Consider the following 41,578-nt stretch of genomic DNA (forward strand, 5'->3'; position numbering starts at 1 on the left):
CAGAACAAAAACGACTGAGATGCCGGTTTGTCAACGATGTCGCGACTGACCTGTCAAGCATGTCGCGACTCATGACACTGCGGAGACGGCGGGATTTGAACCCGCGGAGGAATAAACCTCGCCGGTTTTCAAGACCGGTGCATTCGGCCGCTCTGCCACGTCTCCATCGTGCCGAAGAGGCAACTTGGTTAGCTTACTAAATAGTCCCGCGCGAATCACATTGCCCCACGAGGAAATGGACGTGGCACACACCACACCTCCTCCATTACATTGGCGGTATGAGTGCTACACAGATGAAAGCAATCGTCCAGACCGATCCTGATACCCCACGGTCGCTAGAGCTGCAGGACGTAGACGTTCCTGAGCTGCGATCCGGCGAGGTCTTGGTGAAGGTGAAGGCCGCGGGCGTCAACCGTGGCGATATTCTGCAGACGATGGGCGCGTACCCGCCGCCACCAGGGGCATCGGACATCATTGGACTGGAGGCCGCCGGCGTGATTGAGGATGCCGGTGATACAGACTGGGAACCCGGCACTGAAGTTGGCTGTTTGCTCGCGGGCGGCGGCTATGCGGAATACGTGGCGGTCCCGCAGGGTCAGCTGCTTCCGCTGCCCAAGGGTTTTAGCTTGGAAGAAACCGCGGCAGTGGTTGAGGTCGGCTGCACCGTGTGGTCCAACCTGGGCATCGAGGCGGGCCTGCACGAGGGCCAGCGCGTGCTCATCCACGGCGGTGGTGGTGGTATCGGCACCTTTGCCATCCAGGTAGCAAAGGCGCTGGGCGCTGAGGTGGCTGTTACCGCCGGCTCGCAGGAAAAGCTGGATCGCTGCCGAGAGCTTGGCGCGGATATTCTCATCAACTACAAGGAGCAGAATTTCGTCGACGAGCTCAAGGGCAGCTGCGATGTCATCCTGGATATCATCGGCGCAAAGTACCTGGAAAAGAACATGAAGTGCCTGGCCAAAGATGGCAAGCTCATCATCATTGGCATGCAGGGCGGCACCAAGGCGGATATCAACCTGGCCCCCATGCTGCCGAAGCGCCTGACCATTCAAGGCACGACGCTGCGCGCGCGTGACTTGGATGATAAGGCGGAAATCGTCGCCGGTACCATCAAAAATGTGTGGCCCATGCTGGAGGATGGCCGCGTTAAGCACGCGCTGCATGGCACGTACCCGCTTGCCGATGCCGCCCAAGCCCACACCGCCCTCGACAACGGCGAGGTCACCGGCACGCTGGTTCTCACGGTGTAGCTTCCCGGCGCGCCTTACTTAAGCGAACCTAGGCAAGCGAGGCAACGACGCGAACGAGGTGCTCGATATCGTAGTGGGTATTAAACGGGCCTAAAGCCACGGTGACGGCACCGCCGATCTCTTCTACGCCCATTTCCGTGAGCAGCGGCGTTTGCGGCGCCAGGGTGGTGACGAGACCATTATCAAAGAGGCGCTTGTACACCGTCTCCGCGGGCACGCCCTGGACCGCAAAGGTAAGGCGCGGCAAGCGATTATCGGAAGCGCCCGCCGCCGCCTCGCCGGTAACACCCAGGATGTGTACGGCGGGAAGCGTGCTCAAAAATGAGTACAGATCCGCGCGCAAGTCCTCGAGGTAGGCGCTCAAGGCGGTCATGGACTTATTAAGCCGTACCCGGCGCGACCCCTTATCCCCACCAGCCAAGGCCGCAAGGTGGTCTACCAGTGGCCCCACGCCACCAGCCAAGCCAGAAGAAACCGGGGTCTCTAGCTTGCGTCCATCTTCCTTGGAATAGATGGGATTTAAGGCATCCAGGCGGCGGAGCATGCGCGTATCGCGGAAGACCAAGGCGGCCATTTGCGGCCCACCAAGCAGGCCGATGTCGATGCCTACGATATCCGCGCCCAGCTCATCGAAGCGGATGGGGCGGTAGGGCGCGATTGCGGAGACATCGAGAAGCGTCCAAGCACGCGAGCGCTCCCGCACCGTGTCAATGATCTCCTCTGCCGGGGATACCGTACCCAATAACTCATGCGCGGCGGAAAAGGAGACGAGCCTGGTAGAGCCATCGACAAGCTCCGCGAACTGGAACCCCGGCAATTCGCCGGTGCCGAGATCCGGCTGCGCCCAGCGGATATCGGCGCGCACCTCAGAAAAAGCGGAATACAGCGTGGGCGGATCCAGTTTGGACAGCACCACCGAGGAATTGCTGCCCAATAGTGGGCGTGCCGCGCGCGCCAAGGATTGATACAGCACGGGCAAAGATGGGCCAAGGACCACGCGGTCCGCCTTGGAACCGGTGAGATCCGCAATGGCCATGCGCGCTGCCGCGTAGTTGCCATCGCCTGCCAACCGGCCCGGCTCCGGCGCGGCCGAGTGGGCGCCGCCTGGGCCCTCTTGCGTCACTACCGCCGTTGCCATCCGGAAGGACCGGGCAACGCCGGAGGTCACGCGCTCCGAAATTTGGGGCACCGCGTGCGCGTTAAGGTACGTCCAGCCATCAGATAGCCCGGTGTACAAACCTCGCGCACTAAAGACGTCATAGTGTGCCGAAGCTGCTGGCATTAGGTCCCCTTCTTCATCGCACTGAACAACTGCCACCACGTGGCGGTCGATTCCCTACTGTATACGCATTTGGCTTCAGTTTCCCAAATCTGAATTTTCCCTGGGCATCGCTGTTTTCGCAGGCTAGCGGCGCGTAGTTCCCCGTTTGCCCAGCACGCGCGCTAGGGTGTTGGGCGTGCAAGATAACAATCAACTGCGCGCTGATATCGCCCGCATGACCTCCCAGCCAGAAGGCGAGGCCGTTCCAGCGTCCCAGTCCATGACCCTCAAGGCTGCTTTCGCGGACCTTACACGGGGTGCACAGCAGCGTGAGCTGTGGTTCAAGCTGGGCCTGCAAGATATCAAGCAGCGCTACCGCCGCTCTGTCCTTGGCCCGTTCTGGATCACCATCGCCACCGGTGTGATGGCGCTTGCCTTGGGCCTGCTGTATTCCATGCTTTTCCAGATTCCCGTCGCGGAATTCCTCCCCCACGTCACCGTGGGCCTTATTATGTGGACCTTTATCTCGGGCTGCATCAAGGAAGGCGCCACGGTCTTTATTGAAAATGAGGGACTGATTAAGCAGCTTCCCGCCCCGCTTTCGGTGCACGTGTACCGCTTGGTGTGGCGCCAAACGCTGTTTTTGGGCCATAACCTCATCATCTGGCTCTTGCTCATCATGATCTTCCCGCGCAACCTGGGCTGGGAATTCTTCCTCTTTATCCCCGGGCTGCTGCTCCTGCTCATTAACGGCGTGTGGGTGACCATGTTCTTTGGCATCATCGCCACGCGCTTCCGCGACGTTGCCCCGCTGCTAGAGGCCCTGACGCAACTATTGTTCTACGTCACCCCGATTGTCTGGATGACCAATACGCTCAAGGATCAAGGCGGTGCGGTAGCAGACCGCGCCCGCATCGCGGAAATCAACCCGCTGTATCACTACCTGGAAATCGTGCGCGCCCCAATGATTGGTGAGCCCGTTGCTGCCTACCACTGGTGGATCGTCATCGGCTGCACCGCAATCGGCTTGTTCATCGCCGGGCTAGTCATGCGCAAGTGGCGCTTCCGCGTGAGCTACTGGGTATAGCCTCCCTTCCTTTACTCCCACCCCACCATGAGGCTCGTTGAAAGGATAAAAACTAATGGTCTCAATTGATACGTATAACGCGTGCGTGGACTTTCCCATCTTTGATGCCAAATCCCGCTCCCTAAAAAAGGCCATGCTTTCTACCGCGGGCGGTGCCATTGGGAAAAATGACCACAACACCGTGGTGGTTGAGGCGCTGCGGGATATTAACCTGCACCTGCGCGAAGGCGATCGCGTCGGGCTCGTTGGCCACAATGGTGCCGGCAAGTCCACGCTGCTGCGCCTGCTCTCCGGCATCTACGAGCCCACGCGCGGTACTGCCGATGTCCGCGGGCGCGTCGCCCCCGTCTTTGACTTGGGGGTGGGCATGGACCCAGAGGTATCCGGCTACGACAACATCATCATCCGCGGGCTATTTTTGGGCCAATCCATCAAGCAAATGAAGAAAAAGATGGATGAGATCGCGGAGTTCTCCGAGCTGGGCGATTACTTATCGATGCCCCTGCGCACCTACTCCACCGGTATGCGCGTGCGCCTGGCACTCGGCGTAGTGACCTCCATCGAGCCGGAAATCCTGCTGCTGGATGAGGGCATCGGCGCCGTCGACGCCGCCTTCATGGCCAAGGCCCGCGTGCGCCTGCAAGAGCTGGTTAAGCGCTCCGGCATCTTGGTCTTTGCCTCCCACTCCAATGACTTTTTGGCACAGCTGTGCAATACCGCACTGTGGATCGATCATGGCGAAATCCGCTCCGTGGGCGAGGTATCCGAAGTCGTGGGTCAGTACGAGGGCCCAGAAGTAGGCGAATACGTCCGCGATCTGCGCCAGCGCTTTGAGGGCGAAGACGCCGCTGGGTAGAAGCTAACGCAGCATCCCCAGCAGCTGCTGGCTCAGCCCGGAGACCTCCACGTGCAGGTCATCCGGGCGCTTGTAATTGGGGGCCTCCACGCGCGCAGTCACGTGCCGCTGCGAACTATTCTCCGGCCCCGCCTTCTCTTCTCCTTCAGAAACCACCTGGTAGCCCAGCTTCTGGCTCACCCGCGCCGAAGCCTCATTGTGCGCCACCCAGCTCGTGCTCATCGCCTGCGCGCCTAGGTAATCGAGGCCAAAGGCCACAACCGCGTGCCGGATGAGCGTTCCCACCCCTTGGCCTTGGAAGCGGTGAAAGACCCAGGAACCGGTCGCAATTTCTCGCGTTCTAGCGAAGTCCTCCGCCCGCGCATCGATAGTGCCCAGGATTTCTCCCGAGTGCGCATCGCGCACGATGAAGTCCAAGGACCACTTCTCTGGGCGCAGCTGCGCCCGATTGGTCCACCGGAACTGGGCCGCCGCCGCAGGCGTATTCATCCTGGGATTGAATAACCACGGAAAGGCGTAATCCGGAATGTCTGCGCCGTAGATATCCTCTGGCGCCACACCGGCTATTGCCGCAATATCCTCATCGCGCATCACGCGCAGTTCCACGCCAGGGTGGGTTGTATCGCTCGCGCGAATCGTCAGCCCAAACGGTGGCCACATGCTGTCCATAGGCAGTCAGCTTAGCCCACGCGGAGTGTTTATCCGCGGCAGATCCATCCCCCAGTGGCAAGATGGAACGCATGACTGCCACCCTTGATTCCACCGGTACCACCGCTGCCGTCATTGTCACCCACCAGCGCGCGGAATTGCTGCGCGCCTCGCTCGAAAAGGTAGTCAACCAAACCCACCCCGTGCAGTGGGTCATCGTGGTGGATAATGGCGCCGAGGATGCGGTCCGTGACGCGGTGGAATCCCTGGCAGGAGCTCACGCGGTCTACGTGCCGTCCAAGACCAACCTGGGTGGTGCGGGCGGTTTCGCCCTCGGTTTCCTTACCGCGCTATCACTCGGCGCCGATGCCGTGTGGTGCGCCGATGATGATGGCCGCCCCGCCGATTACGGCGTACTAGAAGAGCTCTACCGCGTGGCAGGAAATAATAACCTGCACGAGGTCTCACCTGCCGTGTGCAATATCGACGATCCCGGCCGCTTGGCCTTTCCGCTGCGCCAAGGGCTGGTGTGGCGCCGCCGCATGGAGGAGCTGGAAGGAGACTTCTTGCCCGGGATCGCCTCCCTGTTTAATGGCGCCCTGATTTCCGCCGCGGCGATGCAGACCATCGGCGTGCCGGATTATCGCCTTTTCATCCGCGGCGATGAGGTGGAATACCACCGCCGCCTGGTCAACTCCGGGCTGTCCTTCGGCACCGCCTTGACCACCAGCTACCTGCACCCGGATGGCTCGGATGAATTCAAGCCCATCTTGGGCGGAAAGATGCATACCCAGTACCCGGAAGGCGAGTTCAAGCGCTATTTCACCTACCGCAATCGTGGCTACCTGCTGTGGCAGCGCGGCATGCGCAAGCTTTTGCCCCAGGAATTTGCCCGCTTTGGCTGGTTCTTCTTGGTCCAACGCCACGATCCGGCTGGATTCCTGGAGTGGCTCAAGCTGCACAACCGCGGGCGCCGCGAGGATTTCCGCCGCCCCCGGTAATCTCTCCTAAGGCGCGCCGCGGGCCTATTTCTCCTTAAAGATAAAGACCCGCTGGATGGCAAAGTTGGTCACCGTCGCCACGCCCTGGGCAATGACGAAGGCGATGGTGTCTTTCACCGCGCCCTCGAAGCCTAAAGAAATAAGGGGCTCATTGAGCACCCAGTACAGGAAATTCTGCACGGCAAAGGTGGATACGTATAACACGCCCACGGTTGCGGCCGTGCGGCCGGACACCTTCGTGCCAAAGGTCCAGCGCGCATTGGCCAGATAGGCAGCGATGGTGCCAAAGACCCAACCAATCGCCTTCGCCCCAGAGCGGTGCAGACCTAAATGGGTCAATAACAGCGTCAGCCCATAATCAATGACGGCGGCAAAGACGCCTACCGCAATAAATCGCACCAACTGCTGCTTCAAAGAGCTGGAGGGGCGCTTTACTTCTGCAGCATCTTCAAGTGGATTAGTCACAGGCAGTTAGCTTACCCGCGCAGCAGCGCGCGGTACATGTCTAGGCGGTACACCGGCGCGGCGGCGTCCTTACCGTAGGCACCAATCTGGGATAGCTGGTCCAAGGAGGCATCGCACAGCGCGCGAATCTCCGCGCCTTTCAAGGTATTGCCATCATCATTGACCCAGCCCAAGGCATCCATGGTGGTTTCCACCACGGAATCGGTCAGCTCCTCACCGCCCATGCAGGATAGAGCCAAGGCCATGGACCAAAAAGCATCTTTGCCCTCATTGGTGACCTCGCGCGGCAGGCTGGCCAGTGCCTCGGCGGTGGCCGCCGGTAGATCACTTCCGCGGTTTAAGTCCATGGCTTGTAAGAGGGGAACAAAGTCATAGAGCTTAGTGCGTTCGATGAGCGCCCTTACCTGTGGTTTAACCTTGGCCAGGACTTCATCGGTGATCTTTTCACCGGTCAATTCCCGGTTCACCGCAGTAAGTTCAAAGGGCGCAAAGAGATTACCCGAGCCACCCACGCACAGTGCGTTGGGGGTGCCATTATCGCGGGGATAGATTTCCGCGACCACCAGCTCAAAGTCCCAGAGGCCCCAGACAAAATCGATCTGGTCGCCCTCGCGCCAGAGGAATTCGGATGCCTGGCGCTCTGGGTCAAGGCGCGGGCCGCGGGCATCACTGTGCTCGTAAAAATGCCACGGGGAGTTTTCATCTGGCAGACCGAAACAGATGTGCAGTACTTTCTGCAGCTCATGCAAGGTAAGCGCATCGCTAAAACCGATTTGGCGGTGGACTTCCCCATCCGCACGGATATTGGAGGCTTGGCAGATGACGGTGAGCGGTTCCCGCTTTAATGACAGCAGCGGGTCGGCACGACGAGCCCGTGCCTGTGAAATATCGGTGACCCCTGCATTCATGGGCCCCACCATACGCAAATTTTAAGAAGCCAGTTTTTCTATATCTCGCGCTTCCATCTCACTGATGATAAATGTAGTTGCCGCTCCGATTGCTCCCAACAGCGTCCACGGGCGCTTGACACCGCGCTTCCGCAGGAAAGACACCACCTTGCGGGACACGGCTACATCGGCCCATAGAGCAAGGCCCACTAGGATAAGCACCGCTGCCAAAATGGCCCAGAGCTTAAGACCCTTATCCGCAAATTCCTGCGGGGAGCGTGGTTCATCGCCGTCCTCTTCGGCCTGGGCATTGGTATAGGCCACCAATGCGCCAAAACCAATCGTGGACAAAACGTAGGCGGTAATAAGTCCCTTTTTGGATTTAATCCAGTCCGGGTAAGAGGTGACGATACCTTGGGCGGCCGCTTGGGTGATGCGCCCAGCCAAGGTGTCATCGAGGGCGTAATTATCGCGGGATTCTTCTGCTGCTTCGCGGTTGTTTGTCATAGCGACCACTCTAAGCGGCGGTAAGCTATTGCGCATGTACTCGGAAAAGACAGAGCATATGACCCCCGCCCAGCAAGCCGCTCAGGATGAGCGGGCCGAGGACGATAAGCGCAACGGGCACTTTGAAGCAACAGAGCACACCAATCTGCCGCTCAGCCCCTTTATGACGCGCCTTTTAGCAGAGGAAATGCCGATTTTGGATTCCACTTCGCGGCGTCGGGTGTACGAGATTTTAGGAACCTACGAAGGGCCCACGATTGAGTCCCAAGCAGGGCTACCGGAAGAAATCCGCGAGATCATGGATCTCTAAAGCGCCGCATTCGGGGCAGTCTGTGTGCCCACGATGTTTTAAATATCACGAACGTCACTCCAGCCACCGCACTATGAGCTAGGTAGGCTGGTACATCGATACAATCCGTCGAGCAAAGAGTAAGAGATGGAACTACATACCACCGAAAAGTCCCTGCACGGCTGGGGCCGCACCGCCCCCACGACCGCCCATGTGCTGTCCACGGAAGACGTGGACGTCATCAAGAATGCAGTGGCACAGGTCGCGGACGATAACTCGGACAAGCCTGCCCACCTGCGCCGCGGCGTCATCGCGCGCGGCATGGGACGCTCCTATGGTGACCCCGCCCAAAATGGCGGCGGCCTGGTCATCGACATGCAAAAGCTGAACAAGATCCACTCCATTGACCCGGAGTCCGCGCTTGTTGATGTCGATGGTGGCGTCACCCTTGACCAACTCATGAAGGCCGCGCTGCCCTATGGCCTGTGGGTTCCGGTCCTGCCGGGCACCCGCCAGGTCACCATCGGCGGCGCCATCGGCCCCGATATCCACGGCAAGAACCACCACTCCGCCGGTTCCTTTGGCAACCATGTGGTCTCCATCGAGCTGCTGGTTGCTGATGGCCGCGTTCTCCACCTCACCCCAGAAGGCAGCGAGGATGACCCGAGCGGTGACCTCTTCTGGGCCACCATCGGCGGCATGGGCCTTACCGGCATCATCTTGCGCGCTACCATCCGCATGACCAAGACGGAAACCGCCTACTTCATCGCGGATACGGATCGCACCGATAACCTGGAAGAAACCATTGCCTTCCACTCGGATGGTTCGGAGCACAATTACACCTACTCCTCTGCATGGTTCGATGTCATCTCCCCAGAGCCGAAGCTGGGCCGCTCCACCATTTCCCGCGGCTCCCTGGCCACCTTGGCGCAGCTCGAGGAATTGGCCCCCAAGCTGGCGAAGGATCCGCTGAAGTTCAACGCGCCGCAGCTGATGACCGTGCCGGATATCTTCCCGTCCTGGACGCTGAATAAGCTCAGCCTGTCTGCTGTGGGCTTGGCTTACTACACCATGGGCGCGCCGGCGAAGAACCAGGTAAAGAACTTGACGCAGTTCTACCAGCCGCTTGATCTCATTGGTGAGTGGAACCGCGGCTATGGTTCCAAGGGCTTCCTGCAGTACCAGTTCGTCGTTCCCACGGAGGCCGTGGAGCCGTTCAAGGAGATCATTCGCGATATCCAGCGCTCCGGCCACTACTCCGCGCTGAACGTATTCAAGCTCTTCGGCGAAGGCAACCGCGCGCCACTGTCGTACCCGATGCCGGGCTGGAACGTCTGCGTTGACTTCCCCATCCGCCCGGGCTTGGGCGAGCTTCTCGATGACCTGGATCGCCGCGTCATGGAATTTGGCGGCCGCCTGTACTTGGCAAAGGAATCGCGCACCTCTGCCGAGAACTTCCACCAGATGTACCCGGGCCTAGAAGGCTGGCTCAAGACCCGCAGTGACATCGACCCCACCGGGGTCTTTGCCTCCGATATGTCCCGCCGCCTCGAGCTGCACTAATCACTGGACTCATCACCACCCTCATGAAGGAGACTTTTTAAACCATGCTTAATGCAGTAGGCCAAGCCCAACACATCCTGCTTTTGGGCGGTACCTCTGAAATCGGCCTCGGCGTCGTCGCTGAGTTCCTTGAGCGCGGCCCTGCCAAGGTCACCCTGGCTGCCCGCGCCCAGTCCCCGCGCATCGAAAAGGCGCAGGCTGACCTAGCGGCCCACGGCGCGGATGTCGAGGTCGTGGACTTTGATGCCACTGACTTTGACTCGCACCCGGCGGTCATCGAGAAGGCCTGGGAGCGCGGCGATGTCGATATCGCCATCGTGGCCTTTGGCACCCTGGGGGATCAAGAAGAGCTATGGCAAAACCACGGCAAGGCCGTGGCTTCCGCCCAGACCAACTACACCGCGCCCGTATCCTTCGGCGTGCTGTTGGCCGAAAAGTTCAAGCACCAGGGCCACGGCACCATCGTGGCTATGTCCTCTGTAGCGGGCATGCGCGTGCGCCGCTCCAACTTTGTCTACGGGGCCTCCAAGGCCGGCGTGGATGGTTTCTACATCAACTTGGATGAAGCGCTACGCGGCTCCGGCGCCAACGTGCTTGTCGTCCGCCCGGGCCAGGTTCGCACCAAGATGTCGGCCGAAGCCGGCGATGCTCCGCTGACCGTCAACGTCTCTGACGTGGCCAAGGCCACCGTGCAGGCGGTGCTGGATGGCAAGCAGTCCATCTACGTCCACCCGCTGTTCAAGTACGTCTCGCTGGCATTCAAGTTCATTCCGCAGCCCATCTTCCGCAAGCTGCCGTTCTAACCGTTTCCACTGTGCCCTGCGAACTGCAGGGCACAGTGAGTAGCGCACAGTGAGTAGCACACAGGGTGTAGCACACAGGGTGTAGCACACAGGGTACGCAGGGCTCTTAAAAGGCCCTCCGCCCTGCGCGCTTTGTTAGTTAATAAGCCACAGCTCACACCGCGCCTAATCCCAGAAGAGTGATTAAGGTATGCGAAACTAAAGGGCATGACAAGCCCAGCTACGCCTTCCCAACCAGCTCCAGTGAGCGAGAAGAAACACACCACCGCGTATCACGCAGATGCGCTACCCCACCGCTCTACCCTGCTGGGTATCTTCTTTTCCGCCCTCGGCGGCGGCATCGTCACCCTCCTTGGTTGGTATGCCTTCAAGGCGGTATCCCTGCCGTCCTTTAATACCTCCATGGTCACCCGCGCGCTATCTACCGTCGGCGTTGTCATCACCTTGGCGCTAGCGGGTGGGTTTAGCGCGTGGTGGATTTATGACCATTACAAGGAGACTTTCTCCAGGCCGCGGTGGCGCACGTGGGTAACGTATGCGGTGACCTACCTATCACCGGCTCTTTTAACCCTCGCATCCATCGGCCTGCCGCTTTCTGCCTCCCGCCTCTGGCTCGATGGCGTGCAGGTGGACCAGGCATTCCGCACCCAGTTCCTTACCCGCTCGGTGGATCAAATGGGCTATGCGGATATGAACTACCTGGACATGCCCACCTTCTACCCCGTGGGCTGGTTCTGGTTAGGCGGGCGCCTCGGCTCGTTGCTCGGCGTCCCGGGCTGGGAGGTCTACCAGCCCTGGTCGCTGATTTCCATTGCGGTAGCAGGCTGCATCCTCGTTCCCATCTGGCAGCACCTCACAAAATCCCTGCCGGTGGGAACCGCCATTGCGCTTACCACCACCGCCATCACGCTGACCATTGCGGCGGAAGAGCCGTACTCTGCCGTCATCGCCATGGGTATCCCAGCCATTGCGGTCTTGAGCGCTAGGGCTTTCCAGGGATCGCGCTTGTCCACCCTGGCGGTGGCCCTATACCTGGGCATTTCTGCCACTTTCTACACGCTATTTACTGGTGCGGCAGCGCTTACCGTCGTGAGCCTCATTGCAGTATTTACCGCATTCTATGAGCGCACGTGGCGCCCCATCGTCCGCCTTATCATCATCGCGGTTATCTCTATAGCCATCGCGCTGATCGCATGGGCCCCCTATCTCTGGAGCGTGCTGCACTCGACCGCACCGTTGCAAACCACCGCGCAGCACTACCTGCCGGAAGAAGGCACGCAGATTCCGGTACCCTTCTTGTCTTTGAGCATCATCGGATTCCTTTGCCTAGTCGGCTTGGTTTATATCGTCATGCGCCTGAAGAACGCGGAGATGCGCGCGCTCGGCCTTGCCCTCATCGGCATCTATGGGTGGATCGTCCTATCCATGGTGGTGACGCTAGCCGGCACCACGCTGCTGAGCTTCCGCCTCGAGGTCATCGTGGTGCTGCTATTTGCCACCGCTGGCATTCTCGCCCTAGGGGAAGTGCGCACCGTCGGCATCCACCGGCTATACCCCGCCAGCTTTTCCAGCGCGGGCAATAAGCGCCTGACCGCCGTCTTTGGTCTCATTTTGACGCTGGCGGGTGTTTTTTATGCCCAGCAGATCCCAGAGGAAAATGAGGATGCAATCGACTACGCCTACAGCGATACCGATGGTTACGGCGAGCGCGCGGATCGCTTTACCAGCGATTCCGCTCATTATTATCTGGATATCCACAACTTCATCCAGGATAAGGGCAATACGGCCAACGAAACGGTAGTCCTCACGGATGAAAAAACCTTCATGGCCTACTACCCGTACTGGGGCTTTAATGCCTTTACCAGCCACTATGCTAATCCCCTCGGGGAATTCAAGCACCGCAATGACCAGATTGAAGCATGGGCGGATGAATCGTGGGACTCTACTCCTGCAGAGTTCCAAAAATCCCTCGATTCCGCACCGTGGCGCGGGCCGGATGCCATCATCTTCCGCGGTGACCTCGACAACAAAGATGATGGATTCAAGGTGCACTTGGCTGAAGATATCTATCCTAATCAGCCAAATATTCGCTACCGCGCAGTCTTCTTCAACCCCGAGGTCTTTGCGGAAGGCTGGGAGCTGGAGCAAACGGGTCCATTCGTAACGGCGGTGCGAACCCAGTAAGTTTACCCACACTTCCCCAGGGTTATCGGGGCGTGCACACTGGAACTTGGGCCAGACTGACGTACACTAATCGCCGTGTCAGATAGCCTTAAAACGAAATCAAAAGAAGCACGCCCCTCTGGGCTAAGTATCGCCACAGCCCCTGCCGGGCTGCGCTGGACCGCGATCATCGCCGGGTTAATTGGTTTCCTGTGTTTTATAGCCACCCCGCTATTGCCAGTGAACCAAACCCAGTCTTCCTTTGATTGGCCGCAGAATGATTCGCTGCAATCTATCAATGCACCGCTTATCTCCGTGGCGCCAGAAAACCTGGAGGCCACCATCCCCATGTCCGCGGTGGATGAGCTCCGCGATGGCCAAAACATGGTCTACAGCACCGTCCCACCCGAGTCTAAGAAGGCCTCAAACCGCGGCCTATTTGTCCGCTCCGGCGATGACGGCCTGTCTGTGGTCTCGCTCGATGAGGTCCTGCTGACCTTAAGCGCTAAAGAAGTAGCGCAGCTTTCCGATGACGCCCAGCTGCACATCTCTGCCACCGGTGACGGCACCACCGTCAGCGTCGGCAAGCACAAAAAGACCACCGAGGATGACCTACGCCCACAGGTCACCGGTGTGTATACCGAGCTCAAAGATGATGCCAATGTGCAAAGCTTGGTCGATGACGGGTTGAATATCCACGTCGATATCAACTCGCGGTTTACTTCTTCTCCCTCTCTGATTAAGTCCATCGCGATGTGGCTCGGCGTCGCCATGGTGATTATCTCGCTATTCTGCCTGTGGCGCATTGACCGCCTTGATGGGCAAAAGCTGCGCTTCATGCCAGAGACGTGGAAGAAGATTCGCCCCCTTGATGGCGTCGTCGCCGCAGTCTTGGGCTTCTGGTATATCTTCGGCGCCAATACCTCTGACGATGGCTTCATCTTCTCCATGAGCCGCGTCTTCGATAACGCCACCTACATGGCCAACTACTACCGGTGGTACGGCGTGCCGGAGGCGCCATTTGGCTCACCGTACTATGACCTCGTCGCACTACTTTCGCAGATTTCCGCCGCGTCAGTCTTCGTCCGCCTGCCCGGACTGATTTCGGGCCTGATTATCTGGTTCATTCTCTCGCGGGAAATGCTGCCGCGCTTTGGGGACATCGTCGATGCCCGCCGCGTCAGCCACTGGACCGCCGCACTGATGTTCCTGGCCTTCTGGCTGCCGTATAACAACGGCACCCGCCCAGAGCCAATCGTGGCTTTAGGCGTGATGGTGACGTGGGCATCCTTTGAGCGCGCCATTGCCACCCACCGGTTGCTGCCGGCCGCCGTGGGCACCATCGCTGCCACGATTACGCTCGCCGCTGGCCCCACTGGCCTTTTTGCGGTCGGTGTATTCCTCGTGAGCCTGCCACACCTATTCCGTGCCATGGCCGCGCGCGTGCCCGCCATGGGCGGCGGCGCTACCGGTTGGCTTAGCCTGGTTGCCCCATTTTTGGCCTCCGGCACTGCCATCATCGTCGCCGCCTTTGGGGATCAAACCTTGGCCAGCGTTGCCGAATCCACCCGGGTGCGCTCGGAGGTCGGCCCGTCGCTGCCGTGGTATTCCGAATACGCCCGTTATTCCACGCTCTTCCAAGAATCCGTGGATGGCTCGCTGACCCGCCGCTTCGCCGTACTCACCATGCTGTTTTGCTTGGCGCTCATCCTGGCTGCGTTTATCAAGGATCGCCGCGTTATTGGTGCCGCAGTCGGCCCCACCCAGCGCCTGCTCATCATCGTGGCGCTGTCGATGTTCTTCCTCATGTTCACCCCGACCAAGTGGACGCACCACTTTGGTATCTATGCCGGTGTTGCTGGGGTGATCGCTGCGCTGGCTGCCGTAGTGCTATCCCGGTTTGCGTTGCGCTCCCCGCGCGCCCGCACCTTTAGCATCGCCGCGGTGCTCTTTTTGCTCGCCATCTCCTTCGCGGGTTGGAATGCATGGTGGTATGTATCCTCCTTCGGCATCCCGTGGTGGGATCGCACGGTGCAGTTGAAGGGCGTTGAGGCCAACTCGATCCTGCTCGCCATCTCCTTGGTCGTTCTCGCGGTCGGCGTGGTGCAATCCTTGCGCCACAGCCATCGCAAATTGCAGGCCCAAGAGGAAGGCACGGAAAAAGAATTCAAGCAAGAAGCCGCCGCGAAGGTATCGCGCTCGGCCGGCATCATGTCCGCGCCCATCGCTGTAGCCTGCGCCATTGTGGTGGCTTTTTCGATGGCTTCTTTTGCCAAGTCCACCGTCGCCCAGGCGGATTCCTACTCAGTGGGCAAGGGCAACCTTGCATCCTTGCGCGGTGATACCTGCTCGCTGGCAAATGAAACCTTGGTAGAAACCAATACCAATGACTCCTTCCTCACCCCAGTAGATGGTGACTTGGGCGATTCCTTGGTAGATAAGGATGAAACCAGCAATGGATTCGGGCCAAATAATATCCCCGAATCCATCGAGCCTGAGGATCAAGATTCTGCTTCTGTGGGTGCTATTGGAGATAGCTCCCAAGATTCCGACTCCACCAGCCAAGACGATGCCACCGCTGGTACGGATAAGGAATCCGGCGGGGATTCTTCTGATTCGCAGGAGACCCGCCGCGCTGGGAAGAAGGCTTCAGAAACCACCGATACTTCTGAAGGCGGTGTCCGCGGCACGCAGGGCGTCAATGGATCGACCATGCACCTGCCCTTCAACTTGGACTACACCACTGTGCCAGTCTTGGGCTCCTACACTGAAAGCCAAGAGTCGCTGTCCCAGGTAACCACGAAGTGGTATCACCTTCCGGAGACCACGGAAAATACCCCGGTTCTGGCTGTCAGTGCCGCAGGCAAGATTTATCACCACGATGTCAATGATGTGGAACAAGAGGGCATGGAGCTCACCTTGGAATACGGCACCATTGATGAGAATGGCAAGGTCACCGATAAGGGAGAAGAAGAGCTTTCCGATGTCGGCGCCACCCCCAAGTGGCGCAACCTGCGCCTGCCCATGGATAAATTGCCGGAAGAAGCCAATGTCGTGCGCCTAGTGGCCGAGGATGATTCCACCGATGAAGACGACTGGCTAGCCTTCACCCCGCCGCGCGTGCCGGAACTAGACACCATCAATAACCAGTTCCCTGCGGAAAAACCCGCACTCTTGGACTGGTCAGTGGCTCTGCAGTTCCCTTGCCAGCGCACCTTTGACCACTACGCCGGCGTAACCGAGATTCCGGAGTATCGCATCCTCCCAGATGCGGCGGCGCAGACCTCCCTGACGGATTTCCAATCCTTCTCTGGCGGCGGTGCTATGTCCACTGCGGAAGCGGTGAACTACTCCTACGAAATCCCGAGCTACCTCAATAACGATTGGGCCCGCGACTGGGGTGCCATTGAAAAGTACGAATTGCGTACCGATTCACAGGGCAATACCCCGGCCAAGGCAGAGATCGATTATGAGGACGTTACTCGTTCTGGACTGTGGAAAGAATCCGAGATGAAGATCCGGCCAGAGGGCGAGCAATAACGACCACCCCCTAGCTGTGCAGCCAGCCGCAGCCGGTTTTATTGCGCCAGCTCACCGCGCAAAAAATCGGCGGCGTCCTGCACGCGCTGGCGCGCCACGGCCGGGGTGGACACGCGGTGGGTGGAGACGTAATCGCGCTCTTTAGCCTGGGGGATGTGGACGCGATCGGCTATCTCGTCCTCGGTCGCGGTCTGCACGAAGGTCTCGGGGAATTGCGTGGGCAGTTCATAGCCCACGCGGTAATCCTCCGGCAGGTTGGCCAGGGCGCCGAAGTCGGGGAAGGTGAGCAAGAGGGCATCGGCAGGCGCGAGTGCTGCTAACGCGCCGCCGGAAGAATATCCCCATGTGGTGACGTGGGAGGCGCCCTGCTCGCGGGCGTAATCAATGGCGCGGTCGACCGCCGTAACCATGTCTTTAACCGTATGTTTCGGCGCGAGCGGATAATCCACGTCAATGATCGTGGTGCCGGAAAGCTGCGCGGCGGCGGCGACCTCGGGGCGCCACTGCATTTCCAGTGCCTTGCCATCGCCGCGCCACCAGCCACCGGAATGCAGTGATACCGCCCACCGGCCGGTGGGCTCGGACGGGCGGAAAATGGTGCCGACCTCGGCGGATTCTACGGTAATGCCGTCTGTAAACGCCGTGCCGGGCAGCGCGTGATTAACCCCGGTGCCCAAAACCATCATGGCGGCGTGGGTGATGCGGTCTGGCAGCAGTGCGCAATACTGGTCTGCCTCCGGCGAACCACCGCCGGCCCAGGGCGGGCGGAAATCCGGCGTCTCATAATGGGCGTCGATATAAGAAACTAGCTGCTCTAGCTGCTCTTCTTCGCTCATCTGGCGGTCTTGCCCGCCGATGCGCCATTCTTGGCCAGGCTCTAGCGGCCGGTGGGGATCTTTATCGTGTGCATCAGTCATATCCCCGAGCCTACGCGTGTACATAACGCGCACAAGGCCGGCTCGGGGAAGAACTGATTTACCAGATGGTCACCCGATCCTCTGGGGCCAGGTACATTGCGGAGTCTTTGTCTACGTCGAAGGCCTCGTAGAACTCAGCGATATTCGCGGCGATGAGGTTGCAGCGGAACTCCGCGGGCGAGTGCGGGTCAATGGCCAGGTACTGGGTCGCCATCTCCGGGCGGATGGCCGTGCGCCAGACGCGGGCCCAGGACAAGAAGAAGCGCTGCAGGCCATTGTAGGTGTGCTCGGCCAATTCCGGCTCGGCGCCATCAACCACAAATTCTTCTTCTTGGCCAAGCAGGTCAATGCCCTTATCAGCGCAGTAGTTCTTGTAAGCCACCACGGAAATGCCCAGTCCGCCCAGGTCACCGATGTTTTCGCCCAAGGTGAATTTGCCGTTGACGCCGGCGGATTCGGTGCCAGCCTCCTTCAGCACCGTGGGGACCTGGCCATCGAATTGCTCCACCAGCTTTGCCGTAAGCGCCTCAAAGTCCGCGCGGTCTTCATCGGACCACCAGGAGTTCAGGTTGCCCTGGCCATCGAATTGCGAGCCCTGGTCATCAAAGCCATGCCCGATTTCGTGCCCGATGACAGAACCAATGGCGCCGAAGTTCTCTGCGGCATCCGCATCAGGGTTATAAAACGGCGGGCGCAGGATGGCGGCCGGGAAGGTGATGTCATTGACCACCGGGTTATAGAAAGCATTCACGGTCTGCGGAGTGGTGACCCACTCATCGCGGTTGGCGGGTTTGCCAATCTTTGCCAGCTCATAGTCGTGGGAAAAGGCGGACCCGGCGCGGGCATTGGCAATCAGATCCGCTCCCTGGTCAGAAATCTCCAGCCCGGAGTAATCACGCCAGGTATCGGGGAAACCAATCTTGGCCTTGAACTGGGAAAGCTTTTCTAGGGCGCGCTCGCGGGTCTGCGGGGTCATCCACTCCAACTGGGAAATGCGCTCGCGGTAGGCGGCGATGAGGTAGTCCACCAGCTCATCCATCTCGCGCTTGGAGGATTCTGGGAAGTGCGCGTCTACGAACTCTTTGCCAATTTCCTCTCCTACCAGGCTTTCTGCCAGGCCCACCGCGCGCTTCCAGCGGTCGCGCTGCTGGGTGGCACCAGAAAGGCGGGTGCCATAGAACTCGAAGTTCTTGGCGCCTACTTCTTCCGGCAAGAGGGCCGCGCGGGAGCGCAGAATGTGCCAGGTAGCCCACAGCTGCCAATCGGCCATGCGGTCAGCGGTAAAGAGCTTTTCCAGGTGCTCCAGGTAGGACGGCATCATATTGACCACGCGGTGCTCCGGCAGCTTTCCACCAGCGAGCAAGGCTTGGGTGATGGAAGGCAGCTCAGAAAATTCGCACGGGTTATTGGTCTTTACCGCATCGCGGGTAGAAACCACATCCCAGTGACCCGCCGCCAGTTCCTTTTCCAGGCCCACGATGCGCTCGGCGGCTACCTCGGTGCCGAGGCCAAATAGGCGGGTGGGCTCGATAAAGCCCAGCATCTCCGCCACGTGCTTTTCGTAGGCGGCCAGCGTTTCTGCGTGCGCTTCTTCGCGGTAGTAGGCCTCATCCGGCAGGCCTAGCCCGGATTGCACGATATAGGCAACGGCCTCTTCCGAGCCCGAGTCTTTTTCCACCCAGAACGTCGCCGGCGCCCCCACGCCCTCGCGCTCGAGCTCGCCCAAGCGGTGCGCCAATTCCGTGGGATCGGCCGCACTCAGGCGGTCAAGGTCCGCATCCAGCGGGGCCATGCCGGCATTGTTGACGCCCGCGGTATCCATGAAGGATGCATACAGCTTGCCGGGGCGACCATCGTTGTCTTTAACGATGTCATGAACTAGTTCTTCTGCTTCATCGCGCAGGGCGTGGAAAGTGCCATCCACACCGCGGTCATCTGGGACAACGTGATTTTCTACCCAAGGTCCGTTGACTAATTGATAAAGATCTTTCATGGTTGCCACTGTAGGCCAAACCTTCCAGTTAAGGTATGGACTATGGAAAAATTCCGCTTTCCACCAGCCCGGCCGCGCGTCCTATTTATCGCTGTCCTTGCCTTTGTGACGTTGGTCCTCGCCTTGCCCGCCATCGTCCACGCGGTGCTACCGCCACACCACGCCGATGTGGAGCAGGTAACCCTGTCTGATCCCAGCCAGGACTGGGATATTACCGTGTCCGATCTGTACTGCGAGCGCGACTATACTTCGCTGGCTAGCGTTGGCTGGACCTGCGGTGACGCCTCCGTGCAGGCGGTCATCGTGGAAGATACTGACGACGACGAGCACACCCTGCGCCGCATGGTCCGAGCCTATGGCATGGCTCCAGGCCTTCCCGAGGGCGAGGTCTATGAAGGAAAAGATGGTGCCCTCGCGCTTGCCGATGCCCCCTCCTCCACCGCCGCCATCTCCATCAACGGCACCGGTGCGGACGAGAATAAGGACTGGGTGGTCACCGTCACCGGAGATTCCGCGGCAACGCGCACGACCACTGAACGCATCTGGAAAGCCTTTGGGCAAGAGGAACTACCAGAAGAATTCACTGCTGATATCGCGGAGTTTTCTGGAAAGGCCTTGGTATAAATGTCTAAACTTTTTCGCACCGCGCTGTGGATTTTCTCCGGCCTGGGACTTATCGGTTTTATCTCCCAGACGGTCATCACCCTATTGATCTCACCGCTGATGGGCATTATCAGCATCCTCATCGCAGCGGTTCTTGTGGCAATTGTCATCGCGGTATTGCAGCTGAGCCCCATGTGGGCGCGCCCGGCGCGCGTATGGGCACCACTTGCCTTTTTATGGGGTTCTGGCATGGCCATTAGCTTGGCGGCTATAAGCTCCACACCGGTCATGCAGCTCGCCATCAATTCCGGGTGGGTCGATTCCTTCATGTCATGGAGCGGCGCCTATCCCGAAGAGATTTCCAAGGCCGCCGGCGTTTTATTCGTCCTGATGTCCTTCCGCCAGCTCAACCGCCCCTGGCACGGGTGGATGGTCGGCGCCGTCGTTGGCCTAGGCTTTGAAGCCAATGAAAACATCCTCTACGGCTCCATGGGCGCTACCACTCACCCGGATAGCGATTTCGTTGGGCTCGTACAGATGTGGGGCCTGCGCCTTATCGCTGGCCCTGGCCTGCACGTCTTGCTCACGGCCCTAGCCGGTTGGGGCATCGGCTGGGCTCTCTACGCTGCGGCCAAGCCGCTCTGGTGGCGCATCGGCGTGGCTCTCGGCTGCCTCGCGGTATCCTTTCTCCTGCACTTTGGCTGGAATTACCTGCACGATTCCGATACCGCGGCCGTCATCCAAGCCCTTTCCGTGGCAATCATCTTGTACCCGCTGAGCATCTGGCTCATACTGCGCGGCAATAAATACGCCAACAACGATGACAGCTATAGCCATAGCACTGCGGAGGACGCGCTAGTCTTCACGCGCTAATGCCCAGCGTGCTTGTTCTCCCAAAATTGTCCAAAACAACCGCATTCCGCAAAAATTTCTCCCGATTTTCGGTGAAACGCGGTTGCTTTGGACGCCTAAGCCTTCTGGAACCCACCCCAGTCGCATAAATATGTGGTTTAAAGCACATGTTGGTAGTGGGCTTCGCTACACTTTCTACAAGGCGCTTTTGCCACTAATCCTCCATTTTAAGGACTGAGGACCTTCATGAATGCCCCAACCCACGAGTCCCGCACGGATGACAGCACGGAAAGTACCAAGGGGGCAGCTCCAACAAATTCCGCAGAGGAAGTCAACCGGCAAAAGGCGGTGGGCTCCACCCTTTCTTGGGTCATCGCGCTTTTTGGCACCGGTGTTGGTGCCGGCATCCTCTTCTTGCCGCTCAACGCAGGCGCCTTCGGATTTTGGCCGCTCATCTTTGCCACCGTATTCATCTTCCCGTTGGTGTATTTTTCCCACCGGACCTACGCCCGCATAGTCAGCGGCGCGCCACAAGAACAACACGGTAAAGATGTCCTGGAGCTGGTGCGCTACTACCTTGGCCGCAATAGTGGCCTTTTCATCGCCGTCTTGTATTGGCTAGCCATCGTGCCGACGGTGCTCATTTACGGCATCAGCATTACCAATGTGGTCGATAGCTTCATCGTCAACCAGCTCGGCGGGCCGAGCATCAATCGGTGGATATTGTCCATTGCCTGCGTGGGCGTTATGACAGGCCTTTTTGCCATCGGCCGCCGCCCCATGCTGTGGCTGGCCCAGATGCTGGTCTACCCGCTCATCGTCGCCCTGGCGGCAACCTCCATTTATTTGATCCCCAAGTGGGATTTCGAAAGCTTCCTCAACGTTGAATACGAAGGCGGCCTCTGGGGAATCCTTAAGGGCATCCTGCTTATCCTGCCGGTGCTGGTCTTTTCCTTTTCCCACATGGCCGCGCTATCGCAGTTCTCCGTCGACGTGCAGCCGGCCTACGGCAAGAAGACGGAGAAGTTCGTCTCCCGCGTAGAGCTCTATACCGCTGCAATGCTCGTGGTATTTACCATGTTCTTCGTCTGGTCCTGCGTTCTCGCACTTGGCGCGGACGGGATGAAGGAGGCGGTCGATCAAAACATCCCGGTGCTGTCTTATTTCGCCAACGTCACAGGCACGCCATTCATTGGTTATATGGCACCGCTTATTACCATGTGTGCAATCATTTCTTCCTACTTTGGACACATGCTTGGTTCCGAGGAAGGCACGGAATACCTACTGCGCATTGCCGTTCCTCGCATGGCCAATAAGCTCTCGCGCCGCGCGCTGCTCAACACCATCTATGTCATCGTATTCGTGGCAACGACCCTCGTCGCCGTCTTCAACCCCTCCATCATGGACATGATTTCGGTGGTTGGCGGCATCTTTGTGGCATTCTTGGTCTATCTGGTGCCGGTCTACATGTTTAAAAAGGTCGATGACTATTCCCAGTTCAAAAACGACATCTGGAATAACTTCGTGTTCGGCATGGGACTTGTCATCATGGCCGTGACCGTCTGGAACCTGATCTAAAACCAGTCCCTCGGCGCTTATTGGCACACCCGAACTTGGCTTACCTGTGCTAGGGCTTGATTAACGTTTGCGCACGCTTGGCGCTCAAGGTCGGCCGCGGTGCGGGTGGCATCGCGAAGCGCCTGCTGCGCAGGTCCTTGCAGGTTGAGGTCGTTTTCAATGCGCGCGCCGATGGCCTCACTGGATCCGCCAACTGGGGCATTGTTGACACCGCGCGTGACATCCGCGGTATGGGTCTGCGCATCGCCGTACGTGTTGGCGGCTACGGTAAACCCATGCCCAGTAGATACGGAGGCGTGGATGGTGCGATCATCAGACCAGCCGAATTTGGTGCCCCATACTCCGGGAATGTGATCGGTGCCGAAATCCTGTCGGTACCCATCCGCAGCAACGGGAGCTGCGGTAGCCATTCCCGCGAAAATGGGCGCCGCGATGGGATCGTGCTGGATCTCAGCAGTAAACCGCGCGACATCTTCGGTTGAGGTCTGCATGGTTCCCCAGTAGCCGGTGTAGTGAGTCTCACTCAGCCCAAATTCCTGGATGATGCTGGGAATGGCCTGCGGGTAACGTCGATCCAAGTCGCTGGCCACGCTATCGTCGCTGTAGCGAATCATATGCTCCACTTTGGCCTTATCGGCGGCAGAACCATACTTGAGCACCCAATATCCCAGGTAGAGCTTGCTCAAGGACAGCGCCGGGCGGGACTCGTGGCTATTGGCGGTAGAGACGGTAGCGCCAGAATCGTGCCTAACGGTGATTTGCGTACGATCAGGCACGGAATGGGGATCAAGGCTGACCGCTTGGGCAGCAGGAATGGTCACGAAGGAAAGTGCGGTAACGAGAGAACTTATTGCCAGCTTTTTCATAACGCATATAGCGTAGCCGGGGTTCTACATCGTCGCAGGCTATAAGTGCAAAAAGTTCCCTTATTGTACTATCTATTGCAGCAATACTTCTAGGTCCCGCGCGTCCATGCCGTGCTTATGCATGGCGACGCGCCCGTGGGAATGCTCGATGCCCTCGCGGTCCCAGTATTCTCCCGCGCGAACAGGATCGTGGGAGGCGCCATTGGCGCGGACCACGCGCCACCAAGCGGCATTACCACCGTGCCTATTCATGACGGTGCCGACGTTGCGGGCCCCGCACCCGGCGAGTTTTGCCACCTCCCCGTAGGAGGACACATTGCCGGGCGGGATGACGGCCACGATGGCTAGCACGCGCTGTGCCAAATCAGAGGAGTCTGACATAAACGCCTCTCTCCCCGCGCTTAGTCCCTGGTGGGGTTGAGCACGTCATCGGATTCGGTGGGTTCATCCTCGGGCGCATCTTCTACCTCAGTCAGGGTGATGGTGGCCCCGGTGGAATCCGCGAGCAAGCACATGCGGCCAAAGGGGGAATCCCACGGTTCACGGATGATTTCACCGCCGAGCTCTACCGCTTTCTTGGCGGCGGCATCGATATTGCGCACCCCTAGGTAGGTCTGCCAGAAGCTTGGCACCTGGGGTGGGAACTGGCCTTCGGCATTCCACAAGCCCGCGAACGGGGCGCCGTCCTCTTCCGCGGTGGCGTAAATGAAATTCTCGTCCTCGGACTCCATAGCGCGAATTTCCCAGTTGAATAGCTCGCCATAAAAGTCCATGGCCTGCTGGAATCGCGTTGTGGCGGTCAGCTCGTGCCATACCGGGGTGCCGGGTTCGCCACCGGCAACGAAGTGCTCCGGGCCGGAAGGCTGGATGAGGCCGAACATGCCACCGGCGGCATCGGCAAGCAGGGCCATGTGGCCCAGCTGCACGGGCTGGGGCGAGGCCAAGATGCGCCCGCCGAGGTTCTCCGTGCGCTGGCAATCGCCGTCGATGTCCTTGGAGAGGAAATAGGTCACCCAGGTATCCGGCATGGGGGCTTCCTCCGGCTGCGGGATGAGGCCGGCGATGGGAAGGCCTTGCAGGCGCGCCATCTGATAGGGGTTGTCCTCCTGGGTCTCGGCCGAGATTTCCCAGCCCAAGACCTGCTCATAAAAGTGGGCGGACTTGCGCGGATCCGAGGTGGTCAGATCGATCCAGTAGGGCATGCCTACTTCGGCTTCAAATGCGGGCATTTATAGATTCCTCCACTTTTCCGGATCAAAGTCATCATCTGCGGTGGCTTCATCAAAATAGTCATCGTCATCGTCAGGCTCGCCTACGCGCGCGCAGGTGCCTTCGATGCACACCTCATCGCCAATCTGCAGCGTGGCGCCGCGGCGGGTCTCGGTGTCACCGTTGACCGTGACCGCGCCTTCTGCGATAAGTTCCTTGGCTTCACCACCGGTGCCGACCAAGCTGGCCAGTTTAATAAACTGGCCCAATTTGATGGACTCGCCAGAAATTGCAACCTCAAGCATGCCGCCCAGCTTACCCAGAGCCCGTTGCCGCGCGGCTATGGGTGGGGGTGGACAGGCTTAGTCACGCGCGCGCAGGGAGACCGCCGTGCCCGTGGCGGTGACCAACAGCATGTCATTATTGGTGCCCATTGGGGAATAGTCGAAGGCGATGCCCACCACGCCATCAGCGCCCAATTCCTGGCCGCGGCGCCACAATTCATCCAGCGCCGCCTCGCGGGCCTTGATGGCTTCGCTTTCATAGCCAGAGGCGCGACCACCGGTGATATTGCGTATCGATGCCCCAAAGTCTTTGAGCATATTGATGCCGGTAACAGTCTCACCAGCGATGATGCGCAGGTATTTGGTGATTTCATAACCGTCGACGGTATTTGTGGTAGTAAAAATCATAACTTCAGGCTACATCGCAATAAGCCCGCGGATGCCTTCAAAGAGGATAACCACGCCGAGGAGCAGGAAGACGATGCCACTGACGATGTCCACCCACGCCGAGTTCTTGGCCATCCACTTCGATACCGCGCGCGTGCTCAAGCCGACGCCGACGAAGAGCACCAAGCTTTCCAGTACCAGTACCGCGGCGACGACGACGTTTCCGCCCACGCCCATTCCTGGGTCGATGAAATTGGCAAAGATGGCGCCGAAGAAGATGACCACCTTGGGGTTGGAAAGATCGCAGACCAACCCCATGCGGTAGGCCGTCTTTGCCTTGATGATGCCGTCCGGGGTGAATCCGCGCGGTTGGGGTGCCTGCTTTTCCGTGCCCACGACGGTGGCGGGTGCGCGCCGTTCCCGCAGGCCGGAGGAAATCGCGCTATAGGCCATCCACAGCAGATAGCTGCCGCCTAGGACCTGCAGGAGCACCAGGATGCCCTCATGCGTAGAGATCAATGCCGAAAGCCCGGCGAGCGACGCGATGGTCCAGAGGGCAAGGCCTGTCGTGCTGCCAATGGCCACCCACACTGCCGCGCGGGTGGAACGCGCACCTAGGCGGATAATCTGAACCACATCTGGCCCCGGCGAAGCCATGGCCGCGAACCATATACCCATCAGGGTCATAAGGGCGCCTATAGCCACCTAACACCTCCACATTCGTATGCATTTTTACTAACGCATTCAACTGTAGGAAGTGTCTCACCTGCAGCGAAACAGGTAACTACTGTGACTTCAGCAGCGCGGTGGCGCCCTCCCCGGCCATCACCACACCGAGCAGGCCAAAGACGAGGCCTGAGACCATATCGATGCCGGCGGAATACCGCGCCGTCCACCGCGCGGCCGCGCGCACGAGCAGCGCAAAGGCGGAAAACCACGCGAAGGACATGGCCGCGAGGATTAACGCCACCGCGATAGTCCACCCCACGGACATATCTGGGCGGATGAATTGGGCGAATACCGCACCGAAAAACACCAAAGCCTTGGGGTTCGACAGGTTAGTCACTAACCCCAGCTTGAAGGCCCGCCAGTTGGTCTTGTCTTCGACATCGGCATCGCCAGCCGCCCGCGCCTGGTCCGCATAGTCTTCCGTGTCCACCTCGCGGGCGGGTGCGCGCCGCGCGGCTAACCCACTGCGCAGGGACGATACGCCCATGTACAGCAAGAAAAGCCCACCGAGCAATTGCAAGATGCTCAGCACGCCCGGCCGCGCCGTAATTAGCGCCGATAACCCGGCCAGGGAGGCGACAATCCAAAAGACCGTCCCGCTAAATACCCCCACCGCGCACAATAGCCCGGCGCGCGTGGATCGTGGGGCCACGCGGATGACCTGCACGATATCCGGGCCCGGAGACACCAAAGCCGCGAGCCAAATCCCCATCAGGGTAAGAAGTGAGGAAATGGTCATGAACTAGATCCTTGTACCAGATAGAGGTTTCAGTCTGTAAATAATAGTAGTGAAGTGTCCCGAGTTTTGTTCCTAGGCATTTGCCTTGATTTCTATTATTCCCTGTTGCGGGTTCTTTTTCCACAATTCGGTTTCCGCCTCGGCCGGGGTTCGATATCCCAGGCTTTGGTGGAGCCTTACCTCGTTCCACCATGACACCCACTCAAATGTGGCGATTTCTACCTCGATAACGTCATTCCACCTGCGAGTATGGATCAGCTCGCCTCTTGTAGGAGCCGTTAACGTTTTCAGCTAGAGCATTGTCATAGGAGTCGCCAACTGTCCCAGTAGAAGCAGTGATCCCGTGTTGGGAAAGGCGCTCGTTGTAGACAATGCTGACGTACTATAAGCCGTGATCCGAATGGTGAATAAGACCTGTTGTTTCCCTCGCACACTTGGGTCGCTTGGTTGAGTGCTTGCAGCGGTAATGCCTGAAGTGCGCATCGAGTCCGATAATGCCCATCCGACGATCCGTCGGGAGTAAACGTCAGTGACAAACGCGGTGTACACAAAGCCTTTCTTCGTACGCACGTAGGTAATGTCGGCCACCCACAGCTTGTTTAAGGCCCTGGGCTTTGAACTCACGCTCGACCAAATCCGGGCGCAGATCCGGCACGTTGAGGTGTACGGGTTGTGATTGGTGATCCGCCTTTGCCTTTGCCAGAAACACCAGCCAGGCGCATCAGCCGGGCGGTTTGCTCACGGCCGATATCGATTCCGTCACGGTCAAGCGCATGCCACATTTTCCGCACGCTTAAGACACCGTCATTATCCCGATGAATGGCACCAATGCGTTCAATCAGCACAACCGTCACGAAGGCGACGAGCACTTAGCCCTCGGGCTTTGGACTGGCGATAACCACGCGCGGTGATGAACCCACCAGCCCGGCTATTCTTTTAACGCCAGTGCAGATGAACTCGACAGAGAAATGATTGCGATATTTATCGATGAACCGGATCATAACCGAGGCTTGGGGCCTGGTCGTGAGGCGAAAAAGCTGACGCAGCCTTCAGCAACTCATTGGTATCTCGAAGCTGGTGATTTTCACGGCGTAGCCACGCGTTTTCGGCGGCCAAATCTTCAGGCACAGGTTCTGGGGTGTTTCCCACGCGGCGGGCAGGCTTAAGTCCATTGACGAGCCGTGTGCCATGAAACCCCAACTTTGCAGCTACTGCCTGGCACGCGGGGCGCATCGACATGTTTTCCGCCAAGATACGATCCTCTACAAGACGGACCACACGGTCCTTCGCATCTTGGTCAAATTTTCTTGGCATATTCCAGATTTTCCCATCTACTCAAACGGAACAAAACCTGGGACACTTCACGTGTGAGAAGGTTTCGTGCACAACTAGTGACATGAACTTTTTATTGCTCGGTGGTACCGGTTTCCTTGGAGGACACATAGCGACTGCAGCAGTCGAGCGAGGACATGAAGTTACTTGCCTTGCAAGGGGTAACGGGAAGGTTCCCAACGGAACTGACTTTGTGAGTTCGGACCGTGACCGTGACGGTGCGTACGATGAGGTTGCGGGGAAAACGTGGGACACCATTGTGGATCTGACGAGTCAGCCGAAGCATGCGCGGGATGCGGCGGCGAAACTCGAGGCCAAGCATCGTATATTTGTGTCCTCGAGCAGCGTATATGAGGATCAGGGAAGTATTTCTTCTGAGTCTGATTCCGTAGTCGCTCCGCTTGAAATTGACTACATGAAGAACATGGGGCAGTACCCAGCCGCAAAGTCTGCTTGCGAAACGATTTATCGCAGCACAAATCGGTCGGTAATGGTAGTTCGATCCGGTCTGATCGCCGGCTACGGCGACGAAACAGGGCGCAGTGGTTACTATCCGTGGCGCTTCGCGCATCCCACGGGTGAGAACGTGATCGTCCCAGACCCGGCGTTTCCCGTCGCTATGATTGATGTGAAAGACCTTGCAGGCTGGATAGTTGAGTCTGCAGAAGTTGGGACTTTCGGAACCTTTAACGCTACGGGGTTTGCTACTTCCTTGTCCGATGTGTTCAAGATTTCGCGTGAGTTAACCGCATCGGAGGCTACGGAACGGTTACGTCCACTAGTGTGGTGTAACGCTTGCTGATGGTGGGCCCCGGAAAGTAGTGGGCGGCCACCGCCAGTTAACCTTTCGACTCAACTACCACATCTCACCGAAAGGCCTATGACGATGACCGCTGCACCGCATTCTATCGACCCGACAGCCTATCTGGATGATCTGCTCGCCCAAGCATCTCCGGATTTGATGCGCCAGATGCTGCAAGGGTTTATCAACCAGATCCTCTCCGCCCAGGCTGACACCGTCTGCGGCGCCGAATACGGAGTTGTCTCCACCGAGCGGGTCAACCACCGCAACGGGTATCGCCACCGCGACCTTGACACCCGTGTCGGCACGATCGACGTGGCGGTGCCGAAACTGCGCCACGGTGCGTTCTTCCCAGACTGGCTGTTAGAGCGCCGTACGCGTACAGAACGGGCCTTATCGACTGTGATCGCCACGTGCTACCTCAAAGGGGTTTCCACCCGCAGGATGAATGATCTGGTGGCAACACTTGGGATTTCCAGCATGTCGAAATCGCAAGTCTCACGCATGTCAGAAGAACTTGACGACATGGTCGCAGACTTCAAAAATCGCCCACTAGACCCCGGCGGGTACGCCTTTGTGTCGTGCGACGCGCTCACGATCAAAGTCCGTGAAGGCGGCCGGGTGGTCAAATGTTCAGTGCTGCTTGCCACCGGAGTCAACGCCGACGGGTACCGCGAAATGCTCGGCATGCACGTCGCCACCGCGGAATCCAACGCGTCGTGGAAAGGCTTCTTCCAGGACTTAAAAGCCCGCGGACTTACCGGGGTATTCCTTATCACCAGTGATGCCCACGAAGGCATCCAGCACGCCATTTCCGAAGTGCTGCCCAATGCGTCGTGGCAGCGGTGCCGCACCCATTTCGCGAAGAACCTCTACGAAAAGGTCCCGAAAACACAGGTGGCCGATGGTCTCTGCGATGTTCCAGACGATCTTCCAGCAACCTGACGCCACATCCACCTGGGCACAAGCCCGCGAAGTCGTCGACCTGCTGGAGCCGAAATTCCCTCACGTCGCGGCGTATTTGGAGGAATCACTCGATGAAGTACTGGCGTTTACCGCAGCTCCGAAACCAGTCTGGACGAAGGTGTGGTCAAACAACCCCACAGAACGGTTAAACCGAGAGATCCGCCGGCGCACCGACGTCGTCGGCATCTTCCCAAACCGTGAATCCATCATCCGGCTTGTCGGTGCGGTCCTAGCCGAGCAACACGACGATTGGATCCAACAAAAACGCTACATGTCACTGACCGCACTCGAACACACCAAACACCTCATGCACCACCCAGAAGAACATCGTGACGACCACCACCAGCTAACCGCCTAACCAAACCCCGAACTTCATATCGAGCCGAAAGCACAAACGGCTACACCACTACACGGGACTTGACTCAACGCTGATGAGGGTGGGGTCTTTTGTCAAACACACTGCCCAGGTAGTCGCGGGCTGTGTCGATGAGACTCGGCAGCACTCTGAATAGATGTCCGTGGCATCAAGGCCGCTGAACTATTCAAGTTGCGGGACGAAAAGAGTCTCGCAGTGACGCTTGGTCCCTGAGCAAGTTCGATCCTTCCACGATCTGCACTGGAGACGCCGAGCGCTCGGGGGCCCTTGACCGGCTGGGGCACGTGCCGGGTGGTGGCTCGCCCACAGCCCCCGTGCCCACACGCACCGAGAACGGACAGGCTACCGGGTACGATCCCAATTCCACGGAGACGGACCGTGAACTCGAATGACGTTCCTGGCCCAAGGTGTGTCCGCTCGGCGTGTGGTTTAACCCTTATGAGACTTGCCGGTCACAGCCTCAGCGCTTCGCTTGCGCAGCCCGCAGGCCGTTCAAGATCACGATCACTTCGGCGACCTCGTGAACCAACACGACGGCGGCCAGGCCCAGCACGCCGCTGATCGCCAGTGGCATCAACACGATGATGATGGCCAGAGACAGCACGATGTTCTGGTTGATGATCCTGCTTCCTCGGCGGGCGTGCTGCAGCGCCTTCGGGATTAGCCGGAGGTCGTGGCCGGTGAAGGCGACGTCAGCGGACTCGATCGCGGCGTCAGAGCCGGTCGCTCCCATCGCTATGCCCACCGTCGCACCCGCCAGTGCCGGCGCGTCGTTGATGCCGTCGCCGATCATCGCCGTCGGCGTCTTGGAGGAGAATTCGGCGACGATGCTTGCTTTGTCCTCAGGGCGCAGCTCGGCGCGCACGTCGTCGATTCCGGCGATTCCAGCCAGCGCCCGGGCGGTGCGAGAGTTGTCGCCGGTGAGCATGCTTACTTCCACGTCGTTGGCGTGCAGGGCCTGCACGGCTTCGGGCACCTCGGGCCGCAACTCGTCACGGACCCCGATCGCCCCGGCGAGAGCGTCATCGACGGTGACCAGGACGCAGGTCTGGCCCTCGGACTCCATGCGCTCAACGTCTGCTTTCAGTGGCCCGGCGTCGATCCATCGGGGGCTGCCCACCAGCACCCGTCGGCCTTCGACGGTGCCGCCGATGCCATGCCCAGCTTCCTCGCTGATGTCCGAGGCGGTGGGCGCTTCGGGCCCCGCTGCCGCGATCGCCGCAGCGAGGGGGTGTGTCGATTGCTGCTCAACTGCTGCCGCGAAGGAAAGCACCTGCGGCCGATCGAATCCGTCTGCCGGGACCACTCCGGTAACCTCAGGCTGATTGCGGGTAAGGGTTCCGGTTTTGTCCACTGCCAGGTGACGGATGCCGCCGAGTCGCTCGAACGCCGCGCCGGACTTGATAACCACTCCGAACTGGCTGGCCGCGCCGATCGCGGCCACGACCGTCAGCGGCACGGAGATTGCCAGCGCGCACGGCGACGCTGCGACCAGGACTACCAGCGCACGGGTGATCCACGTCTCAGGGTCGCCCAGCAGCGAGCCGATAACGCCGACCAGCACCGCCAGGATCATCACCCCGGGCACTAGGGGTTGGGCAATCCGGTCGGCGATCCGGGCGCGGTCGCCCTTTTCCGCCTGCGCTTGCTCGACTAGGTCCACGAGTGTGGTCAGCGAGTTGTCCGTTCCAGCTGCGGTCGTCTCGACCTCCAGCACCCCGGCGGAGTTGATCGCTCCCGCAGGCACTTCGTCGCCGGGCGCAACCTCCTCCGGAATGGATTCTCCGGTGATCGCTGAGGTGTCAAGGCTGGAGCGCCCGGACCGAATGATGCCGTCCGTGGCGATCCGCTCCCCGGGGCGCACGAGCATTAGCTCGCCAACCTCGAGGTCCTTCGCTACGACCTCGGCCGCTGTGCCGTCGCGCAGCACCGTCGCGGTCTGCGGTACCAGCTTCAACAGCGCCCGCAGTCCGCCTTGGGCCCGGTCCATCGCCTTGTCTTCCAGTGCCTCGGCGATCGAGTACAGGAACGCTAGCGCCGCGGCCTCTCCGACGAATCCGAGGATCACCGCACCGACCGCGCTGATCGTCATTAGCAAGCCAATGCCGAGCTTGCGCTTCATGACAAGGTTCCGGATCGCTCCAGGCGCGAACGTGTAAGCGCCCAACAGCAGCCCAACCCAATACAGTACCGTCGCGGGCGTCTCCAAGTCGGACCAGTCCAGCGCCAGTCCTGTTATGAGGGCTACGCCGGAGAAGATCGGCAGCAGTAGCTCAGGGTCCTTCCACCATGGCCGATCGAGCTCGTCGATCTCCGTGGCGGGTTCGTGTTCGCATCCACATGCTGAACTCATACGTCCGCTCCTTTCTCGCCGCAGCCGGGCACCGAGCACTCAGTGTCGATGCAGGGGGCATTCTCGTCGACGGCCAGTGTCGCGTTGACTAGCGCTTCGAGCGCTGCCGCGAGGTGCGGATCGGCGATTTCGTAGCGGGTTTTACGGCCCTCCGGCTCAGCGACGACAATGCCACAATCGCGCAGGCAAGACAGGTGGTTCGAAACGTTCGAGCGGGTCAGATCCAAGCTTTGCGAGAGCACAGCCGGGTAGCTCGGACCGTCTAGTAGGGTTATCAGGATTCGGGAGCGCGTCGGATCAGCCATGGCCCGGCCGAGCCGGTTCATGACGTCGAGGCGCGAAGCAATAGTCAGCATATGCTGAACTATACAGTGTTCGGTGAACTATTTAAAATGGGCTGAACTAACAGTCACGCGAAAGTCCTGCGACCTGCAAGAATTAGTCGATGGGATAGGCGATGACTGGTCCTTCACGGTTCGGCTGCCAACAACGAGGGGGCGACGTGGGCGGCGAAATTCTCCAGAATCTTCACGTGAATGTCCACACCCACCCCTGTGGGGATGGTGATGAACAGGGTGTCGGCGGACATGACGGCGGCGTAGGTGCGGCCAGCGACACTGACACCAGGTTCTCCCTCAAGGGCTAGACACTCACGGGCATTGCGTACGGGTCGAACCACACGTAGCGAAGCTTTCTAATAGCCAAATGACTAACTCTTTTCGCTGGTATCCGGGAATGATACTTCCTTGAAGTCGGCGGTGTTGGCTACCCCACGTACGAAGTACTGGAACTGCTGCTTGGAAACCACTTAGGTCTACGAAGCCATAGCCTTCAAGCTACATCGCAGGAAAATTCCATTTCACGGTCGGTATGGGCCTTTTGCAGTTGGTTAATTCGAAATTCGTTCACCATCTCCTTAGCCACCCGCACGATTAACGCGGTGTTTCGCCATCTTCGCGCGCGGCGAGCAGCTCCTTCAGGTGCGTATCGATGTCATCGAGCTTCTTAATAACGGCAACGGCGAAAACGATACTAACGATACTAATGACTACAGCGATAATGCTGAGCATCACTGACCTCCTTTACTCTGGCGCTTCATTCCAGCTTCATTCCATTGGGGCCGATTCCTTGCCCGGCGATTAAATCATGGTTCTGGCCAGGCGGAGGGGTGCGCGGTGGGGAAAGGGGGACGTCGGCAAGCAAAAGCGCCGCGCCCCACAATGGGAAACGCGGCGCTAGAGCAATCCCGCGGGAGGGTGCTTAGTGGTCAGCGCCCTGGATGGAGTGCTTGTGATCGCGGACTGCTTCGCCCTCAGCGTAGAGCGGCATATCCTGCTTAGCCTTGTACCACTCGGCGTGGTTCGGCTCGAGCGGCGTGCGGCCGGCAATAAGGTCCGCAGCCTTCTCGCCCACCATCATAGTCGGGGAGTAGATATTGCCGTTGGGAACCGAGGGGAATACGGAAGCATCGGCAATATACAGGCCATCGATGCCCCATACGCCCATGGTGTCTGGGTTAACCACGGCCATAGGATCGGACTCATCGCCCATCTTGGCGGTGCAGGATGGGTGCAGTGCGGTCTCGCCGTCATTGCGGACCCACTCCAAGATTTCCTCATCGCTCTGGACCTCTGGGCCCGGGCTGAACTCGCGGGCGCCAACTTCCTCCATTGCCTTGGTATCCAGCAAGGAGCGGGCGACGCGGACGGCTTCTACCCATTCGCGGCGGTCCTGCTCAGTGCGCAGGTAGTTAAAGAGGATGGAGGGCTTTTGCCGGATATCGGAGCTCTTGATGTGCACGTGGCCCTTGGTATCGGAGAACATCGGGCCGACGTGCCACTGGAAGCCGTGCTTAACGTCGGCCTTTTGGCCGTCATAGCGCACCGCCATGGGCAGGAAGTGGAACATCAAGTTCGGGTAGGCCTCATCCTCGTTGGAGCGCACGAAACCGCCGCCCTCAAAGTGCGAGGTAGCCACTGGGCCCTTCTTCGTCAGCAGCCACTGCAGGCCCATAAACGGCCAACGCCACTTATCCAGGTAAGGCTGGGAGGAAGCGGTGGACTTGGTGGTCTCGTACTGGATGTAGACCTCGAGGTGGTCCTGCAGGTTCTCGCCCACGCCTGGCAGGTGCTTGACCACATCGATGCCGTGCTTTTCCAAGATCTCACGGTCACCCACGCCAGAGACCTCTAGCAGCTGCGGGGTATTGATGGCACCGGCGGACAAGACGATCTTGTCTGCGAAGACGCGGTGGGTGCCACCCTGCCACTCGTATTCCACGCCCACTGCCTTGGTGCCTTCAAAGAGGATCTTGGTGGTAAATGCGCGGGTACGCACCTCGAGGTTGTCGCGGTCCTGGTTGGGGTACAGGTAGGCGCGGGCAGCAGACCAACGCTTGCCGTGCTTGATATTGCGATCGAAGGGGGCAAAGCCTTCCTGGCGGTAACCGTTGACGTCATTGGTTAGGTTATAGCCAGCCTCTTGTACCGACTTGAATAGCGCCTGGAACAGCTGCGAGGTAGCAGGACCGCGGGACAGGTAGAGCGGGCCATCGTGGCCGCGGCGCGGATCATCGTCGTCTGCGGCAGCGGTGGTTTCCATGCGGTTGAAATACGGCAAGCAGTGGGCAAAGTCCCAGTTGTCCATGCCCGGGTTCTGGCCCCACTTTTCGTAGTCCATGGGGTTGCCGCGCTGGTAGATCATGCCGTTGATGGAAGAGGAACCGCCGAGCACCTTGCCACGGGCGTGGTAGATGCGGCGACCATTCATCTCCGGTTCCGGATCGGATTCATACATCCAGTCATAGTTCTTTGCCCCGATGGGGAAAGAGAAACCAGAAGGCATATGGATGAAAAGGTCCCACAGGGAATCCGGGCGGCCGGCCTCAAGAACGAGCACGCGGGTGTCTTTGTCCTCGGTCAGGCGAGCCGCGATGACGGAGCCTGCAGAGCCACCGCCGACGACGACCACATCGCTGACTTCATCCGTGGCCTTTTTTGTCGAGCGCTTCTTAGTCAATTTGTCCACAATACCCATAAATCCCCTTCCTTCTGTGAGCCATCTCACGCGTAGTTCTCGCCGTATTTGCGGCAGATCCATTGTATGGTGCGCAAAAAATCTGTACTTAACCGCTTTCATTTATACACAATGGCGACCCCAGAATACACACCTGGTGGACGTTTTCCCAGATTAATGTATATTTACGGTGTTCGGGTATGCATCTGAGTAGATGAAATCCGGGGTCTTTACGCATAGATTGCTCGCATATGATTTATGCCACCAACCTATCTCTCACCCCTCTTTTCGGGGGACTGTGGGGCACTCTTGCGAAAGATTCGGCACTTAATCGATCAAGACTAGGAGAAGTAGATGGCTAACCGTGGTCCGCACGACCATGAAGAGTCCCGCACAGGGGATTCCGACACCTCTCTCGCTCACTCCCCTGGGGAAACTCACCCAACTGAGGACAAGGGTCATAAACCGCGCAACCAAGTACGCGCCATCGTCGGCAGCTACAAGGCTGAGACCGGCGATGATGTCGGCGCCGATGAGGTGGCTGCGCCCAAACCCAATTGGCCGGTCTTTATCATTTCCGGTGTTCTCATCATCGCCATGGCGCTGTACGCGGGCTTCGGGCAGGAATCAGCAGCGAATACCCTCGCCAGCGTCACCGGATGGATCGGCACGAACCTGGGCTGGTTCTACGTCCTGACCGCCACCATCGCCGTGGTCTTTGTCCTCTATATCGCCTTTTCCAATACCGGCAGCATCCGCATGGGACCGGACCACTCCCGGCCCAAATTCAATACCTTCTCGTGGGTATCCATGCTCTTTGCCGCCGGCATCGGCGTGGACCTCATGTTCTTCGCCGTGGCCGAGCCGGTCACGATGTACATGGATCCGCCGGTGGGCGATGGCGAAACCATGGAAGCCGCCAAAGAGGCCGTGGTCTATGCCATGTTCCACTACGGGCTTACCGGCTGGGCACTCTATGCGCTGATGGGCATGGCCTTTGGTTACTTCGCCTACCGCCTGAATATGCCGTTGGCTATTCGCTCGGCGCTGTACCCGCTCATCGGCAAGCGCGTGCACGGACCCATTGGTTCGGCCGTGGACATTGCCGCCATGCTGGGCACCGTCTTCGGCGTCACCGCCTCCCTGGGCATCGGCGTGGTGCAGCTGTCCTACGGCTTCCACCTCATCTTTGGCATCGAGCAGGGGCTGGGGCTGCAATCGGCGCTCATCATTGTCGCGGTGGTCATTGCGACGCTATCGGCTGTATCCGGCGTGGATAAGGGCATTCGCTTCCTCTCTGAGCTCAACGTGTACCTGGCCATCGCGCTGATGGTCTACGTCGTGGTCTTTGGCAAGACCGCCTACCTCTTTGATGCCATCGTCACCAATATCGGTGATTACGTCTCCAAATTCCCCTCCTGGACGCTAGAGACCTTCGCCTTTGCTGAGGACCAAGCCAGCGTGGATACCTGGATGCAGTCTTGGACCCTCTTCTTCTGGGCTTGGTGGATTGCCTGGGCAACCTTCGTCGGCCTATTCCTGGCCCGCATTTCCCGCGGCCGCACGCTGCGCCAGTTCATCCTGGGCACGCTGACCTTCCCCTTCCTGTTCATCCTGATGTGGATGTCCTTCTTTGGCAATACCGCCCTGGATATGGTGCGCTCCGGCGACTATCCGGAATTTGCGGAAAACGCCATCAACGTTCCGGAGCAGGGTTTCTATGACATGCTCCAGGAATTCCCTGGCTCCGCCATCGTCATCTTCCTGACCACCTTCATCGGCCTGCTGCTGTATATCACCTCGGCCGACTCCGGTGCGCTGGTCATGTCCAACTTCACCTCCCGCATCACGGATAACCGGCAAGATGGCGCCCGGTGGCTGCGTATTTTCTGGTCCATTACCGTCGGCGCGCTCACCCTGGCATTGCTGCAGCTCGATGGCATTGCCACCGTGCAGTCCGCGACCGTGGTCATGGGCCTGCCCTTCGCGTTCGTGGTCTACCTCATCATGTTCTCGCTGTGGAAGTCGCTGCGCCTGGAAATCGTCCAGCGCGAGGCCCGGAAAACCGCATTGCACGGCGCCATCAGCAGCCGCACCGAGCGCGAGCCGAGCGATTCCAACCTGTGGAAGAACCGCCTGGACCGAGCCAACTCCTTCCCCACCAAACAGGACATGGATGACTACCTGCGGGGAACTGCCGCCTACGCCCTCGAGCAGGTGGCCACGCAAATGCGCACCCGCGGCTACGACGCCATCTTGCTCACCAGTGAGCTTCCCGATGCCGAATTGCCCCAGCTCGATCTCGAGGTCCGGCTGCACAACGAGCGCCAATTCCGCTACCAGCTCTTCCCGGTTTCCGCGGAGCGACCGGACTTCTGCGAGGGCGACGGCGAGTACTACCGCCTGGAGGTCTACGACATGACCGGTTCGCTGGGCTATGACGTCTACGGCTATTCCGAAAACCAGATCATCAATAACGTGCTGGACCTGTACGAGCGTCACCTGGCATTCCTCTACATGCAGCAAAGCCAGCCGGGCGATTCCGATGTCTCCGATGGCGCTGAGCCGGAACGCACCTGGCGCGAAGATAGTTAAACTGGCAGGCGATACCGCCTCAATTAAAGAAAGGTTGCTTGCACTTTGAGCACCCAGAACACCTTGTTCGATCCCACGACCACCGAATTGCTCCATGGCGTGCACTCCGGTGGTGCCCCCAAGTCGCTCTTCATCAACGGCCAGTGGGAGGCCGCCCAGGATGGCGAGACCCGCACCATTATCTGCCCTGCCGATGGCTCCACCGTCGGCGTCGTCTCCGAGGCATCCGAGGCAGATACCCTGCGTGCCATCCAGGTTGCACGTGAAACATTCGATAAGGGCGAGTGGGCCGCAACGCCGTCCGCCGAGCGCGGCAAGATCGTCATCCGCCTGGCGGATTTCATCCGTGAGCACAAGGAACTTTTCGCCCAAGCCGAATCCGCGGATACCGGCAAGCGCTACGAGGAATCCCTGGGCGATATGGACGATATTGCCAATGCTTTCGAGTACTTCGGCACCCTGGCCCAGCACCAAGCCGGCCGCGTGGTCGACCCACAAGACCCCAATTTGCGCTCGCGCATCGACGCCGAGCCGGTGGGCGTCTGCGGCCTGATTACCCCCTGGAATTACCCGCTGCTGCAGGTGTCCTGGAAGGTTGGCCCAGCACTTGCTGCCGGCAATACCTTCGTGCTCAAGCAAGCGGAACTGACCCCGCACACCGCGATGCTGCTCATGGCGGCGCTAAAGGAATGCGGCCTGCCGGATGGCGTGGGCAACCTCATCACCGGCGCCGGCGCTAACTGCGGCAATCCGCTCTCCCAGCACCCCGACGTGGACATGGTCTCCTTCACCGGCGGCCTCGTTACCGGCAAGCTGATTGCAAAGAACGCGGCCGAAACCGTCAAGCGCACGGCGCTAGAGCTCGGCGGCAAGAACCCGAACGTTATCTTTGCTGATGCCAACTTCGACGTCGCCGTGGATAATGCGCTCAACGGCGCCTTCTTCCACTCCGGCCAGGTCTGCTCCGCCGGCTCGCGCATCGTGGTGGAAGAGTCCCTGCACGATAAGTTCGTTGCCGCACTGGTCGAGCGCGCCGAGAAGATCAAGATCGGTGGCCCCACCGATGACAAGGCCGAGACCGGTCCGCTCATTTCGGCCGATCACCGCGAGAAGGTAGCCGCCTACGTGGACAAGGCCCGCGAACAAGGCGCCAAGATCCTCACCGGCGGCCGCGCCGCCACCAGCGAGGACACCACCGGCCAGCACGGCACCGGCACCACGGACCTGGGCCAGGGCGTGTACTACCTGCCCACGATTATCGATGGCGCTACCCGCGAGATGGACTGCGTCCACGATGAGGCCTTCGGCCCGACCGTGACCATCGAGACCTTCACCACCGAAGAAGAGGCCATCGAGATCGCGAACGATACCGAGTATGGCCTGGCTGGCGCGGTGTACACCTCCGATGCCGGCCGCGCCGAGCGCGTTGCCCGCGCCCTGCGCCACGGCACCATTTGGATCAATGATTTCCACCCGTACCTGCCGCAGGCGGAATGGGGCGGCTACAAGCAGTCTGGCAACGGCCGCGAGCTGGGCCCCACCGGCCTTGCCGAATACCAAGAGCACAAGCACGTGTACCAGAACCTGGCCCCTGCCGCATGGGATCAGTTTGGCCTGCAATAAGGCTCAAGCAGGAAGATAAAGCCTAGGCCCCGCCCCGCCGCTGCTCTTTTTAAGAGCCCCGCGGGGCCTTAGCTTTGCGTGCGCGGCTTAATGGTCATCGTATCCACGTTGACGTGGGCCGGTTGGGCGGCGACCCAGCGGATGGCCTCCGCAATGTCTTCTGCCACGAGGTTGAGCTGGCCGTCATACACCTTGGCCGCGCGCTTTTCATCGCCCTTGAAGCGCACCAAGGAAAAGTCCGTGGCCACGCGGCCAGGATCAATCTCGGTAACGCGCACATCGTGGTTTTCTAGGCGCAGCGCGCGAGAAATCACGCGCACGCCGTGCTTAGCGGTGTTATAGCCGGAACCGCCTTCGTAGACGGTCCAGCCAGCAATGGAACCGACGTTAATAATTAGCCCGGAAAGATCTGGCACCCGCTCTAACTTGGGCATAAGCGCCTGAATCATGCGCACGGTGCCGAGCACGTTGGTCTCGTACATCCACTGCCAGTCCTCGATGGAGGTATCGACCAGCGGCTCCAAGCCCTTGGCACCGCCGGCGTTATTGACCAAAAGATCTACGCGGTCGAGGTGGGAGACGAACTTGGAAACAGAAACATCGGAGGTAACGTCCAGCTCATAGGCCTCGCCACTGATCTCAGAGGCAAGCTGCTGCAGGCGGTCTGTGCGGCGCGCGCCCACGACAACGTGCCAGCCGTCCTTGGCCAAAGAACGCGCGGTGGCCTCCCCAATGCCAGAAGAGGCGCCGGTTACTACTGCTACTTTCTTTTCACTCATGCACCCCATGCTACGCAGCGCGCTGCGCGGTGCAGGGCCTTTTACTTAAAGTGCGTCCTCGAGCTCAGCAAGCAGGGAGTTTGCGCGCTCGTAGGAGTCATCGCTGGGACGGAATTCGCCATCGTTCCAGTCGGTGAAGATATTAAAGTCCAGCTGGTTGCGCAGCTGTGGCATGGAGAAGTTAGCCACGACATTGCGCCATGCCTCGACCGCGCGCACGCCACCGACGGAGCCATAGCCCACGAAGGCCACCGGCTTGCCCGCCCATTCCGCGCCGAGCGAGTCGTAGGCATTCTTGAACGGACCAGGCACGGAGTGGTTGTACTCCGGGGTCACGAAGACAAAGCCATCGCAGGCATCGACGGCCTTGGACCACTCCTGCACGTTGGCGTCATCGTACTGCTTATTCGCCGCACCCGGAACAACCTCGCTGGTAAGGATGGGAACATTGAACTTCTTGAGCTCCAACAGCTGGTACTCCACACCGTTCTCGCGGCCTTGGGCGAGGTCATTGACCCACTCGCCTACTGCCTGGCCCGCCGCCTTATCGCGGGTAGAGCCGATGATGATGCCAATTCGGGACATAAGAAAAACCTCTTTCCTTCAACCTTTATGTAACCCGCCCTAGCCTACCGCGCTCGCCGAAACTTGTCTGATGGTGATATTGATTCTGCCTTCCTGCAGCTCGCATCCCTCCGGCAGCGTGCCATCATTTACCCGCACGACCCCGTGGTAGGCAAAGCGCTTCGGCCCGCCAAAGACCACCAAATCACCCGAGCACAAAGTCACATCGTCCCAGGGCTTAGTGCGATTTTCGGTATGACCTATGCGGAAGAGGGCCTCATCCCCAATCGAAAGCGAAATCACGGGTGCGGGCGATTCCTCAGAGTCATCCACGTGCATGCCCATCGCCGAGCCGGGCGGATAATAATTCACCAGCGCCATCTCCGGCACGAAGTTATCCACCCATGGTTCCAGCTCCGGTGCAATCTGGGCCGCCTGTCGCAGCGCCGCCGGGGCCAATTCCCGCAGGCTATCCGGTACCGGCGGCACCACCGTGCCTTCCATATTGTCCACGTACCGGTAGCTGGGATAATGCCAATACCGGCCAAGATGCAGCTGAAATACGCTCATCTGCCCACCCGATTTCAGCCGCGGCTGCACCATCGCCATCGGCGTATGCGCATACGCGCGAGCAATCTCCCGCGTCTCTTCTACAAGGGCCTTTTGCTTGCCAATGCCCACCCACCCCGGCACGTG

General features: G+C 59.5%; 41 protein-coding genes, 1 tRNA gene and 1 pseudogene. 16 read left to right on the top strand and 27 right to left on the bottom strand.

All coding sequences use genetic code 11. The features are described from left to right. Window positions 1–80 precede the first annotated feature (80 nt). Window positions 81–165: transfer RNA gene (locus tag ABRP64_RS09440), tRNA-Ser, on the bottom strand. Window positions 166–293: 128 nt separating this feature from the next. Here ABRP64_RS09440 and ABRP64_RS09445 point away from each other — a divergent pair. Then, window positions 294–1,250 carry an NAD(P)H-quinone oxidoreductase gene (locus ABRP64_RS09445; RefSeq protein WP_349866291.1) on the top strand — a complete coding sequence of 319 codons (957 nt, stop codon included), beginning with the start codon at window positions 294–296 and terminating at the stop codon, window positions 1,248–1,250. A 28-nt stretch (window positions 1,251–1,278) separates the two neighbouring features. Here the strand turns inward: ABRP64_RS09445 and ABRP64_RS09450 are convergent, their stop codons facing one another. Then, window positions 1,279–2,532, bottom strand: coding sequence for an aminotransferase class V-fold PLP-dependent enzyme (locus ABRP64_RS09450; protein WP_349866256.1), 1,254 nt, complete (start codon window positions 2,530–2,532; stop codon window positions 1,279–1,281). A 214-nt stretch (window positions 2,533–2,746) separates the two neighbouring features. Between ABRP64_RS09450 and wzm the strand changes: the two genes are divergently transcribed. Next, window positions 2,747–3,598 (top strand): galactan export ABC transporter permease subunit Wzm/RfbD, encoded by an 852-nt coding sequence (gene wzm, locus ABRP64_RS09455; RefSeq protein WP_042404151.1) that lies wholly within the window; start codon window positions 2,747–2,749, stop codon window positions 3,596–3,598. 55 nt (window positions 3,599–3,653) lie between these two features. Next, window positions 3,654–4,454: a galactan export ABC transporter ATP-binding subunit Wzt/RfbE gene (gene wzt / locus ABRP64_RS09460; protein ID WP_284771267.1), complete on the top strand. Its 801-nt coding sequence runs from the start codon at window positions 3,654–3,656 to the stop codon at window positions 4,452–4,454. A 3-nt stretch (window positions 4,455–4,457) separates the two neighbouring features. Here wzt and ABRP64_RS09465 read toward each other — a convergent pair whose 3' ends face one another. Continuing rightward, a complete protein-coding gene (locus tag ABRP64_RS09465) occupies window positions 4,458–5,123 on the bottom strand; it encodes a GNAT family N-acetyltransferase (protein WP_349866258.1) in 666 nt (221 codons plus the stop codon). A 62-nt stretch (window positions 5,124–5,185) separates the two neighbouring features. Between ABRP64_RS09465 and glfT1 the strand changes: the two genes are divergently transcribed. Beyond that, window positions 5,186–6,103 (top strand): galactofuranosyltransferase GlfT1, encoded by a 918-nt coding sequence (glfT1, locus tag ABRP64_RS09470; RefSeq protein ID WP_349866260.1) that lies wholly within the window; start codon window positions 5,186–5,188, stop codon window positions 6,101–6,103. 24 nt (window positions 6,104–6,127) lie between these two features. Here the strand turns inward: glfT1 and ABRP64_RS09475 are convergent, their stop codons facing one another. Genes ABRP64_RS09475 through ABRP64_RS09485 form a run of 3 tightly spaced genes read right to left on the bottom strand, consistent with a single transcriptional unit; the run spans window position 6,128 to window position 7,962 of the window. Continuing rightward, the gene (locus ABRP64_RS09475) at window positions 6,128–6,568 is read right to left on the bottom strand and encodes a GtrA family protein (RefSeq protein ID WP_005280656.1); all 441 of its coding nucleotides are present in this window, start codon (window positions 6,566–6,568) and stop codon (window positions 6,128–6,130) included. A gap of 11 nt (window positions 6,569–6,579) precedes the next feature. Further along, entirely contained in the window at window positions 6,580–7,488 is a 909-nt protein-coding gene (locus ABRP64_RS09480; RefSeq protein ID WP_284784899.1) for a plasmid pRiA4b ORF-3 family protein, read from the bottom strand. Window positions 7,489–7,497: 9 nt separating this feature from the next. Further along, a complete protein-coding gene (locus tag ABRP64_RS09485; RefSeq protein ID WP_284784900.1) occupies window positions 7,498–7,962 on the bottom strand; it encodes a hypothetical protein in 465 nt (154 codons plus the stop codon). Between the two features lie 34 nt (window positions 7,963–7,996). Here ABRP64_RS09485 and ABRP64_RS09490 point away from each other — a divergent pair, with 34 nt between their 5' ends. From ABRP64_RS09490 to ABRP64_RS09510, 5 genes are all read left to right on the top strand, one after another. Further along, complete coding sequence (locus ABRP64_RS09490; protein ID WP_284783324.1) at window positions 7,997–8,272, top strand: hypothetical protein; 276 nt, start codon at window positions 7,997–7,999, stop codon at window positions 8,270–8,272. A 126-nt stretch (window positions 8,273–8,398) separates the two neighbouring features. Beyond that, window positions 8,399–9,814, top strand: a complete 1,416-nt coding sequence (gene dprE1, locus ABRP64_RS09495; protein ID WP_349866263.1) for a decaprenylphosphoryl-beta-D-ribose oxidase — start codon at window positions 8,399–8,401, stop codon at window positions 9,812–9,814. A gap of 44 nt (window positions 9,815–9,858) precedes the next feature. Then, window positions 9,859–10,617 carry a decaprenylphospho-beta-D-erythro-pentofuranosid-2-ulose 2-reductase gene (gene dprE2, locus ABRP64_RS09500; protein ID WP_349866265.1) on the top strand — a complete coding sequence of 253 codons (759 nt, stop codon included), beginning with the start codon at window positions 9,859–9,861 and terminating at the stop codon, window positions 10,615–10,617. Between the two features lie 207 nt (window positions 10,618–10,824). Beyond that, window positions 10,825–12,801, top strand: coding sequence for a galactan 5-O-arabinofuranosyltransferase (locus ABRP64_RS09505; protein WP_349839161.1), 1,977 nt, complete (start codon window positions 10,825–10,827; stop codon window positions 12,799–12,801). A gap of 75 nt (window positions 12,802–12,876) precedes the next feature. Next, entirely contained in the window at window positions 12,877–16,320 is a 3,444-nt protein-coding gene (locus tag ABRP64_RS09510) for an arabinosyltransferase domain-containing protein (RefSeq protein ID WP_349866267.1), read from the top strand. 38 nt (window positions 16,321–16,358) lie between these two features. Here ABRP64_RS09510 and ABRP64_RS09515 read toward each other — a convergent pair whose 3' ends face one another. Further along, window positions 16,359–17,237 (bottom strand): alpha/beta hydrolase, encoded by an 879-nt coding sequence (locus tag ABRP64_RS09515; protein WP_349866269.1) that lies wholly within the window; start codon window positions 17,235–17,237, stop codon window positions 16,359–16,361. A 58-nt stretch (window positions 17,238–17,295) separates the two neighbouring features. Next, window positions 17,296–19,230, bottom strand: a complete 1,935-nt coding sequence (locus ABRP64_RS09520) for a M13 family metallopeptidase (protein ID WP_284771117.1) — start codon at window positions 19,228–19,230, stop codon at window positions 17,296–17,298. 42 nt (window positions 19,231–19,272) lie between these two features. On the opposite strand from ABRP64_RS09520, the gene ABRP64_RS09525 reads away from it, so the two are divergent. From ABRP64_RS09525 to ABRP64_RS09535, 3 genes are all read left to right on the top strand, one after another. Next, the gene (locus ABRP64_RS09525) at window positions 19,273–19,854 is read left to right on the top strand and encodes a hypothetical protein (protein WP_284771118.1); all 582 of its coding nucleotides are present in this window, start codon (window positions 19,273–19,275) and stop codon (window positions 19,852–19,854) included. After that, window positions 19,855–20,706 carry a PrsW family intramembrane metalloprotease gene (locus ABRP64_RS09530; protein ID WP_284771119.1) on the top strand — a complete coding sequence of 284 codons (852 nt, stop codon included), beginning with the start codon at window positions 19,855–19,857 and terminating at the stop codon, window positions 20,704–20,706. A gap of 225 nt (window positions 20,707–20,931) precedes the next feature. Then, window positions 20,932–22,263 (top strand): SLC5/6 family protein, encoded by a 1,332-nt coding sequence (locus ABRP64_RS09535; protein ID WP_349866271.1) that lies wholly within the window; start codon window positions 20,932–20,934, stop codon window positions 22,261–22,263. 17 nt (window positions 22,264–22,280) lie between these two features. Here the strand turns inward: ABRP64_RS09535 and ABRP64_RS09540 are convergent, their stop codons facing one another. The 11 genes from ABRP64_RS09540 to ABRP64_RS09590 form a co-directional block, all read right to left on the bottom strand. After that, window positions 22,281–23,129: a hypothetical protein gene (locus ABRP64_RS09540; protein ID WP_349866273.1), complete on the bottom strand. Its 849-nt coding sequence runs from the start codon at window positions 23,127–23,129 to the stop codon at window positions 22,281–22,283. A 72-nt stretch (window positions 23,130–23,201) separates the two neighbouring features. Beyond that, window positions 23,202–23,510, bottom strand: coding sequence for an MGMT family protein (locus tag ABRP64_RS09545; protein WP_296090118.1), 309 nt, complete (start codon window positions 23,508–23,510; stop codon window positions 23,202–23,204). Between the two features lie 20 nt (window positions 23,511–23,530). Beyond that, window positions 23,531–24,358, bottom strand: a complete 828-nt coding sequence (locus ABRP64_RS09550; protein WP_284852354.1) for a VOC family protein — start codon at window positions 24,356–24,358, stop codon at window positions 23,531–23,533. Beyond that, window positions 24,359–24,643 (bottom strand): RNA-binding S4 domain-containing protein, encoded by a 285-nt coding sequence (locus ABRP64_RS09555; RefSeq protein WP_023016489.1) that lies wholly within the window; start codon window positions 24,641–24,643, stop codon window positions 24,359–24,361. Window positions 24,644–24,700: 57 nt separating this feature from the next. Continuing rightward, window positions 24,701–25,030 carry a YbjQ family protein gene (locus ABRP64_RS09560; protein ID WP_005276253.1) on the bottom strand — a complete coding sequence of 110 codons (330 nt, stop codon included), beginning with the start codon at window positions 25,028–25,030 and terminating at the stop codon, window positions 24,701–24,703. A gap of 9 nt (window positions 25,031–25,039) precedes the next feature. Beyond that, window positions 25,040–25,696: a LysE family translocator gene (locus ABRP64_RS09565; RefSeq protein ID WP_349866275.1), complete on the bottom strand. Its 657-nt coding sequence runs from the start codon at window positions 25,694–25,696 to the stop codon at window positions 25,040–25,042. 97 nt (window positions 25,697–25,793) lie between these two features. Further along, a complete protein-coding gene (locus tag ABRP64_RS09570; RefSeq protein ID WP_349866277.1) occupies window positions 25,794–26,477 on the bottom strand; it encodes a LysE family translocator in 684 nt (227 codons plus the stop codon). A gap of 72 nt (window positions 26,478–26,549) precedes the next feature. Next, window positions 26,550–26,768 (bottom strand): integrase core domain-containing protein, encoded by a 219-nt coding sequence (locus ABRP64_RS09575; RefSeq protein ID WP_349866292.1) that lies wholly within the window; start codon window positions 26,766–26,768, stop codon window positions 26,550–26,552. Next, complete coding sequence (locus tag ABRP64_RS09580) at window positions 26,769–27,101, bottom strand: DDE-type integrase/transposase/recombinase (protein WP_349866279.1); 333 nt, start codon at window positions 27,099–27,101, stop codon at window positions 26,769–26,771. Next, entirely contained in the window at window positions 27,098–27,346 is a 249-nt protein-coding gene (locus ABRP64_RS09585; protein ID WP_349866281.1) for an IS3 family transposase, read from the bottom strand. The genes ABRP64_RS09580 and ABRP64_RS09585 overlap by 4 nt, the downstream gene beginning before the upstream one ends. Before the next feature lie 112 nt (window positions 27,347–27,458). Next, window positions 27,459–27,791 (bottom strand): transposase, encoded by a 333-nt coding sequence (locus ABRP64_RS09590; protein ID WP_349866283.1) that lies wholly within the window; start codon window positions 27,789–27,791, stop codon window positions 27,459–27,461. Window positions 27,792–27,873: 82 nt separating this feature from the next. Between ABRP64_RS09590 and ABRP64_RS09595 the strand changes: the two genes are divergently transcribed. Further along, window positions 27,874–28,611 carry an NAD-dependent epimerase/dehydratase family protein gene (locus ABRP64_RS09595; protein ID WP_232018321.1) on the top strand — a complete coding sequence of 246 codons (738 nt, stop codon included), beginning with the start codon at window positions 27,874–27,876 and terminating at the stop codon, window positions 28,609–28,611. A gap of 84 nt (window positions 28,612–28,695) precedes the next feature. Next, window positions 28,696–29,935, top strand: a pseudogene (locus ABRP64_RS09600) (IS256-like element IS3506 family transposase). Between the two features lie 478 nt (window positions 29,936–30,413). On the opposite strand, the gene ABRP64_RS09605 reads toward ABRP64_RS09600, so the two are convergent. The 5 genes from ABRP64_RS09605 to betA form a co-directional block, all read right to left on the bottom strand. Further along, on the bottom strand, window positions 30,414–32,306 hold the full coding sequence (locus tag ABRP64_RS09605; RefSeq protein ID WP_005280600.1) for a heavy metal translocating P-type ATPase: 1,893 nt from the start codon (window positions 32,304–32,306) through the stop codon (window positions 30,414–30,416). Further along, window positions 32,303–32,662: a Cd(II)/Pb(II)-sensing metalloregulatory transcriptional regulator CmtR gene (gene cmtR, locus ABRP64_RS09610; RefSeq protein ID WP_023016478.1), complete on the bottom strand. Its 360-nt coding sequence runs from the start codon at window positions 32,660–32,662 to the stop codon at window positions 32,303–32,305. Before cmtR ends, ABRP64_RS09605 begins: the two co-directional genes overlap by 4 nt. A gap of 113 nt (window positions 32,663–32,775) precedes the next feature. Further along, a complete protein-coding gene (locus ABRP64_RS11705; RefSeq protein WP_410757344.1) occupies window positions 32,776–32,985 on the bottom strand; it encodes a hypothetical protein in 210 nt (69 codons plus the stop codon). A gap of 253 nt (window positions 32,986–33,238) precedes the next feature. After that, window positions 33,239–33,376, bottom strand: coding sequence for a chemotaxis protein (locus ABRP64_RS09620; RefSeq protein ID WP_349866285.1), 138 nt, complete (start codon window positions 33,374–33,376; stop codon window positions 33,239–33,241). A 190-nt stretch (window positions 33,377–33,566) separates the two neighbouring features. Continuing rightward, window positions 33,567–35,342 carry a choline dehydrogenase gene (gene betA / locus ABRP64_RS09625; protein WP_349866286.1) on the bottom strand — a complete coding sequence of 592 codons (1,776 nt, stop codon included), beginning with the start codon at window positions 35,340–35,342 and terminating at the stop codon, window positions 33,567–33,569. A 333-nt stretch (window positions 35,343–35,675) separates the two neighbouring features. Between betA and betT the strand changes: the two genes are divergently transcribed. Then, entirely contained in the window at window positions 35,676–37,916 is a 2,241-nt protein-coding gene (betT, locus tag ABRP64_RS09630; RefSeq protein WP_284854063.1) for a choline BCCT transporter BetT, read from the top strand. Between the two features lie 45 nt (window positions 37,917–37,961). Then, the gene (locus ABRP64_RS09635; RefSeq protein WP_284771128.1) at window positions 37,962–39,539 is read left to right on the top strand and encodes an aldehyde dehydrogenase family protein; all 1,578 of its coding nucleotides are present in this window, start codon (window positions 37,962–37,964) and stop codon (window positions 39,537–39,539) included. A gap of 68 nt (window positions 39,540–39,607) precedes the next feature. On the opposite strand, the gene ABRP64_RS09640 is transcribed toward ABRP64_RS09635, so the two are convergent. The 3 genes from ABRP64_RS09640 to ABRP64_RS09650 all read right to left on the bottom strand — a co-directional run. After that, the gene (locus ABRP64_RS09640) at window positions 39,608–40,327 is read right to left on the bottom strand and encodes an SDR family oxidoreductase (RefSeq protein WP_023016473.1); all 720 of its coding nucleotides are present in this window, start codon (window positions 40,325–40,327) and stop codon (window positions 39,608–39,610) included. A 36-nt stretch (window positions 40,328–40,363) separates the two neighbouring features. After that, window positions 40,364–40,903 (bottom strand): NADPH-dependent FMN reductase, encoded by a 540-nt coding sequence (locus tag ABRP64_RS09645; protein WP_005280576.1) that lies wholly within the window; start codon window positions 40,901–40,903, stop codon window positions 40,364–40,366. Window positions 40,904–40,942: 39 nt separating this feature from the next. Beyond that, window positions 40,943–41,578: alpha-ketoglutarate-dependent dioxygenase AlkB (locus ABRP64_RS09650; RefSeq protein ID WP_349866289.1), on the bottom strand; the 636-nt coding region annotated here is incomplete at its 5' end.

Source organism: Corynebacterium sp. KPL4015 (genome assembly GCF_040225725.1).
GTDB lineage: Bacteria > Actinomycetota > Actinomycetes > Mycobacteriales > Mycobacteriaceae > Corynebacterium > Corynebacterium rhinophilum.

Excerpts from the sequence above, each read along its gene's own strand:
- ABRP64_RS09450 (WP_349866256.1), bottom strand. The coding sequence starts at position 2,532 with ATGCCAGCAGCTTCGGCACACTATGACGTCTTTAGTGCGCGAGGTTTG.
- ABRP64_RS09515 (WP_349866269.1), bottom strand. The coding sequence starts at position 17,237 with ATGACTGATGCACACGATAAAGATCCCCACCGGCCGCTAGAGCCTGGC.
- ABRP64_RS09640 (WP_023016473.1), bottom strand. The coding sequence starts at position 40,327 with ATGGGGTGCATGAGTGAAAAGAAAGTAGCAGTAGTAACCGGCGCCTCT.
- betA (WP_349866286.1), bottom strand. The coding sequence starts at position 35,342 with ATGGGTATTGTGGACAAATTGACTAAGAAGCGCTCGACAAAAAAGGCC.
- ABRP64_RS09530 (WP_284771119.1), top strand. The coding sequence starts at position 19,855 with ATGTCTAAACTTTTTCGCACCGCGCTGTGGATTTTCTCCGGCCTGGGA.
- wzm (WP_042404151.1), top strand. The coding sequence starts at position 2,747 with ATGACCTCCCAGCCAGAAGGCGAGGCCGTTCCAGCGTCCCAGTCCATG.
- ABRP64_RS09570 (WP_349866277.1), bottom strand. The coding sequence starts at position 26,477 with ATGACCATTTCCTCACTTCTTACCCTGATGGGGATTTGGCTCGCGGCT.
- wzt (WP_284771267.1), top strand. The coding sequence starts at position 3,654 with ATGGTCTCAATTGATACGTATAACGCGTGCGTGGACTTTCCCATCTTT.
- betT (WP_284854063.1), top strand. The coding sequence starts at position 35,676 with ATGGCTAACCGTGGTCCGCACGACCATGAAGAGTCCCGCACAGGGGAT.
- dprE1 (WP_349866263.1), top strand. The coding sequence starts at position 8,399 with ATGGAACTACATACCACCGAAAAGTCCCTGCACGGCTGGGGCCGCACC.
- ABRP64_RS09480 (WP_284784899.1), bottom strand. The coding sequence starts at position 7,488 with ATGGTGGGGCCCATGAATGCAGGGGTCACCGATATTTCACAGGCACGG.
- ABRP64_RS09550 (WP_284852354.1), bottom strand. The coding sequence starts at position 24,358 with ATGCCCGCATTTGAAGCCGAAGTAGGCATGCCCTACTGGATCGATCTG.
- ABRP64_RS09485 (WP_284784900.1), bottom strand. The coding sequence starts at position 7,962 with ATGACAAACAACCGCGAAGCAGCAGAAGAATCCCGCGATAATTACGCC.
- ABRP64_RS09520 (WP_284771117.1), bottom strand. The coding sequence starts at position 19,230 with ATGAAAGATCTTTATCAATTAGTCAACGGACCTTGGGTAGAAAATCAC.
- ABRP64_RS09525 (WP_284771118.1), top strand. The coding sequence starts at position 19,273 with ATGGAAAAATTCCGCTTTCCACCAGCCCGGCCGCGCGTCCTATTTATC.
- ABRP64_RS09645 (WP_005280576.1), bottom strand. The coding sequence starts at position 40,903 with ATGTCCCGAATTGGCATCATCATCGGCTCTACCCGCGATAAGGCGGCG.
- glfT1 (WP_349866260.1), top strand. The coding sequence starts at position 5,186 with ATGGAACGCATGACTGCCACCCTTGATTCCACCGGTACCACCGCTGCC.
- ABRP64_RS09465 (WP_349866258.1), bottom strand. The coding sequence starts at position 5,123 with ATGGACAGCATGTGGCCACCGTTTGGGCTGACGATTCGCGCGAGCGAT.
- ABRP64_RS09540 (WP_349866273.1), bottom strand. The coding sequence starts at position 23,129 with ATGAAAAAGCTGGCAATAAGTTCTCTCGTTACCGCACTTTCCTTCGTG.
- cmtR (WP_023016478.1), bottom strand. The coding sequence starts at position 32,662 with ATGCTGACTATTGCTTCGCGCCTCGACGTCATGAACCGGCTCGGCCGG.
- ABRP64_RS09590 (WP_349866283.1), bottom strand. The coding sequence starts at position 27,791 with ATGCCAAGAAAATTTGACCAAGATGCGAAGGACCGTGTGGTCCGTCTT.
- ABRP64_RS09535 (WP_349866271.1), top strand. The coding sequence starts at position 20,932 with ATGAATGCCCCAACCCACGAGTCCCGCACGGATGACAGCACGGAAAGT.
- ABRP64_RS09560 (WP_005276253.1), bottom strand. The coding sequence starts at position 25,030 with ATGATTTTTACTACCACAAATACCGTCGACGGTTATGAAATCACCAAA.
- ABRP64_RS09445 (WP_349866291.1), top strand. The coding sequence starts at position 294 with ATGAAAGCAATCGTCCAGACCGATCCTGATACCCCACGGTCGCTAGAG.
- ABRP64_RS09620 (WP_349866285.1), bottom strand. The coding sequence starts at position 33,376 with ATGCTCAGCATTATCGCTGTAGTCATTAGTATCGTTAGTATCGTTTTC.
- ABRP64_RS09595 (WP_232018321.1), top strand. The coding sequence starts at position 27,874 with ATGAACTTTTTATTGCTCGGTGGTACCGGTTTCCTTGGAGGACACATA.
- ABRP64_RS09545 (WP_296090118.1), bottom strand. The coding sequence starts at position 23,510 with ATGTCAGACTCCTCTGATTTGGCACAGCGCGTGCTAGCCATCGTGGCC.
- ABRP64_RS09605 (WP_005280600.1), bottom strand. The coding sequence starts at position 32,306 with ATGAGTTCAGCATGTGGATGCGAACACGAACCCGCCACGGAGATCGAC.
- ABRP64_RS09505 (WP_349839161.1), top strand. The coding sequence starts at position 10,825 with ATGACAAGCCCAGCTACGCCTTCCCAACCAGCTCCAGTGAGCGAGAAG.
- ABRP64_RS09490 (WP_284783324.1), top strand. The coding sequence starts at position 7,997 with ATGTACTCGGAAAAGACAGAGCATATGACCCCCGCCCAGCAAGCCGCT.
- ABRP64_RS09565 (WP_349866275.1), bottom strand. The coding sequence starts at position 25,696 with ATGACCCTGATGGGTATATGGTTCGCGGCCATGGCTTCGCCGGGGCCA.
- dprE2 (WP_349866265.1), top strand. The coding sequence starts at position 9,859 with ATGCTTAATGCAGTAGGCCAAGCCCAACACATCCTGCTTTTGGGCGGT.
- ABRP64_RS09555 (WP_023016489.1), bottom strand. The coding sequence starts at position 24,643 with ATGCTTGAGGTTGCAATTTCTGGCGAGTCCATCAAATTGGGCCAGTTT.